Source organism: Streptomyces sp. NPDC086147, from assembly GCF_040702165.1.
Classification (GTDB): domain Bacteria; phylum Actinomycetota; class Actinomycetes; order Streptomycetales; family Streptomycetaceae; genus Streptomyces.
Genome location: NZ_JBFBJO010000004.1, coordinates 406,688 through 464,358, shown reverse-complemented (window position 1 = coordinate 464,358; position 57,671 = coordinate 406,688). Strand labels below are relative to the sequence as shown.

The window sequence follows — 57,671 nt, the reverse complement described above, 5'->3', positions numbered from 1 at the left end:
CGGTGGAAGGCGGGGACCTCGGTCAGCAGCCGCAGGTGACGGCCGCGCAGGGCGGCGCGCGAGGCGAAGAGCCCGGCGGGCCCGCGGGCGCCCGCGTACTCCAGCGCGCAGCCGTCGCACCGTACCGACATGCTCATCTCGGTGTCCTGCGTGGCGACGCCCAGTTCGTCGAAGAGCCGCAACAGGGTCGGGTAGGTGCGCTCGTTGTGGACGATGAAGCCGGAGTCCACGGAGACCGGCCTGCCTCCGGGCCCGGCCAGTTCCCGGGTGTGGGCATGGCCGCCGAGACGTCCGTCCGCCTCGTACAGGGTGACTTCGCGCGCGGAGGACAGGACGTAGGCGGCGGTCAGCCCCGCCACCCCGGCGCCGATCACTGCCACCTTGCGTTGTTCCACACGAGTCTCCCGCCCTCCGACACGCCGCGGCCGCGACGTGATCCGCCCGTACTTCGCAGCCGCCGGGCGGACGGATTGGGCGGTGATCCTTCGAAGTGGCGTGGCGGACCCGAATGTGACGCCGGGTGAGGTCCCGGAAACAGGCCGTTCACCACGAGCGGGCCCTGCGGGAAACGAGCCGTTCCTAGCGTGTCCGCTCATGGACGCGAAGCCGTACTGAAGTCCCCGGCTGCCGACGGCGCCAACCGGGGGTGCCCCCACCGCTCTCCCCCTCACCCACCCGCACCCCCGGAGGAACGCTCATGACCACCACCGAATCACCGGTGCGGACCACGGCGTCGCCGACGTCCCAGGCGACGAAGGAGACCCTGGAGGACTACACCCTCCGCTTCGCGCCCCGCACCTACCGCCGCTGGTCCCCCATGGTCGTGGCCACCACCGCGCTCGGCGGCATCGCCTACATGGCCGACTTCTCCATCGGCGCCGGGATCGGCCTCGCGCACGGCACCGGCAACGCGCTCGTGGCGATCGCCGTCGCCGCGGTCGTCATCTTCGTCACCGGCTTCCCCCTCGCCTACTACGGCGCCCGCTACAACATCGACCTGGACCTGATCACCCGCGGCTCCGGCTTCGGCTACCACGGCTCCGTCCTCACCAGCGTCATCTTCGCCAGCTTCACCTTCATCTTCTTCGCCCTCGAAGGGTCGATCATGGCCCAGGGGCTGAAGCTGGGCCTCGGACTGCCGCTGTGGCTGGGCTACCTGGTCTCCACGCTGATGGTGATCCCCCTGGTGATCTACGGCATGAAGGCGCTCAGCAAGCTCCAGGTGTGGACGACCCCGTTCTGGCTGGTCCTGATGGTCGCCCCGCTGGTCTACCTGGTCGCCAACGACCCGGGCACCGTCGACCGCTTCCTCTCCTACGCGGGCACCGACGGCGAGGGCGGCGTCAACACCGCGTCCGTACTCCTCGGCGCCGGCGTGTGCCTCTCGCTCATCGCGCAGATCGGCGAGCAGATCGACTACCTGCGCTTCATGCCGCCCAGGACCGAGGCCAACAAGCGCGCCTGGTGGACCGCCGTCGTCATGGCCGGCCCCGGCTGGGTCGTGCTCGGCGCCCTGAAGCAGGCCATCGGCGTCTTCCTCGCCGTGTACATCATCGCCGAGGTCGGCGCGGAGGCCGCGCCCGAGCCGATCCAGCAGTTCCGCAGCGCCTTCGACGCGATGATGCCGTCCTGGATGGTCGTCCCGCTGGCGGTGGTCCTCGTGGTCATCAGCCAGATCAAGATCAACGTCACCAACGCCTACTCGGGCTCCCTCGCCTGGACGAACTCCTTCACCCGCGTCACCGGGCACTACCCGGGCCGCATGGTCTTCGTCCTGGTCAACCTCGGCTTCGCGCTCGTCCTGATGGAAGCCGACATGTTCAGCTTCCTCAACGACGTCCTCGGCTTCTACTCCAACTGCGCCATCGCCTGGATCGTCACCGTGGCCACGGACATCGGCGTCAACAAGTACCTGCTGAAACTCTCCCCGCTCCAGCCCGAGTTCCGCCGCGGCATGCTCCACGCGGTCAATCCGGTCGGCGTCGTCGCCTTCGTCGCCGCCTCGGGCCTGTCCATCGCCATGTACTTCCACGCCCTCGGCGACACCCTCCAGCCGTACTCCCCCGTCGCCGCGGTCGTCATCGCCTTCGTCCTCACCCCGCTGATGGCGATCGTCACCCGGGGCAGGTACTACCTGCGCCGCACCACCGACGGCATCGACGAGCCCCTGCTCGACGCCGAGGGCAACCCCAGCGGGACGACGTACGACTGCCACGTCTGCCACCAGTCCTACGAACGCCCCGACCTCGCGGCCTGCGCCACCCACGACGCCGTCGTCTGCTCCCTCTGCCTGAGCACCGACAAGGCCGGCGCCCACGTCCTGCCCGCACAGCCGTCGGCCGCCTGAGCCTCCGCCGCCTCCCGGTGTGACCGGCCGGCACCGGGAGCGCGGCCGATCGCGCGCTCCCGGGCGGAGATTCCGTAGCCCCTACGCCCGCCGGGGGTTCGTCACCAGGTGGACGGCGCCGGCGGCGCGACGACCGGGGGGCGGTCGTCGCAGGTGATGGTGTTGGGCAGGAGCCACGGGGCGAGCCAGCCGCCGTCGTTGCCGCCGAGGTCGGTCAGGGCGAACTCCGAGCCCGTGGCGGGGAAGTTGAAGGAGCCGCAGTTGTTGACGCCGACGGCCCCGACGTTGCGGGCGTCGACGTTCTCGAAGGTGGCGGAGCCCTTCACCCGAGCGCTGAGGACGGAGTTCCCGGTGCCGTCGACGCGGATGTCCTTGAAGTGGACGGCCGGGAGGCCGACCTCGTCCTTCACCCCGTACTCGCTGACGAGCATGATCGCGTTGTGGGTGGAGTCGAGGTAGTGGTCGCCGGTGACCCGGACGTCGGCGTCGATGCTCCTGTCCAGGGCGTAGAACCAGATGGCGCCGAGGCCGATCCGCCAGTTGAGGTCGAGGGTGCCGGCGCGGACGGTGGTGTTGCCGGTGAAGCGGAGGGTGCCGGTGAAGGGTTCGGCGCCGAAGCGGGAGCCGGCGTGCAGGGCGCTGCCCTCGCGGACCGGGTCGGCGACCAGGTTGCCGCTGACGGTGTTGTCCTCGCCGCCGTAGATCGCAATGCCGTTGGCGAGGGTCGGGGACTGGACGGTGTTGCGGGAGAAGGTGTTGCGCGCGTCGGCGGTCGCGTCCGACCACATGGCCAGGCCGTCGTCGCCGGTGTTGCGGACGAAGTTGTTGTGGACGAGCGAGTCGGTGACGCCGGTGTGGAAGTTGAGGGCGTCGGCGATCTGGTCGGTGATCACGTTGTTCGTGACCCGTACGTTCGACATCGGGCCGTCGAACCACAGGCCGACCTTGGTGCGGTGCAGGTGGAGGCCGTCGATCGTGGAGTCGCTCATGGCTCCGCCGATCGCGTTGACCTGGTCGGTGTCGATCCGCTCGCGGACGTCGCCCTCGATCGCGAAGCCGCGCAGGTGCACGTCGCGGCTGCCGCCCTCGGCGGCGCTCCTGCCGTAGAGGCCGACGCCGGTGTGGCGGGAGCCGTCGGGCGCGGGCTCGGCGAGGGTGACCTGACGGCCCTTGAGGACGGTGTGCCAGTTGCCCGCGCCGACGATCGTGACGTCGTCGACGACGATGTGCCGGTCGACCCGGAAGGTGCCCGGCGGGAGGTACACGGGCCGGTCGACGCGCCGGGCGAAGGCGATGGCGCGCTCGACTGCGGGGGCCGCGTCCCGGCGTCCGGTGGGGTCGGCGCCGAAGGCCAGGACGTTCACGCCGCCGCGCTCCACGTGCGGCGGGGCGACCAGTTCGGTGTCGAGGAGGTCGATCACGGTCCAGGCGGCGGGGCTGCCGGCGGGGACGGTGAGGCGGATCCGGTCGCCCGCGCGGTGGGTGCGGCCGAGGAGGAGGCGCTGCTCGTCGTAGAAGTGGGTGGGCCGGAAGGGCTTGGTGATCTCCGGCTTCGGCGTGGTGGCCGCCGGGACGCACGCGCACTCGGTGATCCACCAGTCGGGGTGGAGCAGGTCCGCGCGCGGGTCGTTGGTGAAGGGGTACTGGTTGTACAGCCAGGAGTACTGGGAGGTCAGCGTCATCGTCGCGCGGTGGCGTCCGTCGACGGTGACGTCGAGCGGGGCGGTGATGCCGCCGCCTCCGGGCGCGTCGGGAATGCTGTAGCGGACGGTGAGCGCGTTGGCGTTCCGCGGGAGGACGAACTCGACGTGCTGCCCGGGGGCCAGCCGTACCGCGGAGCGTCCGGACGCCTCGGAGGGGAGCGTGTACGGGGTGCGGTCCGGCCCGATGACCGTGCCGTCGGTGGCGGCGTTCTCCGCCTCCTGCTCGTCGAGGGCGACGGTGGCGCCGCGGCCGGTGACGAGCTCGGGGGCGAGGGCCGCCCGGGTGACCACCGGGCGGGCGGTGCCGGCGGCCGGCCTCCGGTCCGCCGTGTCCGCCGTGCCCGCCGCCGCGACGCCGTCGAGGGTGACGCTCAGGCTCAGGGCGAGGGCGGCGGCGGCCAGGAAGGCTCTTCGGCCGCTGCGCGCGCCGCGTCCGGATCGGCTCGGATTCATGTCGGGCTCACTTCTGTCTGAGGTGACGCGGGGCTGTCCGGGATGATGCGCGTCTGCGCCGGGTGGTGCGGGGCTGTCCGGGGCGATGCGGGCGTCGCCCCGGGCGCGGGCCCGGAGCGTGGGAGCGGCAGGCCCGGTGCGCGGCCCCTCCCCCGGGGGGCCGCGCGCCGGGTGTCCCGCCGTGGGCGGCGTGGTCAGGTACGCAGCCAGACGGCGGTGTCCGGGGGGAGGGTGCCGTCCGCCGGCAGCTCGTCGCTGGCCAGCAGGACGCCGGTGTGCGGCGGGAGGGGTACGGGGCGGTCGGAGAGGTTGACGGCGCAGAGGAGGTTCTCGGCGCGGGCGAAGGTCAGCACTCCCTCCGGCGACGGCAGCCATTCCAGCGGGCCGTCGCCGAATCCGGGCTCGCCGCGGCGCAGCCGCAGCGCCGTGCGGTAGAGGCCGAGCATCGAGCCGGGGTCGGCGGCCTGCCGGTCGACGGCGTAGCGGGCCCAGTCGGCGGGCTGCGGCAGCCACGGTTCCGTACCGGCGTGCGTGCCGAAGCCGTACGCGGGGGCGTCGGCCTCCCACGGCAGGGGGACGCGGCAGCCGTCGCGGCCCGGGTCGGTGCCGCCGGAGCGGGCGTGCATGGGGTCCTGGATGCGGTCGCGGGGGACGTCGGCCTCGGGGAGGCCGAGCTCCTCGCCCTGGTACAGGTAGACCGAGCCGGGCAGGGCGAGGGTGAGCAGGGCGGCGGCGCGGGCCCGGCGGGTGCCGAGGTCCAGGTCGGTGGGGGTGCCGAAGCGCTTCTTGGCGAAGTCGAAGCCGGTGTCCTCGCGCCCGTAGCGGGTCGCGGTGCGGGTGACGTCGTGGTTGCAGAGGACCCAGGTGGCGGGGGCGTGGACGGGGGCGTGCTCGGCGAGGGTGTCGTCGATGGTGCGGCGCAGCCGGTCCGGGTCCCAGGGGCAGGCGAGGAAGTTGAAGTTGAAGGCGGTGTGCAGTTCGTCGGGGCGCAGGTAGCGGGCGAAGCGCTCGGCGTCGGGCAGCCAGACCTCTCCGACGAAGACGCCGCCGTACTCGTCGGCGATGGCCCGCCAGGAGCGGTAGACGTCGTGGATCTCGTCGAGGTCGATGTACGGGTGGGGGTCGACGCCCTCGGTGAAGTCGCGGAGGTCGGGGTCCTTGGTGAGGAGGGCGGCGGAGTCGATGCGGACGCCGGCGACGCCGCGCGCGAACCAGAAGCGCAGGACGTCCTCGTGCTCGCGGCGGACGTCGGGGTGGGCCCAGTTGAGGTCGGGCTGTTCCGGGGTGAAGAGGTGGAGGTACCACTCGCCGTCGGGGACCCGGGTCCAGGTGTTCCCGGAGAACTGCGAGGGCCAGTCGTTGGGCGGGAGTTCACCGTGCTCGCCGCGCCCCGGGCGGAAGTGGAAGCGTTCCCGCTCGGGGCTGCCGGGGCCGGCGGCGAGGGCCTCCCGGAACCAGGCGTGCCGGTCGGAGACGTGGTTGGGCACGATGTCGACGATGACGCGCAGGCCGAGTTCGGCCGCTTCGGCGATGAGCTTCTCGGCCTCGTCGAGGGTGCCGAAGGCCGGGTCGATGGCCCGGTAGTCGGCGACGTCGTAGCCGCCGTCCACCATCGGGGAGGCGTACCAGGGGGTGAACCAGACCGCGTCGACGCCGAGTTCGGCGAGGTGGGGCAGTCTCGCCCGGACGCCCGCGAGGTCCCCGGTGCCGTCGCCGTCTCCGTCGGCGAAGCTGCGTGGGTACACCTGGTAGATGACGGCGTCGCGCCACCAGTCGTCGGTGCGGGGCGGTTGAGGGGCTGCCACGGGACGTTCCTTTCGGGCAGGGCGGTTCTTCGCCGCCGGCCCGGTGGCGGGGCGGCGGGTGGGCCGGCGGCGAAGGCTTATGGGGTGCGGGCTCGTGACGGGGCGGGGGCTCGGGCCTGTTCAGCCCTTGAGGCCGCCGGCGGTGAGGCCGCTCATGATGTTCCGCTGGAAGACCAGGAAGATCAGCAGCGTGGGGAGGGAGGCGATGGTGAGCGCGGCGATCAGGACGTTCACCGGGACGCCGTTGGAGAGCGAGTAGATGCCGACGTTGAGGGTCTGCTTCGACGGGTCGGGCAGGGTGAGCATCGGCCAGAGGAAGTCCTTCCAGACCCCGACGATCGCGAAGATCGACACCACGCCGAGGATGGGCCGGGAGATCGGCAGCACGATTGACCACAGCACCCGCGTGGGCGAGGCGCCGTCCATCGAGGCCGCGTCGAGCAGCTCCTTGGGGATGGAGTCGAAGAACCGCTTGAGCAGGAAGATGTTGAAGGCGTTCGTGACGGCCGGGAGCCAGATCGCCCACGGCGTGTTCAGCAGGTTGCGTTCGACGACCGGCACGTCGAGCACGGTCAGGTACTGCGGGACGACGAGGACGGTCGCCGGGATCATCAGCGTGGCGAGCATCATGCCGAGGATCGCCTTGCCGAACACGGGCCGCAGCTTCGACAGCGAGTAGGCGGCCGCCACGTCGAGGACCAGTTGGAAGGCGAGGGCGCCGAAGGCGTAGTAGAGGGTGTTGAAGAGGAGGGTGGCGAGGTCCATGACCTCCCAGGCCCGTGAGTAGTTCTCGGGCTCGAAGGTGTTCGGGACCAGGGTGGGCGGGGTCTGGATGACCTCCTGGGCGTCCTTGAACCCGCTGGACACGAGCCAGTAGAGGGGGCCGAGGAAGACCAGGGTGAACAGGAGGACGACGGCGGCGAAGACGGTCCAGTAGAGGACCCTGCCGCGGGGCCTGGCGAGGACGGCCGGCGAGATGAGCGTACGTGTGGACATGGCTGGTCTCCGGTCCTACTCGTCCTCGGCGCGGCTGAGCCTGACGTACACGGCCGAGAATCCGGCGAGCAGTACGAGCAGGAGCAGGCCGAGCGCCGCCGCGGCACCGTAGTTGTTGAAGTTGAAGGCGTACTGGTAGATGAGGTAGACGATCGTGGTCGTCGAGCCCTCGGGGCCGGCGCCGCCGGTGAGCAGGAACGGCTCCACGAAGACCTGCATCGTGGCGATGACCTGCATGAGCGCCATGAGCGAGAGGATGAGCCGGGTCTGCGGGATGGTGACGTGCCAGATCTTGCGCAGCAGTCCGGCGCCGTCGAGCTCGGCGGCCTCGTACAGCTCGCCGGGGATGGACTGGAGCGAGGCGAGGTAGATCAGGGTCGCGCCGCCCATGTTCATCCAGGTCGAGGCGATGACGACGGCGAGCATCGAGATGTCCGGGTCCTGGAGCCACTGCTGTTCGGGCAGGCCGATCGAGGTGAACAGCTCGTTGAGGAGGCCGTAGCCGGGGTCGTAGAGGTACTTGAAGAGCAGGACCGAGGCGACGGGCGGCAGCATCACCGGCAGGTAGACGAGCAGCCGGAGGTAGCCCTGGCCGTGGTGGAACTCGTTGATGACCACCGCGACGAGGAACGGCACCGCGAACCCGAGGAGCAGGGCGAGGACGGTGAACAGGGCGGTGTTGCCCCATGCCTGCCAGAAGGCCGGGTCGTTGACGACCGTCACCAGGTTGTCGAGGCCGACCCAGGTGGTGCGGCCGTTCTCCGTCTTCTGGAACGCGAGGAGGAACTCCCGGACCATCGGGTACCAGGAGAAGACGCCGAAGCAGAGGACCGCGCCGATGAGGAAGCCGTGGGCGGTCAGGTTGCGCCGCAGGGCGCGGGCGAAGCCGCCGGGGGCGGGCGCGGGCGTCGTCTCGCGCGGCGGGGCCGGGCGGGCGGGGTCCGCCTTGCTCGGGGTCAGGCTGGGGGCCGACATGGTCGCTCCTTGGTGCTGTCTGCCGGTTCTGGTGCCCGATCGGGCGGGCTGGTGGGGCGGGGCGGCGTCCGGCCGGCCCCGCTGGGCGGGGGCGGGCGGGCGCCCGCCCCGCGCCCGACCGGTCACTGGTTGGCGAGGACCTGGTTGACCTGCGTCTCCGCGGTCGAGAGGAGCTTGTCGATGTCGGCGTCCTTGTTGGTGAGGATGCCGGACATGACGTTGTCGAGGACCTTGTAGACCTCCTGGGCCTTCGGCGGCTCGGCCTTGCCGGCGACGGGGTTGTCCATGAAGGTCTTGAAGTTGGCGACCGGCATGGTGGCGTGCTCCACGCGGGCGGCGTCGTCCTTCGTCTTGGACTCGTTCAGCCAGAAGTTGGGCTGCGGGACGCCGACGGGGAGCTTGTCGGCCTTGGTGCGGGCCCAGTCGAACTGGCCCTTGCCGACGGTGAGGTTCTTGAAGTTCAGCCAGGCGATCGCGGCCTTGATCTTGTCGCCGGAGATGCCCTTCTTGATCATGTAGTTGTTGCCGCCGGCGAGCGTGTTCTTGCCACCGGGGATCGGGCCCATGCCGAAGTTCTCGTACGTGGCGCCGAGTTGCTGGACCATGTAGGCGATGTCGTCGGGCGCGGCGAGGAACATGCCGAGCTTGTCGGTGGCGATCTGCTTCTGGAGGTCGCCCCACTGGAGGAGCTGGGTCTTGCCCATGGAGTCGTCCTCCCAGCGCATGGCGTGGAGGTTCTTCGCGACCTGCTTGCCGAGGTCGTTGTTGAAGGCGGCCTTCTTGCCGCTCGCGTCGACGACGTCGCCGCCGACGCTGTACATCTGGGCGGTGAAGTGCCAGCCGCCGGTGTTGCTCGCGCTGTACTCGCCGAAGCCGGCGGTCCCGTTGCCGAGGCCGGCGATCTTCTTGGCGGCGGCGCGGACCTCGTCCCAGGTGCGCGGCGGGGCGTCGGGGTCGAGTCCGGCGTCCTTGAAGAGCTTGCGGTTGATCAGCAGGCCCATGGTGTAGTTGCTGGTGGGCAGGCCGTACAGCTTGCCGTCGTGCTTGAGGGAGCCGAGGACGCCGGGGTCGATGTCCTTGAGGAGCGGCACGGTCTTGTCGTTGACGTACGCGGTGATGTCGGCGGCGCCGTCGTTGTCGAGGACCTGCGGCAGGTCGGTGAAGTACGTGTAGAACACGTCCGGTTGCGACTTGGCCTTGAGCATCGCGGTGAAGCGCGGGGGCTCCAGGCACTGGCCGGGGGTGGAGCGGCCCTCGATGGTGACGTTCGGGTACGTCTTGTTGAACTCGGCGACGTCCTCCTTCCACTCCTTCAGCTCGGCCGCCTTCGCCGTGGGCGGCATGCAGTCGATGGTGAGCGTGACCTTCGTCTTGGGGTCCAGCGGTGCGGTGGGGTCGGACGAACCGTTCTGCTGGGATCCGTCGCTGCTGTCGTCGTTGCTGCTGCTCGTGCCGCAGGCCGCGAGCGCGGTCAGCGACAGGGCGGAGACGAGGGTGATCGCGGCGGCACGACGGCTGCGGCGGAACCGGGCACTTCTCATGAGTGGACCCCTTTGGGCATGGATGAGGAAAGCGATGCGTGAACGGGAGGTCTCCCCACCGCTGGTGGCGTTGCGGGGGTGCGGCACACTCAACCACCACCAACAAGTGAACGCAATATCTCGCGCTGATTTCGCAATTGTGCGACAGGAGGGTGTAATCGAAACGTGACCGGCATGCACCTGGCCGACAGGGGCCGGGGCTCGCACGGAGGCGCGCCGGGGCCCCTGCGGCCCGGGCCGGCCGCGGGAGCGCGCCGTGGCGCCCCGGGGCGCCACGGCCGGTCCAGACCCCGGGCAGGGGCCCGGACCGGCCGCGGTCACCCGCGGGAGGCACCCGCGGGAGGGCGGATCACGGGTTGATGTTGATCTTGAAGGTGGAGGTGTTGTTGCGGATGTCGACGGCGTTGCCGTTCATCCGCAGCCCGTTGAAGGTCACTTCGCCGACGGCGGGGCCCTGCCCCGACTCGGGCATCTCGTTGGCCCAGAGGCCGAAGCCGGACTTGGCGTCCCAGGCGTCGCCGCTCTTGCGGGCCCCGGTGATGGAGATGTCCGTGAGGACGGTGTCCTTGATCGGGAACTGCGGCTGTCCGCCCACGTAGTTGGTCTGGAACATGATGCCGCTGTAGGTGGGGTCGACGATGTCGACGCTGTTCACCCGGATGCCCTGGAAGACCTTGGAGGCGGAGAACAGCCAGATGCCGGGGAAGGTCTGGTTGCCCCAGAAGTGGCCGCCGGCCCGGACGATCGAGATGTTCTCGAAGGTCGTGGGCTCGGTGCCGAAGCCGTTCATGGCGTAGCCGAAGTCCAGCGAGGAGATGGTGACGCCGGAGTAGACCAGGGTGTCGGCGATGTGGATGTTGCGGAAGGTGTTGCTGTAGCCGCCGTAGACTGCGAGGCCCGCGGCCCGCCAGGTGAGCGTGCTGGTGAGGTTCTCGTAGACGTTGTTCTTCATGTCGGCGCCGCCGGCGTCGATCGCGGAGAACAGCGCGAAGCTGTCGTCGCCGGTGGCCCGGGCGTCGTTGTTGACGACGTGGTTGTCCGTGGAGCCGTTGGTCATGTTGACGCCGTCGGCGAACATGTTGCGGATGCGGGAGTTCTTGATCGTGATCCGGTCCGCGTTGGCGCCCCAGTAGAGGCACACCATGTGCTCGTTCCAGATGTCGTCGATCACGATGTCGGTGACGTTCGCGAAGTCGAACACCTTGCCAGGGCCGTCGATCCGCGAGGTGTAGTTGCCGAAGTAGGCGAAGCCCTTGAAGAGCGAGCCCTTCGCCGCCGCCTCGGCGCGGAAGCCGACGTCGGTGTTGTCCTGGGTCGAGGGCGCGTGGAACTTCGTGTACCAGGGGCCGGCGCCGACCACCTTGACGGCCTTGCCGTACACCTGGAACTTGCTGGACGTCTGGTAGTCGCCGGGCGGCAGGTAGACGCCGGTGAGCTTGCCGGTGGTGTCCATGCGGACCTTGTCCAGGGCGTTCTGCACGTCCTGGTGGGTGAAGCCGGCCGGGACGGTGTACGTCGCCGGGTCGGGGTTCGCGACCGGGGCGACCTGCTCCAGGTCGACGAAGTCGATCGCGTAGTACGCGGCGCTGTTGGCGGCGTCCTTCTGGAGCCGGATCCTACTGCTGGCCTGGACGGTCTCGCCGAGGAGCAGGTGCGCCTCGTCGTAGACGTGGCGCGGGCCTCCGGAGCCCGGGGAGTTGCCGGGCGCGATCTCGGAGCCGTACAGCCAGGCGTACTTCGAGGTCAGCGGGAGCGCCTTCTTGAAGACGCCGTCGACGTAGACGCTGATCGTGGAGTCGATGCCGCCGCCGCCCGGGGCGTCCGGGAGGGAGAAGCGGGTGACCAGGGTGTTGGTGGCGGCGCGGGCCGTGAACTCGACGTACTCGCCGGTCGCGTCCAGGTTGACGGCCTTGCGGCCGGAGGCCTCGCCCGCGAGGTCGCCGACGGTGCGGTTGGGTCCGACGACGGTGGCGCCGCCGCCGACGGTGCCGTCCTCCGCCTCGTACGTGGTGTACGGCATGTTGGCGCCGCGCCCGACGAAGAGCGGCTGGGAGGCGGTGTTGTTGGCGCGCTTGACCGGCAGCTCGCCGGCGTCGTCGGCCAGGACCGTCCGCACCGTGTACGAGCCGTTGACGGCGGTCCACGGGCCGAGGGTCACCACGGTCGAGGCACCGGCGGCGAGGCTGCCGCTGTAGGAGCCGGTCAGGGTCTTGACCGTGGCGCCCTGCTTGTCGAGCAGGTTCAGGGTGACGCCGTGGCCGCCCGCCGAGGTGGCCTGGTTGCCCTGGTTCCGCACGGTCGCCCGGAAGGAGACGGTGTCACCGGCGGACGGGCTGGACGGGGTGGTCGTGACCGAGGCGGTGACCACGTCGGGGCTGGTGACCGGCTTGACCACGAGCGGGGCGGGGCTGGTGAGGGTGTTGTTGGACTCGTTCTGCTCGATGACCGCGTTCGCCTCGTCGGCGACCGCGCTCAGCTCGTACGAGCCGGCCTCCCGCGCGCCGATGGAGGCGCTGACGGTGGTCTGTGCCCCGGCGGCGAGGGCGCCGACCTGGGTGGTGGCGACCTTGGTGCCGCCCAGGCGCAGTGCGACGGCGCTGGCCGGAGCGGCGGCCGGGCCGCTGTTGCGGACGGTGGCGCTCACCGTGATCTGGTCCGACTCGACGGGGGCGGCCGGCGTGGTGGTCAGGCCGGTCACCTCCAGGTCCGGGTTGGGCGCGGGCACGCCGATCACCTGGAACTCGGCGAGCTGGCCCGCCGAGGAGCCGGTGTTGGCGGTGAACCGGAGCTGGACGTCGGCGACGCGGGCGGTGACCGGGACGGTCACGGTGTTCCCGCCGGCCGGGTCGAAGGTGTAGCTCTTCGCGGCGACCAGACTGGTGAAGCCCGAGGCGCTCTGTTCGCGTCCGAGGACCTCGACGGTCTGGTTGCGCGCGGCCCAGGCGGTGGCCGGGTCGAGCTTCAGGACGAGCCGGTCGAGGTCGGCGTTGGAGCCGAGCTTGACGGTGAGGGTGTTCGGGTAGCTGCCGCCCGCGCCCTCCCAGTAGGTGGCGGTGTTGTTGTCGTTGGCGTTCGCCGCGACGAAGCTGTGCACGGTGGAGGAGGCGCTGATCGGCTTGCCGACGGCCAGGTTGGAGCCCGTGGAGCCGCTGCCGTTGCGGGTGACGGCGTTGCTGTTGACCGACTGGTTGCCGGCCGCGTCCTTGGCCCGGACGTGGTACGTCACCGTCTGGTTGGCCGGACGGCTGTCCGTGTACGTGGTGACGTTCCCCGCCACGCTCGTCAGGAGCGTGTTGTTCGCGTACACGTCGTACCCGGTGACGCCGGTGTTGTCCGAGGAGGCGCCCCAGGTCAGCCTCACCTGGCCGGAGGTCTGCTCGGTGAACGCCAGGTTCGCCGGAGCCGTCGGCGCCTGCGTGTCCCCGGTGTCGCCCTGACGGGTGACGGCGTTGCTGTTGGCGGACTGGTTGCCGGCCGCGTCCTTGGCCCGGACGTGGTACGTCACCGTCTGGTTGGCCGGACGGCTGTCCGTGTACGTGGTGACGTTCCCCGCCAGGCTCGTCAGGAGCGTGTTGTTCGCGTACACGTCGTACCCGGTGACGGCGGTGTTGTCCGTGGCGGCGGTCCAGGTCAGCCTCACCTGGCCGGTCGCGGGCTCGGTGAACGCCAGGTTCGCCGGAGCCGTCGGCGCCTGCGTGTCGCCGGTGCCCGGGCCGTAGACCTCCAGCTCGGACAACTGGGCGGCCGGCTGGACGGTGTTCGCCGTGACCAGGACCCGGACGTACCGGGTGGTGGTCGCGCCGAACGGGATCGTCACGGTGTTCTGGGCGGACGGCGCGAACTCGTACGCCTTCGACGCGGTGAGGTCGGTGAAGTCCGTGCCGTTGTCGCTGCCCTGGATCTTCAGGGTCTGGCTGCGCGCGCCCCAATTGTCGGGCAGGCGCAGGACGACGCGGTCGACGCGGACGGAGGAGCCGAGGTCGGCCCGGAGCCACTGGGGCAGCTCGTTGTTCCGGCTCTCCCAGTAGGTGGCCTTGTTGCCGTCGTTGGCGTTGCCCGCCGCGTACACCTCGGTGTGGCTGCTCGCGGTCAGGGTCCTGCCCGCGGCGAGGTTCGCCGAGGTGCTGTCGGCGCCGTGCACCTCCAGCTCGGACAGCTGGGCGGCCTGCCAGCCGGTGTTGGCGGTGATGTCGATGCGCACGAAGCGGGCCTGGGCGGCCGGGAAGCCCACCGTGACGGTGTTGCCGGAGCCCGGGCTGAACGTGTAGGTGGCCGAGCTCTTCAGGGTGGAGAAGCTGGTGCCGTCGGCGCTGCCCTGGACGGACAGCGTCTGGTTGCGGCTCTCCCAGCCCGCCGGGAGCTTCAGGACGACCTCGTCGACGCGGGTGCTCGTGCCGAGGTCGGTCTGCACCCACTGCGGCAGGCTCGACCCGGAGCTCTGCCAGTACGTGCCCTGGTTGCCGTCGGTGACGTTTGCGGCGCCGTACTCCGGCAGCGCGCTGCCGGCCGCCGCGGGATCGCCCAGCGCGATGTTGGGGCCTCCGGCGGCCTGGGCGGCCATGAGGGGACCCCCCAGCGCCAGGAGGCTCGTCGCGATCACGGCGCTCATGCCCCGTGATCTCCAGCTGTGCAGTTTCATCTGTCCTCGATCTCGGCCCCGCAGGCGATGGCTGCGTGGCGCGGCTCGTCGGGTGGGACCCTGGCTCGGATATGTCGTCGGTTTGCTGCGAGCGGTGAGAGAGTTGCAGAGAATTGCCAAGGCGTCTACATCTCGCGAAGGCGGGCTTCCTCCGGTCCGCCGTGGCGTACGAGGGCATGCCGAAGGCCCCGCGCACGAGGGGCTACGGGGTCGTCGGGAAGCGCGGGAGGGGCGGGGCCCGGCCACCGCCGCGGCCGGACCCCCTCGTCACGGCGCCTCGGGCGCCGCCGACGGCGTTACGGGTTGTTGATGACGAACTGGGATCCGGGCTCGACCAGGATGTTGCCCTGGGCCGAGTTGGTGATCGTCACGTTCGACAGGGTGGCACTGCCGCGGGCGCCGCTCATCGCGAGGATGCCGGAGCCGTTGTTCGACTTGTCGATGCGGACGTTGGTGATCTTGACGTTCGGCACCTCGCCGCCACCGGTCTTGAACTGGATGCCGTCGTAGGTGGAGTCGACGATGTCCGTGTCCTTGATGGTGACGCCGGGGATGGGCTGGCCCTGCGCGAACAGGGTGATGGCGCCGAACTCCTGGTCCTCGTTCCAGAACGCGCCGCCCGTGCGGTACAGGGCGTTGTTGGAGATGAGGGTCTGCCCGGAGAAGGGCAGCGGGTCGTGGTCGGTCGCCAGCATGATGCCGGGGTAGTTCATGGTGTCGGAGATGATGTTGTTCTCGATGGTGTTGCCGAATCCGCCGTAGACCGCGATGCCGTTGGCCCGCCAGGGCAGCTGGATCGTGTTGTTGTGGAAGTGGTTGTTGGAGCCGATGTCCACCGAGGTGTCCTTGACGTACTTGCTGGCCCAGACGGCCAGCGCGTCGTCGCCGTTGTTGCGGAAGGACGAGTTGAAGACGGTGGAGTTGCGGGTGCCGTTGGCGAAGTTGATGCCGTCGGCGTAGGTGTTGCGGATCCGCATGCCCGAGAACTCGACGCCGTCACCGGGTCCCCACAGCTCGGGGATGTTGGTGTAGTCGCGGCCGGCCCAGACGCCGACGTTGGCGTGCTCGATCCAGACGTTGCTGATCTTCGTGTTCTTGCCGAAGCGCCCGTTGAGGCCGACGCCGCCCTCCTCGTTGGCGTTGTTGCCGCGGATGGTGCCGGAGCCGAAGATCGCGATGTCGGAGATCTGCGTGTTGTGGTCGATGTCGAAGCCGAAGTTGCCCTCGTGCGGGTGGTTGATGCCGCCCGCCTGGTGCGGCGGGGTGAGGGTGTAGAGCTGCGAGTGCCACATGCCGGCGCCGCGGATGGTCACGTCGCGGATGCCGACGGTGTTGTAGTTCCCCCGGTTCAGCGGGTCGTCGGTCAGGATCTTCTGCTCCTGGCGCCACTGGCCCGCCGGGATCCACACGCAGGAGATCTCGCCCTTCTGGTCGGCGGTCACGGCGCGCTGGATCGCGTCGGTGTCGTCGAGGCCGTCGTTGGGCACCGCGCCGTAGTTGGTGATCGAGACGCAGCCGGCCGGCTGGGCCGTCGGGGGCGCGACCTGCTCCAGGTCGATCAGGTCGATGACGTAGAAGGAGGCGGTGTCGCCCGCGTCCCGCTGGAGCCGGAACTTGGTGCCGGCCGGGTAGGACTGGGCCAGCAGGGCGTTGGACTCGTCGAACAGGCGGCGGGCATCGGCCTGCGGGGCGTTGGTGAGCCCCTCCGGGTCGTCGCTGGTGCCGTAGAGCCAGCTGTGCTTGGAGGAGAGCGTCAGCTTCCGCACGAACTGGCCGTCGGCGTACAGGCTCAGCGTGGCCTCCCGTCCGCCGCCGCCGGGGGCGTCGGGGATCGAGTTGCGCACGACGAGGGAGTTGGCGGCGTTGGTGGAGGTGAACTCCACGTACTCACCCGTGGAGTTGAGCCGGACCGACTTGCGGCCGGAGGACTCGGTGGCGAAGTTGGTGTGGCCGAAGGTCCGCGTGGCGTCGGCGGTGAGCAGGGTCCCCTGGTAACGGGCGTCCTCCGCCTCGTACTCCGTGTAGGGCACGGCCGCGCCGCGGCCGACGACCAGGGAGCGGCTGAAGACGTTGTTGTTCTCGTTGGTCTCGGCCACGGTCGCGGTGGCGTCGGCCGTCGCGGTGAGGGTGACTCCGCCGCTCGCGGCGGTCCAGGTGCCGGAGATCGGCACGGTGACCGACTGTCCGGCGGCGACCGCCGGGGTGGTGCCGTTCAGGGTGGTGGTCCCCGCGGCGAGACGGGTGACGCTGCCTGCGGCGACACCGGTGGTGCCCCGGTTCTGGACCGTGGCCGTGAAGGAGACCTGCGCGCCGACCGCCGGGGAGGACGGGTTCGGGGTGATCGCGGTGACCGTGAGGTCGGGGCCGGGCGCCTGGCCGACGACCAGCTTGGTGGAACCGGTCCTGCTGTTGTTGGTGTCGTCCTGCTCCACCACGGTGTTGGCCGGGTCGACGACGGCGGACACGGTGTAGCTGCCCATCGCCTTCCTGCCGACGGGGATCCTGACGGTCGTGGAGGCGCCCGCCGCGAGCGCGCCGACCTGCGCGCTGCCCGCCACGGCGCCTTCGAGGCTCACGTTGACGGTGGTGGCCGGCGAGGCGGCGGTCCCGGCGTTGCGGACCGTCGCGCTGATCTCGACGGGGTCCGTCTCCGAGGGGGAGGAGGGGGACCACACGAGGTCGGTGACGGTGAGGTCCGGGTTCGGGGCGGCGGCGCCCACCACCTCGAACTCGGCGACCTGGGCGCCGGGAGCACCGTTGTTGGTGAAGAACTTGAGCTGCACGTCGGCGTAGCGGCCGGTGACCGGGACGGTGACCGTGTTGGCGCCCGAGGACGGGCTGAACTGGTAGTCGGCGCGGGCCTTGAGGGTGGTGAAGCCGGACGCGGACTGCTCGCGTCCGAGCACCTCGACGGCCTGGGTGCGCGGCCCCCACGCCTGGTCGGGGTTGAGCTTGATCCGGACCGCTTCGACGTCGGCGTTGGCGCCGAGCTTCGCGGTCAGGGTCGCGGGCAGGCCGGCCGACTCCCAGTAGGTGCCGGTGTTCCCGTCGTTGGCGTTGGCGGCCACGTACGACTGGGTGACCGACGACGCCTCGATCGGCTTGTTGCGCGCCAGGTTGACGCCGGTCGGCGGCGGGTCGACCGGGCCGCCGCCGTCCTCGCCGAAGACCTCCAGCTCGGACAACTGGGCCGCGTTCCAGCCGCTGTTGGCGGCCACCTGGACGCGGATGTAGCGGGCCGTGGTCGCGGTGACGGGGATGCTGACCGTGTTGGCGGCGGCCGGGTCGAAGGTGCGCGCCCCGGATCCGGAGAGCGCGGCGAAGGAGGATCCGTTCGTACTGCCGAGCACGCTCAGCGTCTGGACGCGGGAGCCCCAGGAGGCCGGCAGCTTCAGCGCGACCCGGTCGACCTCGGTACTGGCCCCCAGGTCGACCTGCACCCACTGGGGGAACGACCCGTTGGGGCCCTCCCAGTAGGACGCCTGGCTTCCGTCGGTCACGTGGGCGGCGACGTAGCCTCCGTTCGTGCCGCCCGCGGTCGCGGGCCTGCCGAGGGCGAGGTTGGGGCCCTCGGCGGCGTGGGCGGGGGCGGGGAGCGTCCCCACGCCCATCAGACCCGCCATCACCGAGCCGACGATCACTCGCCGCCCGTGGTTTCTCAATCGCATGAAGTCCTCTTGATTCCTCACCCGGGCGACCGGCCGCGACTCGCCCTGCCGACGGCGTGAACAGCGCCGGGGAAGGAGGACGGGCCTGGAGGCGTATACACCGGGCAAACGTCGACAGGGCCCTCGCACAGCACCTTTCATCCCCAAAGAGGGAACATCCAAGTGTGAGCAAGACTTTTTGAGCTGTTCAGTCAATCTTTTGCGATGACCAGGTGACAGGTTTCCGCCAGGTCACCGCTTTGTCAACGGGGCCGACACAACTGGCCTGTGGGAGAGCCCGGCGGTGACGGGGCCGACGGGGCCGCCCCCGGGTGCGCGGGCACGCGAGACCGGGTGCGCGGGCACGCGAGAAAGGGCCAGACCGTCAGGTCTGGCCCTCGGTGGGGCGCGGGCTGGCTCGGGTCAGGCGCTGGACGGCGGCGCGGTCGAGCCCCGCACCACGAGCTCCGGCTCGAAGAGCAGCTCACCGGGGTGGGCCTGCGATCCCTGGATCTGGGCGCACAGGAGGTCCACGGCCGCCCGCCCCATCGCCTCGATCGGCTGCCGGACCGTCGACAGCGGAGGCTCGGTGCAGTTCATGAACGCCGAGTCGTCGAACCCGAGCACGGACACGTCGGCGGGAACGGCGAGCCCGCGCCGGCGGGCGGCCCTGATGGCGCCCAGGGCCAGCGGGTCGCTCGCGCAGATGACCCCGGTCACGCCCCGGTCCCAGAGCCGGCCCGCGGCCGCCTGTCCCCCTTCGAGCGAGAACATCGAGCGCTCCACGGCCTCCTCCGACAGCTCCGTTCCCGCCGCGGCCGCGGCCGCCCGCGCCGCGGTCAGCTTCCGGCGCGAGGGGATGTGGTCCTCGGGGCCGAGGACCAGGCCGATGCGTTCGTGCCCCAGGGAGGAGAGGTGGCGCCACGCCTGCTCGACCGCGGCGATGTCGTCGCAGGAGACGCAGGGGAAGTCGAGCTCCTCTATGGGCGCGTTGACGAGCACGACGGGGATGTTGCGCTCCGCCAGCTGCCGGTAGTGCTCGTGCGGCGCGTCCGCCTGCGCGAAGAGGCCTCCCGCGAAGATCACTCCGGACACCTGCTGCTGAAGGAGCAGGTCGACGTAGTCGGCCTCCGAGACGCCGCCCTTGGTCTGCGTGCAGAGCACGGGCGTGAGCCCCTGCTGCGCCAGGGAACCGCCGATGACCTCGGCGAAGGCCGGGAAGATGGGGTTCTGGAGCTCGGGCAGGACCAGACCGACCAGCCTGGCCCGCTCCCCGCGCAACTGCGTGGGACGCTCATAGCCGAGGATGTCCAGTGCGCTGAGCACGGACTGGCGGGTGGCCTCCGAGACCCCCGGCTTGCCGTTGAGAACTCGGCTGACCGTGGCCTCGCTGACTCCCACTTTTTTCGCTACCAGAGCAAGTCGTCGCGTCACGAACGCAACTCTAGCGCAAAGAGAGTCAGGAAGTTACACACTTCTTGCCAAGTTTGCAGCGTGACAGGCCCTCCGGCCCGACGCCCGGACCCCGCGAAGGGCCGCGCGCCCGCCTCCGCCGGGGTGCCGGGGCACGGGGTTCAATCGTGGCGGGGACAGAGATAGAACAGCTCCGGATCCCCTTCGTCAAGCCCGTGGAGAAGGCCCACGGGAGCCCAGCCGGCCCGCTCGAGCAGTCCCTGCATCGGCCGGTTGGAGACGTTGGTCGAGGTGAAGAGCTTCTCGGTGGCGCATGAGGCCGCCGCGTCCTCGAGGAGCAGCCGCCCCACGCCCCGGCGGCGGGCCGAGGGCTCGACCATGAGCATGGTCACGAATCCCTGTCCGAAGAAGGTGTACTCCACCACGCAGTATCCCAGCGGACCGCGCTCGTCCTCCGCCACCGCGGCCCGGCCCTCCTCGCACCACCTCCGGATGCCCGCCCGCCGCTCGGCGTCACCACCGGCGGCCACCGCGTCGACGCGGCAGAGCGCCCGCGCGTCCGCCGGGCGCGCCCGGCGCACCACGATCTCGTTCCGGTCTCCTGTCGTCATGCCGCCCATACTGCCCACCGCACGGCCCGCCCGGCGGCACCGTCACGACAGGACGGAGCCGACCCGCCGGGCCCTGTCCCGGGGCAGGGAACGGGCCGCGGCCCCCGGTGACGTGCGTCTCCGCAGGTCACCGGGGGCCGCGATCGAGTGCGGTCGGGTCGTGCCTCCCGTCAGGGCAGGGTCCACTTCTGGTTGGCTCCGGTGTGGCAGGTCCACAGGTGGACGGCCGTGCCGTCGTTCCAGACGCCTCCCGAGGCGTCCAGGCACTTGGCCGACTGCGGGTTGCGGACCGTGCCGTCGGCCTGCGGCGTCCACTTCTGCGCACCGGTGCCGTTGCACGTCCACAACTGGATCTTCGTACCGTCCGCGCTGCCGCCGCCCGACACGTCCAGGCACTTGCCCAGTGCCTTCACCGTGCCGTCGGCCGCGACCGTCCACTTCTGGGCGGCCGTACCGTTGCAGGTCCACAGCTGGATCTTCGTACCGTCCGCGGTCTGGGAGTTGTCGACGTCCAGGCACTTGCCGTTGACGCCCTTGACCTCGCCCGTGCGGGGGCCGGGCTGTCCCCCGCTCTGCTTGATCCGGATGTTGCGGAAGGACACGTCGTCGCCGGTGCCGTGGTTCTGGAGGCCGATGTGTCCCTGGCGCAGGCTCCGGGCCGGGTCGGTGTTGGTGAAGTCGTTGATCCTGGCGCCGTTCAGGAAGATCTCCAGGCGTTCGCCGGTGACCCGGAGTTCGTACGTGTTCCACTCGCCGGGCGGGTTGAGCGCGGCGTCGCGCGCGGCGACGTCGGCGGACTTGAAGCCGTAGACGGCGCCGGTGGTGCGGTCGGCCGCGTCGGTGGCGTCGATCTGGATCTCGTAGCCGTTGTTCACCGCGGACCAGGGGTCGTCGGAGGCCGGGAAGCCGATGAAGACGCCGGAGTTGTCGTCGCCCGCGGCCTTCCAGTCGAGCTTGAGGGAGTAGTCGCCGGTGAACTCCTTGGCGGAGTACCACAGCATGCCGAGGCCGCCCTGGGAGGTGAGGGTGCCGTCCGCGAGGGTGAACCCCCCCGGGCCGGCCTGGCGCCAGCCGGTGGTGGACGAGCCGTCGAAGAGGGACGTGTAGCCGGTCTCCGCACGGCAGTCGGCCTCGGTCATGCCGGCGGCCCAGCGGATCCCGCCCAGGAGGTGGCGGCGGAAGGCGGCGTCGGCGTACGACTCGTCGGTGTGGCCGCCTCCGGTGTAGAAGGCCCGGCCGCCCTCGTACCCCTTGCACCAGGCGATCGGGTGGTCGCCGGACATGTTCCCGCCGGAGTAGCTGGACTCGTCGAGGGAGGCCAGGACGCGGGCGGTGGCGCGCGGGTTGGTGCGGTAGTTGTACCACTCGTCGGTGCGCTGCCAGGTGGCGCCCAGGTGGGCGGTGGCGTCGTGCGCCCGGTCCTCGACCTTGACGGTGGCGGACTGGACGGCCGGGTGGGAGTGGAACAGGGCCCCGGCCAGGCCTTCGTAGAAGGGCCAGTCGTACTCGGTGTCGGCGGCGGCGTGGATGCCGACGTATCCGCCGCCGCCCCGGACGTACTGCTCGAACGCGGTCTGCTGGCCGGCGTTCAGGACGTCGCCGGTGGTCGACAGGAAGACGACCGCCTTGTACCGGCCGAGGTTGCCGGCCGTGAAGGCCTGGGCGTCCTCGGTGGCGTCGACGGTGAAGTTGTTCGCCGTGCCCAGGTCGCGCAGGGCCGCGATGCCGGGGGTGATCGAGGAGTGCCGGAAACCGGCCGTCTTGGAGAAGACGAGGACCTTGTAGGCCGGGTCCGCCGCGGCGCGTGGCCCGGCGGCCGTGCCGGTCGCGGCGGTGGAGTGTCCCGGGGGTGCGGCCTGGGCCGCCGCCTGGGGGGTCAGGCAGAGCGCGGCACCGGCCAGCAGGCCGAGAACCGCTTTCAGGGGGGTGCGCATGGAACGGTCGCCTCCTTGTCTGGGGACTGCGGGGCTGTGCGGTCCCGGGGCTACGGCAGGACCCACTTCTGGTTGGCTCCGGTGTGGCAGGTCCACAGGTGGACGGCCGTGCCGTCGTTCCAGACGCCTCCCGAGGCGTCCAGGCACTTGCCGGACTGCGGGTTGCGCACGGTGCCGTCGGCCTGGGCCGCCCAGTTCTGGGCGGCGGTGCCGTTGCAGGTCCACAGCTGGACCTTCGTCCCGTCCGCCGAGCCGCCGCCGGAGACGTCCAGGCACTTGCCGAGGGCCTTCAGGGTGCCGTCGCCGGGGACCGTCCAGGTCTGGGCCGCGCTGCCGTCGCAGGTCCGGATCTGGGTCTTCGTACCGTCCGCGGTGCCGGCGTTGTCGACGTCCAGGCACTTGGCGTTCACGCCCTTGACCGGGCCCGAACGGGCGCCGGTGGTCGTGAAGGAGAACTCGTCGACGTCGAACAGCGAACCGGCGCCGCCCTTGAAGACGAGGTAGAGGGTCGTGGAGCCGGCCGGCCGGGCGGTGAGCGTGGTGGTGACGTCCCGGAAGGTCTCCCAGCCGCCGGTGACCGGTGCGGCGACCGTGCCGAGCAGGGTCCCGGTCGGGGAGCCGGCGCGCACCTCGATGGTGCCGCCCGTCCCGCCCGAGGAGATCCGGGCCGTGAACCGCTCCGCGTTCTCCAGGGCGTACGGCCGGAAGGCGATCCAGTCGCCGTTCTCGATGTACCCGACGGTCTTGCCGCCGTGCGCGGGGGTGTGGGTGACGACCTGGACGCCCGAGGCCTCGCTGTAGTGCTCGGCCTGGCGGTGGCTGGGCTGGGTGACGTGCTGGTCGTGCGCGGTCAGGGCGGGCTGGCCGTTGGCGCCCTTGTCGGTGTACTCGGCGTCGACGACGCCGAAGATGTTGGCGTTGGGGTCGTGCTCCCCGTCCGCGAGGGTCCGCAGGGTGCCGGTGCAGCCGGTGGCCGAGGTCTGCGGGTGTCCGTGGCTGTCGTGGCCGACGATGAAGGTGACCTTCACCTTGGAGCAGTCGATCGTGCCGTCCTCGGGGTCGGTCACGGTCACCTTGAACGGGATCGCCGCGCCGAAGTCGTAGACGCTCCCGTCGGCGGGCAGGTCGAGGCGGACCGTGGGGGCCGTGTTCCCGACCGTGATCAGGACCGAGGCGGTCGCCGACCTGCCGGTGCTGTCGGTGACCTTGAGCGTGGCCGTGTACCGGCCGTCGGCGGAGTACGTGCGGGAGGGGTTGGCGGCGGTGGAGGTGCCGCCGTCGCCGAAGGTCCAGGCGTACGTGAGGGCGTCGCCGTCGGGGTCGGAGGTGCCGGCCGACGAGAACGAGACGGCCAGCGGCGCCTTGCCGGAGGTGACGTTCGCCCGGGCCTGGGCGACCGGGGCGCGGCCGCCCGTGACGTGTTCGATGCGGTACAGGGCGGAGTTCTCGTCGCCGTTGAAGTAGCCGGTGCCGTAGTCGAGGACGTACAGGGCGCCGTCCGGCCCGAAGGCCGTGTCCATCACCTGGGTGCCGCTCCAGGGGAAGGGGTTGATCGACTGTACGGTGCCGTCTCCGGCGGCCTCGATCCGCTTGATCCAGCGGCGGCCGAACTCGCCGGCGAAGAAGTCCCCGTCGTACTCCTGGGGGAACTTCACCTCGGAGGTCGAGGCGGCGTCGTAGCGGTAGACGGGACCGGCCATGGGCGATTCCGAGCCGCCGCCGAACTCGGGGACGGAGGAGCCGTTGTACGAGATCCAGGCGGGCTGGGCGGGCGGCAGGTCGGTGAGGCCGGTGTTGCGCGGGGAGGTGTTCTTCGGGGCGGCGCAGTCGAACACCGCTCCCGAGGTGCCGGTGGCGAAGTCGTAGTCCGTGTAGGCGTTGTTCCTGCCCGTGCAGTAGGGCCAGCCGAAGTTGCCCGCCCTGGTGATCCGGTTGAACTCGACCTGGCCCTCCGGTCCCCGGGCGGGTGAGGCGGTGCCCGAGTCGGGGCCGTAGTCGCCCAGGTAGACGGTGCCGGTGGCCTTGTCGACGCTCATCCGGAAGGGGTTGCGGAAGCCCATGGCGTAGATCTCGGGCCGGGTCCTCGCCGTGCCGGGCGCGAAGAGGTTGCCGCCGGGGACCGTGTAGGAGCCGTCGGCGTTCACCTTGATCCGCAGGACCTTGCCGCGCAGGTCGTTGGTGTTGCCGGAGGAGCGCTGGGCGTCGTAGGCGGGGTTGCGGCCCGCCCGTTCGTCGATCGGGGTGAAGCCGTCCGAGGCGAAGGGGTTGCTGTCGTCGCCGGTCGACAGGTAAAGGTTGCCGGCCGCGTCGAAGTCGATGTCGCCGCCGACGTGGCAGCACAGCCCTCGGGAGGCGGGCACGTCCAGGATCTTCTTCTCGCTGCCGAGGTCCAGGGTGCCGTCGGTCCTCAGGACGAACCGGGACAGCCGGTTGACCCCGTCGTACGGGGCGAAGTCGGCGGCCGTGCCGTTCGCGGGGGCGTCTCCGCCCGGAGTGGTGAGCTTGGGCGCGTAGTAGAGGTAGACCTGCCGGTTGGACGAGAAGCCCGGGTCCGCCGCGACGCCCTGGAGGCCCTCCTCGTCGTGGCTGTACACGTCGAGCTTGCCCGCCACGGTGGTGGTGCCCGCGGCGTTGGTGAGACGGAGGGTGCCGTCGCGCGAGGTGTGCAGGACCGAGCGGTCCGGGAGGACGGCCAGGGTCATGGGCTCGCCCGTCTCGGCCACGCCCTTGGCGAGCGTGACCTGTTGGAACTCCGGGGCGGCCGCGGCCGTGACCTCGGTCCCGGCGCCGTGGTCCCGGTGCGCGGGCGCGGAGTGGGCCGGGGACACCGGCAGGAGACAGCCGAGGGTGCAGGCCACGGCGGTCAGCAAGAAGCGGGCGCGTCCGCGCCCGGGCGATCTCATGCGCACAGAGGTCTCCCGACAGAGGTGGGGTGGTGGCAGCCTCGGTGTGCTGCCGAGGGACTACGGGCGTGCGCCGTCACGCCGTAGGGACCGGCCCGCAGCTCATGACCGGTTCGTTTCAAGGAAGTTAGCGGGCTTTGTCGAAGTCCGTAACCCGGTGCGCGCGAGTTTCCGTGACTTTCTCCATGCGCGGGACAAAGTACTCGCCGCGGGAGGAGCGAGGGGCGGCGGTCGCACCGCCCGCCCGGGAGAAGGGCCGGTGATCACTGCGGCACGGCCGCTTTATGCGCATCGAGGACAAAGTATGGACCGCGTCGGGAGAAGTCCCTACTGTGTCCGACGCGACGGTGCGGACCCGCTCCCTCCCGCCCGCAGCGCCTCCGTAACCGGGGCGACGACGCGTCCCGGCAGCGGTGGATCCCCCACTTGCCCGATCGAGCCCTTCGCCTCCCGAAGGGCCGTCAGGAGGTCACGTGCGTCCACGGCTGTACCCCCACCGATCGGCCGGCCGTCTGGCCGGAACGCTCATCGCCTCGTTACTGACCGCCGCCCTGTCGGTCTCCCCGGCCTCCCCGGCCGCTCCCCCCTCCCCCACCGCGCCCGCCGCCCCGGCCCCCCGGGGTCCCGCGGACGACCCCGCGGACACGAACAGGCCCGCCCGGGTGAAGGGCACCGCGGTCGCGCCCGGTTCGACCCTCAGGGGCCGCTCCGCCGCGGCGCTCCCCCCGCAGACGCACGGGGTCACGCTCCGCGTCTTCGACGTGCAGATCCCGCTGAACAACCTCTGCGTGCTGAAGCCGGGGCAGACCCCCAACATCGACAAGCTGATGCCGGTGGTCGACTGGTCCACGGCCGCCGACTTCGGCCTGGAGACCCACTTCGCCACCCACGTCGTCGGCAACCTGAACGTCCCGCAGACGGGCAGCTATACCCTCCGCCTCGCCAGCGACGACGGCTCCCGCCTCCTGATCGACGACCAGGTGGTGATCAACCACGACGGCCTGCACGGTCCCGATCCCAAGGACGCGACCGTGAACCTGACGGCGGGTTCGCACGCGCTGCGCATCGAGCACTTCGAGCGCGACGGCGGTCAGCAGATCACGCTGTCCTGGAAGCCGCCGGGCGCCACCGGCTTCGCCGTCGTACCGAACTCGGCCCTGAGCACCGACGCCGACGTCGTCCGCGTGACCGCGCCGGGCCGCAAGGAGTGCGAGGGCATCGCGGACACGCCCGGCGACGGCCTGCCGCTCACCGGCGTCCACCCGAACTACACCCTCACCGACCTGCGCCCCAAGGGCTTCGAGCCGCAGGTCTCCGCGATGGACTGGCTGCCGGACGGCCGTCTGGCCGTGACCACCTGGGGCGGCAGCAACAACACCACGGGCGAGGTCTACCTGCTCGGCAACGTCACGGGGAGCACCGGCCCGGACAAGGTGACGGTGAAGAAGGTGGCCTCGGGCCTGAAGGAGCCCATGGGGATCAAGTACGTCGACGGCAAGCTGTACGTCTCCCAGAAGCACGAGCTGACCGAGCTGAACGACACCGACGGGGACGAGGTCACCGACCAGTACCGGCGGGTGGCGACCTGGCCCTTCGGCGGCAACTTCCACGAGTTCGCCTTCGGCCTCCTCTATAAAGACGGGTTCTTCTACCTGAACCTGTCGGTCTCCATCAACTACGGCGGGGCGACCACGAACCCGCAGCCGGCGCCGAACCGCGGGACCACGATCAAGGTGAACCGGCAGACCGGCGAGGTCGCGTACGTGGCCGGCGGACTGCGCACCCCGAACGGCATCGGCTGGGGCCCCGAGGGCGGCATCTTCGTCACCGACAACCAGGGCGGCTGGCTGCCCTCGTCGAAGCTGGTGCACATCAAGCAGGACCGGTTCTTCAACCACTACATGAACCCGGCCGGCCCGTTCGACTCCCGGCCGGTGACCAAGCCGGTGCTCTGGCTGCCGCAGAACGAGATAGGAAACTCCCCCAGTACACCCCTCCAGTTGACCGACGGACCGTTCGCCGGGCAGATGCTGTTCGGCGACGTGACGTACGGCGGTGTGCAGCGCGGCTTCCTGGAGAAGGTCGGCGGCGAGTACCAGGGCGCGGTCTTCCGCCTCACCCAGGGCCTCGAAGCGGGTGTGACCCGGATCAGCGTCGGCCCGGACGGCGCGCTGTACGCCGGCGGGCTCGGCGCGGGCGGCAACTGGGGCCAGGAGGGCAAGCTCGCCTTCGGCCTGCAGAAGCTGTCGCCGAACGGCGCCAACGCCTTCGACATCCGCGCCATGCGCGCCGTACCGGGCGGCTTCGCCCTGGAGTACACCCAGCCGCTGTCGACGCAGACGGCCACCGACCTGGCCAAGCGCTACAAGATCAAGCAGTGGCGTTACGCGCCGACCGCCGACTACGGCGGCCCGAAGATCGGCGAGGAGACGCTCACCGCGCAGTCGGCCGCCCTCTCCGCCGACCGGAAGACGGTCACCCTGGCCGTTCCCGGCCTCAAGGCCGACCGGGTGGTGCACATCCGCTCGGCCCGGCCCTTCAGCTCCGCCACCGGCGAGTCCCTGTGGAGCACCGAGGCCTGGTACACGCTCAACCGGCTGCCCGGCGGGGTGCCCACGGGAGAGGTGCGGGGCATCGGCAACAAGTGCCTGGACGTCGACAACTCCCAGACCGCGGACGGCACGAAGATCCAGGTGTGGGGCTGCAACAGCACCGGCGCCCAGCAGTGGACCGTGGCGGGGGACGGCACGCTGAAGGTGCTCGGCAAGTGCCTGGACGTCTCCAACGGCGGCTCGGCGGACGGCACGAAGGTCCAGTTGTGGACCTGCAACGGATCGGGCTCCCAGACCTGGCAGGCACAGGCCGACGGCAGTCTGCGCAACCCGCAGTCCGCCAAGTGCCTGGACGTCGCGGGCGGCGCCACGGCGGACGGCACGAAGGTCCAGCTGTGGACCTGCAACGGGACGAGCGCCCAGAAGTGGGCTCTTCCCTGAGGTGAGTCGACGTAACGACGGGGGTGGTGCGGGCCGTGCGCCGTGGCGTACGGCCCGCACGCGTTCCCCCTTTGTCCTGTGCGTGGAAGAAGTCGAAGCGGAACTGTGCGCAAGTTCTTCCCCTCCGGGTGAAGCGCTGCTACGTTCCCCTCGAAAGCGAAGAACGGACGAAGCACGGAAGAGGAGAGGAGGGGACATGCGACGCATGACGGCCCGGCCCGCGAACGCGCATCAGGCGCGTCTGCTCCGGCTGTTGCGCGACGGAGGCCCCAACTCGCGTGCTCAGCTCGGCGATCAGGTCGACCTCTCCCGCTCCAAGCTCGCGGTCGAGGTGGACCGGCTCCTGGAGACGGGCCTCGTCGTCGCGGACGGGCTCGCCGCCTCCCGGGGCGGACGCCGCTCGCACAACATCCGGCTCGCGCCCGGACTGCGCTTCCTCGGCGTCGACATCGGCGCGACCTCGATCGACGTCGCGGTGACCAACGCCGAGCTGGAGGTCCTGGGACACCTCAACCACTCCATGGACGTGCGCGAGGGCCCCGTCGCGGTCTTCGAGCAGGTCCTGTCGATGGTCGGGAAGCTCAAGGCGTCGGGCCTCACGGACGGACTCGACGGCGCGGGCATCGGCGTGCCGGGCCCCGTCCGCTTCCCCGAGGGCGTCCCGGTGGCCCCGCCGATCATGCCCGGATGGGACGGGTTCCCCGTCCGGGAGGCGCTCAGCCAGGACCTGGGGTGCCCCGTGATGGTCGACAACGACGCCAACCTGATGGCCATGGGAGAGCAGCACGCGGGCGTCGCCCGGTCCGTGGGCGACTTCCTGTACGTCAAGATCGGCACCGGCATCGGCTGCGGCATCGTCGTCGGCGGAGAGGTCCACCGCGGTACGACGGGCAGCGCCGGCGACATCGGACACATCCAGGTCGATCCGGAGGGCCGGGCCTGCGGCTGCGGCAACCGGGGATGCCTGGAGGCCCACTTCGGCGGCGCCGCGCTCGCCCGTGACGCCGAGGACGCGGCGCGCGAGGGACGCTCGGTCGCCCTCGCCGCCCGCCTCGAGGCCGCCGGCGCGCTGACCGCGGCGGACGTCTCCGCGGCCGCCGCGGCGGGGGACGCCGCGGCTCTGGACCTGATCCGGGCGGGTGGCGACCGGGTCGGCCAGGTCATCGCCGGCCTCGTGAGCTTCTTCAACCCGGGGATGGTCGTGATCGGGGGCGGGGTGACGGGACTCGGACACACGCTCCTCGCGAGCGTGCGGACCCAGGTGTACCGGCGCTCCCTTCCCCTCGCGACCAGGAACCTGCCCATCGTCCTGGGCGAGCTCGGTTCGATCGCCGGCGTGACCGGCGCGGCCCGGCTCATCAGCGACCACCTGTTCTCGCCGGCCTGATCCGAGCCGGCGGGCACCGCGAGGTGCCCGGCACGACGGCACCGCGAGGTGCCGGGCACACAGGCACCGCGAGGTGCCCCGTACATCGGCATCGCCAGGTGCCGGGCACATCGGCACCGGGAGGTGTCCCGTACGTCGGCACCGTGAGGTGTCCAGCGCGTGAGCACCGCCGGGTGCCGAGCACCGGGCACCCCCGTACGACCCGCCGCGCGCGCCCCGTACCGCTCCCGTACCACCCGTACGACCCGCACCGTTCGTACCGCTCGTAACCCGCACGCCCCGCACCCCCGCGGTGACACCCTCCGCGCGAAGCCGCGGCACCGTACCGCCGCCGGAACATCCGGCCGCGCCCCCGCCCTCGCGTCCGCCCTGTCCGCTCACGGCCCGCAACAGCCGAGGAATCGTCATGGCACCAGAACCACCCCTGCTCACCATGTCCGGCATCACCAAGTCGTTCCCCGGAGTCCGCGCCCTGGACGGCGTCGACCTGGAGGTCCGGGCCGGAGAGGTCCACTGCGTCCTCGGCCAGAACGGCGCCGGGAAGTCCACCCTGATCAAGGTCCTCGCCGGCGCCCACCAGCCGGACGGGGGCACGATCACCTGGTGCGGACAGGACGTGACACCGGGCTCCCCGATCGCGGCCATGCGGCTCGGCATCGCCACCATCTACCAGGAGCTCGACCTGGTCGAAGGGCTGTCCGTCGCCGAGAACGTCTTCCTCGGCCACGAACCCACCTCCGCGGGCTTCGTCGTCCGCGCACGGGCCGCCCGGACCGCCGCCGCGCAGCTCCTGAGGCGTCTCGGCCACGGCGAGATCGATCCCGCGTCCCGGGCCGGAGAACTCTCCGCCGCCCAGCGGCAGATCGTCTCCATGGCCCGCGCGCTCTCGCACGACGTGCGCCTCATCGTCATGGACGAGCCGTCCGCCGCCCTCGATCCGGAAGAGGTCGACAACCTGTTCCGGACCGTCGCCGACCTGACCGCCGACGGGGTCGCCGTCGTCTACATCTCCCACCGGCTGGAGGAGATCCGCCGGATCGGCGACCGGGTCACCGTTCTCAAGGACGGCCGGACCGTCGCGGGCGGACTGCCCGCGAAGTCGACCTCGACCGGCGAGGTCGTCACGCTGATGACCGGCCGCAGCGTCGAGTACGTCTTCCCGGAGCGCCCCCGGCGAACGGACTCCGCCGCGACCGCGCCCGTCCTGCGCGTCGAAGGGCTCACCAGGAAGGGGGAGTTCGCCCCTCTCGACCTGGAGCTGCGCCCCGGTGAGATCGTCGGCCTCGCCGGGCTCGTCGGATCGGGACGCTCCGAGATCCTGGAGACGGTCTACGGCGCGCGCAGGCCGACCGGCGGGCGCGTCCTCGTCGACGGAGCCCCGCTGCGGCCGGGCAGCGTCCGCGCGGCCGTCCGCGCCGGCATCGGCCTCGCCCCCGAGGAGCGCAAGGCCCAGGGCCTGCTGCCGGCGGAGTCCGTCACCCGCAACGTCACCCTCTCCACCCTCTCCCGCTTCTCCCGCGGCGGCTGGCTCGACCGGCGGCGGGAGCGGGAGGACGCCCGGCGGGCGACCCGCGAACTGTCCCTGCGGCCCGACGACCCCGACGCCCGGATCCGGACCCTGTCCGGCGGCAACCAGCAGAAGGCGGTGCTCGCCCGCTGGCTCCTGCGCGGCTGCAGGGTCCTGCTCCTCGACGAGCCCACCCGGGGGGTCGACGTCGGTGCCCGCGCCGAGCTGTACGCCGTCGTCCGGCGGCTCGCCGACGAGGGCCTCGCCGTCCTCCTGGTCTCCAGCGAGGTGCCCGAGGTCCTCGGCCTCGCCGACCGCGTGCTCGTCCTGCGCGAGGGGACCGTCGTCCACACCGCCGACGCCCGGGAACTCGACGAGCACCGCGTGCTCGACCTCGTGATGGAAGGAAGCCCGACGGCATGACACAGTCGACCACTCCGGCGGGGCACGACGCGCCGGCCACCGCCCTCCCTCCCCCGCCGGGCGGGAAGACCACCGCGCGCCGGCCCCTGGGCCTCCGCCCGGACGTGCGCAACCTGTCCCTGCTCGGCGTCCTGGCCGCCCTGATCGTCGTGGGGGGCGTCACCCGGCCCGACGAGTTCCTGGCCGCGAGCAATCTGCAACTCGTCCTGACCCAGGCCTCGGTCATCGGCGTCGTCACCGTCGGCATGACCTTCGTCATCACCAGCGGCGGCATCGACCTGTCGGTCGGGGCCATCGTGGCACTGGCGTCCGTCTGGGCCACCACGGTGGCGACCCAAGAGTACGGTTTCGCGGGCATCCTCTTCACCGCGGTGGTCGTCGGTCTCGGCTGCGGCCTGGTGAACGGCCTCCTCGTCGCGTACGGCCGGATGGTCCCCTTCATCGCGACCCTCGCGATGTTCGCCTCCGCCCGCGGCCTCGCCCTCCAGATCACCGAGGGCAGGACCCAGATCGTCACCGTCGAATCCGTCCTCGACCTGGGCCTCCCCGACTCCTACGTCCTCGGGATCCCGCCGCTCGTCCTCGTCTTCGCGGCCGTCACCGTCGTGGGCTGGCTCCTCTTCAACCGCACCACCTTCGGCCGCCGGACCGTGGCCGTGGGCGGCAACGCGGAGGCCGCCCGGCTCGCCGGCATCGACGTGCGCCGCCAGCGCCTCTACCTCTACCTGCTCTCCGGGCTGTGCTGCGGCATCGCCGCCTTCCTGCTGATCGTGCTCGCCGGCTCCGGCCAGAACACCAACGGCAACCTGTACGAGCTCGACGCCATCGCCGCCGCCATCATCGGCGGCACCCTCCTCAGCGGCGGCCGGGGCACCATCGCCGGCTCCGTCCTCGGCGTCCTCGTCTTCACCACGATCACCAACATCTTCGCCCTGAACAACCTGGAGAGCGCCGTCCAGCAGATCGCCAAGGGCGCGATCATCGTCGCCGCCGTCCTCGTCCAGCACCGCGCCGCCCGCGACACCTGACGCCCCGTCGCCTCCCCGCGCCCGACGCCCCCTCCCGCAAGGCCCGCTCCCCGAAGAAACCCGCCCGAAGGGATCCACCGCCATGCCCGCAACCAGCCGCAGACACCTCCTCCTCGGCGGCGCCGCCGTCTCCGCCGGAGCCCTGCTCACCGCCTGCACCAGCAACGAGCCCAAGGCCGCCGGGGACACAGCGCCCGCCGGGAGCGCCGCGCCCGCCGCCGACGGCAAGCCCGGCACCCCCGTCACCATCGGCTTCGCCGGCCCGCAGGCCGACCACGGCTGGCTCAACGCCATCAACGAGAACGCCAAGCGGCGCGCCGCGACGTACTCCGACGTCACCCTGGAGATCACCGAGGGCTCCAACGACACCGCCGCCCAGATCGGCCAGGTCCAGACCCTCATCAACAAGAAGGTCGACGTCCTGGTCGTCCTGCCCGCCGACGGCAAGGCCCTCACCCAGGTCGGCCTCCAGGCCATGCGGGCCGGCATCCCCGTCGTGAACCTCGACCGGATCTTCGCCTCCCCACAGGCCTACCGCTGCTGGATCGGCGGCGACAACTACGGCATGGGCCTCAACGCCGGCCGCTTCATCGGCGAGAAGCTCAAGGACAAGCCGGACGCCACCGTCGTGGAACTCGCCGGCATGGACAGCCTGGAGCTCACCAAGCAGCGCACCCAGGGCTTCGACGACGCCCTCAAGAACTACCCCAACATCCGCAAGGTCGCCCGCCAGGCCGCCGACTTCACCGTCGAGTCCGGCCAGGCCAAGATGGCCCAACTCCTGCAAGCCCAGCAGAAGTTCGACGCCCTGTGGAACCACGACGACGACCAGGGCGTGGGCGCGCTCCACGCCATCGCCCAGGCCGGCCGCAAGGACTTCCTCATGGTCGGCGGCGCCGGGGCCAAGTCGGCCATGGACGCCATCAAGGCCGACTCCGGCGTCCTCAAGGCCACCGTCCTCTACCCGCCGACCATGGCCGCCTCCGCGATCGACCTCGCCCGCGCCCTCGGCCAGAAGAAGGGGATCGGCGGCATGTCCGAACTGGAGATCCCCGCCTCGATCACCCTCTACTCGGCCGTCGTCACCAAGGAGAACGTCGACGACTACCTGCCCACCGGCTTCAACTGACCCCGCCGGTACCGAAGAGCCCGCAGCGCACCACGACAGGGAGAAACCGCATGGAACAGGTCACGCAGGGCGGGACCGCGCCGACGCTCGGCATCGGCCTGATCGGTTACGCGTTCATGGGAGCCGCCCACTCCCAGGGCTGGCGCACGGCCGGCCGTGCCTTCGACCTGCCGCTGCGGCCCGTCCTCGCCGCGGTGGCCGGCCGGGACCCCTCGGCCGTGCGCGCGGCGGCGGAGAGACACGGCTGGGCCGCCGCCGAGACCGACTGGCGCGCCCTGATCGCCCGCGACGACGTCCACCTCGTCGACGTCTGCACCCCGGGCGACAGCCACGCGGAGATCGCGATCGCCGCCCTGGAGGCCGGCAAGCACGTGCTGTGCGAGAAGCCGCTCGCCAACTCGGTGGCCGAGGCCGAGGCGATGACGGCCGCCGCCGCCCGGGCGGGGGAACGCGGCCAGGTGGCCATGGTCGGCTTCAACTACCGCCGGGTCCCTGCCCTCGCGTACGCCCGGACGCTCGTCGCGGAGGGCCGGCTCGGCGCGCTGCGGCACGTCCGCGTCACCTACCTCCAGGACTGGCTGGTCGACCCCGACTTCCCGCTGACCTGGCGCCTGGAGCGCGAGCACGCCGGGTCGGGGGCGCTCGGCGACCTGGGGGCGCACATCGTGGACCTCGCCCAGTACCTGGCGGGCGAGCCGCTCGTCGGGGTCTCGGCACAGCTGGAGACCTTCGTCAGGGAGCGTCCCCTGCTCGCCGGGGCGTCGGCCGGGCTCCGCGCGTCCGGCGGTCCGGGGCGCGGGCCCGTCACGGTCGACGACGCGGCCGTCTTCACCGGGCGGCTCGCCTCCGGGGCGCTCGCGACGTTCGAGGCGAGCCGGATGGCACCCGGCCGCAAGAACGCGCTGCGCCTGGAGGTCGACGGGGAGCGCGGCTCCCTCGCCTTCGACCTGGAGCGGCTCAACGAACTGTCCTTCCACGACCACACCGAGCCCGCCGTCACGGCCGGCTTCCGGCGCATCCTCGTCACCGAGCCCGGCCACCCCTATCTGGAGGGCTGGTGGCCGCCCGGCCACGTGCTCGGCTACGAGCACACCTTCGCGCACCAGGCCCGCGACCTGGTGACGGCCATCGCCGGGGGGACGGTTCCCGCGCCGTCGTTCGCGGACGGCCTCCAGGTCCAGCGGGTCCTGGCCGCCGTGGAGGAGAGCGCGGCGAAGAACGCCGTCTACACCCCCGTACCCGTGCTCGCTCCGGCACCGGAGGCCGAGCGCGCGCGGGCACAGGTCTGAGGAGGAGATCCCATGCCACGTCCCTTCACCCTCTTCACCGGCCAGTGGGCCGACCTGCCCCTGGAGGAGGTCTGCCGGCATGCCCGCGACTTCGGCTACGACGGACTCGAACTCGCCTGCTGGGGCGACCACTTCGAGGTGGACCGGGCTCTCGCCGACCCGGCGTACGTCAAGGGCAGGCGGGAACTGCTCGACGCGTACGGCCTGAAGTGCTGGGCGGTCTCCAACCACCTGGTGGGGCAGGCCGTCTGCGACGACCCGATCGACGAGCGCCACCGGGCGATCGTGCCCGCCCGGATCTGGGGCGACGGCGAGGCCGAGGGGGTGCGGCGGCGGGCGGCCCGCGAGCTCGCGGACACCGCGCGGGCCGCGGCGGCGCTCGGCGTCGACACCGTCGTCGGCTTCACCGGCTCCTCCATCTGGCACCTGGTGGCGATGTTCCCGCCGGTCCCCGAGCGCATGGTCGAGCGCGGCTTCGAGGACTTCGCCGAGCGCTGGAACCCGGTCCTCGACGTCTTCGACGCCGAGGGCGTGCGCTTCGCCCACGAGGTGCACCCCAGCGAGATCGCGTACGACTACTGGACCACCCAGCGGGCCCTGGAGGCGGTCGGCCGGCGTCCCGCCTTCGGCCTGAACTTCGACCCGAGCCACTTCGTGTGGCAGGACCTCGACCCGGTCGGCTTCCTGTGGGACTTCCGCGACCGGATCTACCACGTGGACTGCAAGGAGGCCCGCAAGCGGCTCGACGGGCGCAACGGACGGCTCGGCTCCCACCTGCCCTGGGGCGATCCCCGGCGCGGCTGGGACTTCGTCTCCGCCGGCCACGGCGACGTGCCCTGGGAGGACGTCTTCCGGATGCTCCGCTCGATCGGCTACGCCGGGCCCGTCTCCGTGGAGTGGGAGGACGCGGGCATGGACCGGCTCACCGGCGCCCCCGAGGCGCTCTCCTTCCTCAAGCGGTACGACTTCGACCCCCCGGCCGCCTCCTTCGACGCCGCCTTCGGAACCGGGCCGTGAACCGCGAGCGCCGGCCGGGGCCGGAGGGCGCGCCCCGGCGGAGGGGCCGCCCATGAGCCGGCGGCGGGCGGGGAGGCGTCGTACCCCCCGCCCGCCGTCTTCCCCACCCACACCGACACCCGCACCACCGACACCGCAGGGAGGCAGTCAGTGCACCACGGGAACGCGACGGGGAGACCGGTCCAGGACCGGCAGGCACGCACCGGGGTCTGGTTCGTGGGGGCGCGCGGATCGGTGGCGACCACCGCCGTCACCGGATGCGCGGCCGTCACCGCGGGGCTGTATCCGCCGACCGGCATGGTCACCGAGACGCCGCCGTTCGCGGGGGCGGGGCTGCCTCCGCTGGCCTCGCTCGTCTTCGGCGGCCACGACACCGCCGACTGTCCCCTGCCGAAACGCGCCGAGGACCTCACCGGGGCGGGCGTGCTGCCCGCCGGCCTCGCCCGGGCCGTCCACGCCGAACTGGCCGCGGCCGACGGGGAGATACGGCCGGGCGGACCGCTCGCCGGGGACACCCGCACCGAGGAGGAGCTGATCACCGGCTTCGCCGGCGACCTGGCCGCCTTCCGCGCGCGTCACGCGCTGGCGCGGGTCGTCGTCGTCAACGTCTCCTCCACCGAGCCGCTGCCGGAGCCGGACGCCACGCGTCTGCCGCCCAGCTCCCTGTACGCCGCCGCGGCGCTGCGCGCCGGCTGTCCGTACGTCAACTTCACGCCCTCGACGGGGCTCCGGACCCCCGTGCTCACGGCCGCCGCCGAGGCGAGCGGCCTCCCCCACGCGGGCCGTGACGGCAAGACGGGCCAGACGCTCCTGCGGTCCGTCCTCGCCCCGATGTTCGTCCAGCGGGCCCTGACCGTCCGGGCGTGGTCCGGCACCAACCTGCTGGGGGGCGGGGACGGAGCGGCCCTGGCCGATCCGGCGGCGGCCGCGGCCAAGAACGCCGGGAAGGAACGCGTCCTCACCGAGACGCTCGGCGCCGGCGTCGAGGGCGACGTCCACATCGACGACGTCCCCGCCCTCGGCGAGTGGAAGACCGCCTGGGACCACATCGCCTTCGACGGCTTCCTCGGCTCCCGGACCGTCCTCCAGACGATCTGGCAGGGGTGCGACTCGGCCCTCGCCGCTCCCCTGGTCCTGGACCTGGCGCGGCTGGTCGCCCGTGCCCACGAAGCGGGCCTCGCCGGTCCTCGCCCCGAACTCGGCTTCTACTTCAAGGACCCGGACGGCGGGCCGGCGGGTCTGTCCGAGCAGTTCGGCGCGCTCCTCTCCTTCGCCGACCGCCTCCGGGAGTCCGGATGATCCGCTCCCTGTTCCTCCGCCTCGTCCCCTCCCGCGCGGACGGCCCGGCCACGACGGAGACCACCGGGCCCGGGGCGGGGGCGCGGCCCGTCGCCGCGCACGGATCCGCCTCCGCGCCCGGGGGCGCGTCGGTCCGGGAGAAGCTGGGGGCGTGGAGCGAGCTCCTGCGCGTCTCGGCCCTGCCCGGCGTCCCCGGCGACGCCCTCGCCGGAGCCGCGGCCTCGGGTGCGCGGCCCGGCAGGGGCACCGCCTGGGCCGTCGGTGCCTCGCTGTGCCTGTACGAGGCGGGCATGGCGCTCAACGACTGGGCGGACCGGTACGAGGACGCCGCCGAGCGTCCCCACCGCCCCCTCCCCTCCGGCCGGGTGAGCCCCGGGGCGGCCCTGGGCGCGGCCGGTGTGCTGACCGCCGCCGGACTCGCCCTCGCGGCCCGTGCGGGACGGCCCCCTCTGGCGGTCGCCACGGTCCTGGCCGCGACGGTCTGGGCGTACGACCTCCGGCTCAAGCACACGGCCGCCGGTCCGGCCGCCATGGCCGCGGCCCGCGGCCTCGACCTCCTCCTCGGCGCCACGGCGACGGTGTCGACCGCCCGGAGGGGGACGCCGGGCGGACTCGCCGGCGGGGCGGGAGGCGGATCCGTCGGCTGGGCGGGGAGCGGACCCGCCGGCGTAACGGGGAAGGGCCCCGTCGGTGGGGCGGGAGGCGGCCTCCGCCGTACGGCGGCCCCGTCGCCCACCGCCCCGCTCCTCACCGCCCTCCCCCTCACCACACCACCGCCCGCCGTTCCCGTGCCCACCGTCTTCCCGCTCTCCGCCCTCCCCGCGGCGGCGGTGCTCGCGGCGCACACCTACGCCGTCACCGCAGTGTCCCGGCACGAGGTCCACGGCGGTTCCACGGCCGCGCCCCTGGGCGCACTCGCCGCTTCGGCGGTCCTCGGCGCCCTCACCGCCTCGCCGCGTCCTGACCCGTACCGTCCCGGCGCGCGGCGGAAGCCACCGGCCGCGCCCCGCCGCCTCCCCGACCGCTCCGGGGCGGAGCGCGTCACCCCGCTCCTGGCGGCCGTCTACTTCCGCACCGCCGCCCGTCCCCTCCTCGACGCGGCCCTGAACCCGTCCCCGCCGCTCACCCGGCACGCCGTCGGCGGCGGACTCCGGGCGATGATCCCCCTGCAGGCCGCCCTCATGTCCCGCTCCGGCGCGCCCGTCGGCGGACTCGCCCTCCTGGGCCTCGTCCCCCTGGCCCGCCGTCTCGCGCGAAAGGTCAGCCCCACGTGAACGAACTCCGCGCGGCCCCCCTCCGCCACGGCTACGGGACCAACGGTCTGACCGACCTCCGGCTCGACGACGCCCTCGCGCTCCTCGCCGACCTCGGCTACGACGGCGTCGGCCTCACCCTCGACCACATGCACCTCGACCCCCTCGCCCCCGACCTGGCCGCCCGCACCGCACACGTGGCGCGCCGGCTCGGTGAACTCGGCCTCGCCGTCACCGTCGAGACCGGCGCCCGCTACGTCCTCGACCCCCGCCGCAAACACGGCCCCTCCCTCCTCGACCCCGACCCGGACGACCGCGCCCTCCGCGTCCGGCTGCTGGTCACCGCGGTGCGCGTCGCCGCGGACCTCGGCGCCCACGCCGTGCACTGCTTCAGCGGCACCGCCCCGCCCGGCACCGACCCGGACACCGCCTGGAAACGCCTCGCGGAAGCCCTCGGGCCGGTCGTCGAGGCCGCCGCGGCCGCGGGCGTCCCCCTCGCGATCGAACCCGAGCCGGGCCACCTGCTCGCCACGCTCGACGACTTCCACCGCCTGCGCGCCGCCACGGGGGACCCCGCGCCCCTCGGTCTGACCCTCGACATCGGCCACTGCCAGTGCCTGGAACCGCTGCCGCCGGCCGACTGCGTCCGGGCCGCCGCGCCCTGGCTGCGCCACGTCCAGATCGAGGACATGCGGCGCGGTGTCCACGAGCACCTGCCGTTCGGCGAGGGCGAGATCGACTTCCCCCCGGTCCTCGACGCCCTCGCCTCCGTCGGCTACCGGGGGCTCACCGTGGTCGAACTCCCGCGCCACTCCCACGCGGGCCCCGAACTCGCCCGCACCTCACTCGCGTTCCTCCGCTCCCGAACCCCGGAAGGAGACCCGGCCGCGTGACCGCCACCCCCTCCCCCGGCTCCCCGGCCGTCTCGCGCACCGCCCTCGACGCGCGCCTCACCGCCACCGCCCGCGCGTGGCTGGACGACGCGCTGGCCGAAGTCACCGGTACGGGCCCGGGCGCGGACCACCCCCGTACCGGTCCGGACGCCGCCTCCGCCCGTACGGACCCGGCCACCGCCTCCGCCGGCACCGGTCCCGCCTGGGAGGCGCGCTTCGCCGCCGCGGGCCGTCACTGCGGCCACGAGCACGCCGACGCCGTGCGGGTCCTGCTCCTCGCCACGGCCCGTCCCGGCCCGGAGACCCTCGCCCTGCTCTACCACCGGGGCAGCGCCGCCGAGCGCCGCGCCGTGCTCCACGCGCTGCCGCACCTCGTCGGCGGCCCCGAGGCGCTCCCCCTCGTCGCCGACGCGCTGCGCACCAACGACACCACGCTCGTCGCCGCGGCCGTCGGTCCCTACGCGGCCGACCACCTCGACCAGCGGGCCTGGCGGCACGCCGTCCTCAAGTGCCTCTTCGTCCACGTCCCCGTCGACGTGGTCGCGGGGCTGCGGCGCCGCGCCCGCGGCGACGCCGTGCTCGCCCGCATGCTCGCCGACCACGCCGCCGAGCGGACCGCCGCCGGCCGCGACGTCCCCCACGACCTGGAGCGCGTGCTCGCCCTGACGGCCCAGGCGCGTCCATAGCCCTCCGCAGCCAGAGGAGTTCCGATGCGCATCTTCGACCCCCACGTCCACATGACCTCCCGCACCACCGACGACTACGAGGCCATGCACGCCGCCGGTGTCCGCGCCCTGGTCGAGCCGTCCTTCTGGCTCGGCCAGCCGCGCACCTCCCCGGCCAGTTTCCTCGACTACTTCGACGCCCTCCTGGGCTGGGAGCCCTACCGGGCCGCCCAGTACGGCATCGCCCACCACTGCGCCCTGGCGCTCAACCCCAAGGAGGCCAACGACCCCCGCTGCGCCCCCGTCCTCGACGTCCTGCCCCGCTACCTCGCCAAGGACGGCGTCGTCGCCGTCGGCGAGATCGGCTACGACTCCATGACGCCCGCCGAGGACACCGCCCTGGCCGCGCAGCTCCAGCTCGCCGCCGAACACGGCCTGCCGGCGCTGGTCCACACGCCCCACCGGGACAAGCTCGCCGGACTGCGCCGCACGGTCGACGTGGTCCGCGAGTCCGCCCTCCCTCCCGAGCGCGTCCTCCTCGACCACCTCAACGAGACGACGGTCCGGGAGGCCGCGGAGAGCGGCTGCTGGCTCGGCTTCTCCGTCTATCCGGACACGAAGATGGACGAGGACCGCACGGTCGCGGTCCTGCGGGCCCACGGCACCGAGAGGGTCCTGGTCAACTCGGCGGCGGACTGGGGGAAGAGCGACCCGCTGAAGACCCGCCGGGTCGGCGAGGCGATGCTCGCCGCCGGGTTCGACGAGGACGACGTCGACCGGGTGCTGTGGCGCAACCCGGTCGCCTTCTACGGGCTCAGCGGCCGCCTCCGGCTCGACGTCCCGTCGCCGCACGGGCTGCACGAGGGCAACTCCGTGCTCCGCGGCGGGGAATGAGGGGCGGCGATGCGCTTCCGGCATCCCGACGGGTCCGTCGTCCACCTGTCGTACTGCACCAACGTGCACCCCGCCGAGACCCTCGACGGGGTCCTCGCCCAGCTCCGCGACCACTGCGAGCCCGTCCGCCGGCGGCTGGGGCGCGACCGGCTGGGCATCGGCCTGTGGCTGGCGAGGGCCGCGTCCCGCACCCTGACGGACGACCCGGCGGCGCTGCGCGGCCTGCGGGCCGAGCTGGACCGCCGCGGTCTGGAGGTCGTCACCCTCAACGGCTTCCCCTACGAGGGCTTCGGCCGGGACGAGGTCAAGCACCGGGTGTACCGGCCGGACTGGACCGAGCCCGAGCGCCTCGCGTACACGACCGACCTCGCCCGTCTCCTCGCCGCCCTCCTGCCCGCCGACGTCGACGAGGGAACGATCTCCACCCTGCCGCTCGCCTGGCGCCGGGGGTTCGGCCCGGCCGGGAACTCGACCGCGCGGGACGCCCTCGCCGTCCTCGCCGAACGCCTCGACGTCCTGGAGGAGCTGACGGGCAAGTCGATCCGGGTGGCCCTCGAACCCGAACCCGGTTGCGCCGTCGAGACCACCGCCGACGCCATCGGCCCCCTCAGCGCCGTCGACGCGCCGCACCGCGTCGGCGTCTGCGTCGACACCTGCCACCTCGCCACCTCCTTCGAGGACCCGGCCACCGCGCTGTCCGCCCTGGACGCGGCGGGCGTCACCGTCCCCAAGGCCCAGCTGTCCGCCGCCCTGCACGCCGACCACCCGCACCTGCCCGCCGTGCGGGAGGCGCTGGCCGCCTTCGCCGAGCCCCGTTTCCTCCACCAGACCCGTACCGTCACCGCCGGCGGACTGCGCGGCACCGACGACCTCGACGAGGCCCTCGCGGGAGGGGCCCTCCCCCGCACGGGTCCCTGGCGCTCCCACTTCCACGTCCCCCTGCACGCGCGGCCCGCGCCGCCGCTGGCCTCCACGCTCGGGGTGGTCGAGGAGACCCTGGCCCTGCTCGTGGGGGGTCCCGCCCCCCGTACGCGCCACCTGGAGGTCGAGACCTACACCTGGCAGGCGCTCCCGCCCGAGCTGCGGCCCCTCACCCGCGCCCAGCTCGCCGACGGCATCGCCGCCGAACTCTCCCTGGCACGCGACCTCCTGACCGACCTCGGCCTCAAGGAACTGCCATGACCGACACGACCGGCACGACCGGCGCCTCCGTCACCCCGCTCCTCGTCCTGGACGTCGTCGGCCTCACCCCCCGGCTCCTGGAACACATGCCGAACCTGAGGGCGCTCGCCGCCGCCGGCTCCCGGGCGCCGCTGACGACCGTCCTGCCGGCCGTCACCTGCACCGCCCAGACCACCTTCCTGACCGGCACCCTCCCGTCGGAGCACGGCGTCGTCGGCAACGGCTGGTACTTCCGGGACCTCGGCGACGTCCTGCTGTGGCGCCAGCACAACGGCCTCGTCTCCGGCGACCGGCTCTGGGACGCCGCCCGCCGCGTCCACCCCGGCTACACCGTCGCCAACATCTGCTGGTGGTACGCCATGGGCGCCGACACCGACATCACCGTCACCCCCCGTCCCGTCTACTACGCCGACGGCCGCAAGGAACCCGACTGCTACACCCGTCCGCCGGCCCTCCACGACGAGCTCACCGAGAAGTTCGGCACCTTCCCCCTCTTCCACTTCTGGGGTCCGGGAGCCGACATCACCTCCAGCCGGTGGATCGCCGAGGCCACCCGGCACGTCATGCGCACCCGGCGTCCCGACCTGACCCTCTGCTACCTCCCGCACCTCGACTACGACCTCCAGCGCTACGGCCCCGACGACCCGCGCTCCCACCGGGCCGCCGCCGAGCTCGACGCCGTCCTCGGACCGCTCCTCGCGGACGCCCGCGCGGAGGGCCGCACGGTCGTGGCCCTCTCCGAGTACGGCATCACCCGGGTGGAGCGGCCGGTCGACATCAACCGCGCCCTGCGCCGGGCGGGTCTCCTGGAGGTCCACACCCAGGACGGCATGGAGTACCTGGACCCCATGACGTCCCGGGCCTTCGCCGTGGCCGACCACCAGGTCGCGCACGTCTACGTCCGGCGCCCCGCCGACCTCCCGGCCGTCCGGGAGGCCCTCGCGGGCCTCCCCGGACTCGCACGGCTCCTCGACGACGAGGGCAAGAAGGAGCACGGCCTCGACCACCCGCGTTCGGGGGAACTGGTCGCCCTCGCCGAACCCGACGCCTGGTTCACGTACTACTACTGGCTCGACGACGCCCGCGCCCCCGACTTCGCGCGGCTGGTCGAGATCCACCGCAAGCCCGGCTACGACCCCGCCGAACTCCTCATGGACCCCTCCGACCCGTACGTGAGGGTCAGGGCGGCCAGGGAGATCGCCCGCAAGAAGCTCGGCATGCGCTACCGGCTCGCGGTCGTCCCCCTCGATCCCTCCCCCCTCCGCGGCAGCCACGGGCTCCTCCCCGCGAACGAGGAGGAGGGCCCGCTCCTCGTGTGCTCCCTCCCCGGCGCGGTGAGCGGCCGGATCGCGGCCGTCGACGTGAAGTCCCTGCTCCTGCGCCTCGCGGGTGCGCAGACGCGCACGGCCCCGCCGGCCGCGCACTGAGCGGGGCCGCCCGGCACGACGGGCCGCCCAGCAGGCCGGTGCCGCGAGTCGTACCTACTCTGGGATGAGGAAGCACGCGAGACCGGAGGTCATCATGATCGTTCTCGGGGTCGTCCTGCTCGTCATCGGACTCGTGACCGGCATCTCCGTCCTGTGGACCATCGGAGTCGTCCTGCTCGTCATCGGAGTCGTCCTGTGGATCCTCGGAGCCGTCGGTCACGCGGTCGGCGGACGCCGTCACTACTGGTAGGAGGACCGGCTCGGGCGAGGACCGGCACTCCCGTGGTGGTCCTCGCCCCGATCCGGCGGCTCACGCCTCCCGCCGTGCCGTGACCAGGCCCGTCTCGTAGGCGGCGATGACCGCCTGGGCGCGGTCGCGGACCCGCAGCTTGGCGAAGAGGGCGGTGATGTGGTTCTTCACGGTGGAGGGGCTCACACCGAGCCGGTCGGCTATCTCCGTGTTGTCCGAGCCGCCGGCGATCAGCCGCCACACCTCCCGCTCCCGTGGCGTGAGCCCCTCGGCACCGGAGGGCACCGGGGGCGCCGCCCGGCGGTCCGGGGCCGTGACGTGCCGGGAGATGAGCCGGGTCAGAAGTCTCGGGGCGAGGATCGCCTCGCCGTCGCGGACCACGCGCAGGGCGGCGACGAGGTCCTCGGGCGAGATGTCCTTGGGCAGGAAGCCGCACGCCCCGGCCCTCAGGGCGCCCACGACATGTTCGTCCATGTCGAAGGTGCTCAGGGCCAGAACCCGGCAGTCCGGCAGTTCGGCGGTGAGCCGCTCGGTGGCGGCGATGCCGTCCAGGATCGGCATGCGGATGTCCATGACGATCACGTCGGGCCGGTGCTCGTGGGCGAGGCGGACCGCCTCGGCGCCGTCCGCGGCCTCGGCCACGACCTGGAAGCCGGGTTCGGGGGCGAGCATCAGGGCGAGGCCGCGGCGGACGAGCGGCTGGTCGTCGGCGATGAGGACCTTCACGGTCGCGCTCACGCGTACGCCCCCTGGCGGTCGGCGGGCAGGGGCAGCCGGGCCCGGACGGCGAATCCCGCGCCCTCCGGCCCGGCCCGCAGGGTGCCGCCGTGGAGGGCGACGCGTTCCCGCATCCCCATGAGTCCGTGCCCCGAGCCGCGTGCGACGGGACGGCCGGGACGCGGACCGTCGTCGGTGACGGTGACCCGGACCTCGTGGACGGCGAAGGCGAGCCGCACGTCGACGCGCGCACCGTCGCCCGCGTGCCTGCGGGCGTTGGTGAGGGCCTCCTGGACGATGCGGAAGACGGTGAGCGCGACACCGGGCGGAAGCGATCCCGGGTCGCCCTCCGTGGTGAGGGTGGTGGGGAGGCCCGCACGGCGGCTGTCCCCGACGATGCGGTCGAGGTCGCCGATGCCGGGCTGCGGCGCGGTCGTCTCGCCCTCGTCGTTCTCGTCGCCGGCCCTCAGCACGTCGAGGAGGTGGCGCATCTCGCGCAGGGCGGTGCGGCCGGAGCCCTCCAGGGTGACGAGCGCCTCGCGGGCCGTCTCCGGCGACCGGTCCAGGTTGGCCCGGGCGCCTCCGGCGAGCAGCTGCATCGTGGTCAGGTGGTGGGCGACGATGTCGTGCAGTTCCCGGGCGATGCGGCGCCGTTCGTCGGAGACGGCCCGCTCGGCGAGCAGCCGCCGCTGGGCCTCCGCGTTGCGCTGCCAGCGACCGACCACGACGGCGGCGCCCGCCACGAACAGCGCGGACACGACGTTGGGGACGAACTCCACCAGGGAGGGCGCGGGCAGCCCCGGGCGGACGAACTGGAGCACCGCGACGCAGCCGGCGGCGGCCGCCGCGCCGACCGCGGCGCCGTGGTGACGCAGGGCGGTGTAGAGGGCGACGACGGTGGCCGCCCCGTAGTGCTGGCCCACGGAGCCGAACCAGGTGAGCAGCAGGTTCCCCGCGAGGACGCACGTGAGGACGCACAGGGGCGCGCGGCGGCGTGCCAGCAGGAACAGCGAGGTGGCGACCACGACCAGACACCCGGCCACCGGCACGTGACCCCGGTCCATCTGGCTGGTGACGGTGAAGCCCACGAGGTCGACGGCCGCGGCGCCGACGGCGACCAGTCCGTCGTGCCGGCTCCACAGCCCCGGCCTTCCGCACCGGCTCCCCGTCCCGGCCCCGCCGGAAGTCGTCCCGGTCGTGCCGTCCGGAAGCCCGGCGCCGTACGCGCTCGCCCGACCGGGGCGCGTTCCGTCCGCGCGCCGTCCCATCCCCCGCCTCCCCCTGCGCATCCATGCTTTCCCCGGGGCCGCCGCAGCGGCCCGATGACCTGCGGTTCGTCCTCCGAGTCTCCCATGGTGCCGGTGCGCCGGGGCCGTGGCGTCGGAGCCGGGAGGGAGCCGCGGCTGGGAGCAGGCTCCCAGTGATAGGAGGGTGCAGGCCCGTGCTCCCAGCGGATTTCTCGTCCGTGGCTCCGAGGCGCGGGCCGCATGCCGCTGATGTGCTGGGCACGTGCCGGAACGACCCGGCACGGGGCGCCGCGCCGGACATCCACGGTCCCGCGGCGTCCTCGCACCCCGCCCCTTCCCGGAGGACTCCCGTGATTCGTGCCCTGACCGGTTTCTCGACCCGCAGACCGTGGCGGGTCATCGCCGTGTGGGCGGTGGTCGGCGTCTTCCTGACGCTGATGGGCCAGGCGCTCGTCTTCCGCGTGACGCACACGGACAGCGCCGGTTTCCTGCCTCAGGAGTACGACGCGGCCGCGGCGCTGCGGATCGCCCGGGAGGAGTTCGGCGCGGAGCCCGACGCCGACGCGGTGACGGTGCTGGTGGCACGGCGCGACGGCAGGCCGCTGGAGGACGCGGACAGGAGGCGCGTGGAGGGCGTGGCGCGTGAACTGAGCGCCACGCGCGTGGAGATGCCGTGGACGGACGAACAGATACGGGGGATCTCCGAGGATTACTCCCAGGTCCCCCGCGTGGCGCTGGTGACGACCGCCCCGGACGGGTCGTTCGCGCTGCTCGGCGCACGGCTGCGGGGCAACTCCACCGACCCCGGTATGCAGTCCGTGTACCGGGTCCTCCAGGACCGGGCCGAGCAGGAGTTCGGCGAGGCCGGGCTGCGCACGGGGTTCACCGGCGGCCTGGCGGACGTGGTGGACCGCGCGGACGCGGAGAGGACTACGCAGACGGTGGTCGGCCTGGTGATGGTCGGGCTGATCGTGCTGATCAACGTGTTGGTGTTCCGCAGCGTCCTGGCCGCGTTCGTCCCCCTGTTCGCGGTGTCCGTGGTGGGCGGCGCCGCCACCGGCACGGTCGTGGGAGCGGCCCTCCTGACCGGTCTCGAACTGGATCCGGGCACCCCGGCCATGATCGGCACCGTGCTGATCGGCATCGGCGTGGACTACTTCCTCTTCCTGCTGTTCCGCTTCCGCGAGGAGCTGCGACGGCGCCCGGAGGAACACCACCGCCTGGTGGCCGCGGACGTGGCCGGACGGGTGGGCACGGCGGTGACCTCGGCGGCACTGACGATCGTGGCGGCCTTCGCGACGCTCGGCGTGGCGACGTTCGGGCAGTTCCGCGTGCTCGGCCCCTCGGTGGCGGTGTCGGTGCTGGTGATGCTGGTGGCGAGCCTGACCCTGATGCCGGCGCTGCTGGCGGTGACCGGCCGGAAGATGTTCTGGCCCTCGCGGATCCTCTCGAAGGCCGAGCGGACCGGCCCGGCCGCCCGTACCGGGGAGCTGGTGGCGCGCCGTCCGCTACTGACCCTCGTGGCGTCGGTCGTCCTCCTCGGCGCGCTCGCGGTCGGCATGGCGGGCGTCCGCATGGACTTCGGCACCGGCGGCACCCCGCACGACACGGCGGCCGCCGCGACGGCGCGGGAGATCGCCGACGCTCTACCGGCGGGGGTGTCCGACCCGGCGACGGTGTACGTCGCCGCCGACGGCGGCCGGACCCTGGACCCCGCCGGCCTCGACGCCCTGCGCCGGGCCCTGTCCGGGGTGGCCGGAGTGGGCGAGGTGGCCGCCCCCGTGCTCGACACCGACCGCACCGCCGCCCGGCTGGACGCCTATCTGACGGTGGACGCCCGGTCCCGGCAGGCCCGGGATCTGGTGGCGGGTCCCGTGCGCCAGGCCGTACGGGACGCGACGCCGGCCGGTACCACCGCACACGTGGGCGGCACCGCGGCCGTGTTCGCCGATGTGGCGACCGCGGTCGACCGGGACCTCCGGACGGTGTTCCCGGTGGCCGCGGCACTGATCGCGCTGATCCTGGTGGTGCTGCTGCGCAGCCTGGCGGCCCCGGTGGTGCTGATGCTCTCGGTCGGGCTGTGCTTCGGGGCGACGTTCGGCGCCTCAGCCCTGGTCTTCCAGCACCTCGGCGGCGAGCCGGGGGTGAACTTCGTCCTGCCGTTGGTGCTGTTCCTCTTCGTCGTGGCGCTGGGCACCGACTACAACATCCTCGTCAGCGACCGCCTGCGTGAGGAGATGGCCCGCGGAGGTCCGGCCCGTGCCGCCGTGGCCCGCGCGGTACGGCACACGGCGCCGGCCGTCGCCACGGCCGGTGTGGTCCTCGCGGCCTCCTTCGGCGGCCTCGCGGTGAACGCGGACGCCTCCACCCGCCAACTGGGCTTCGCCACGGCCCTGGGCATCCTCCTGTCCTCCTTCGTCCTGTCGCTCCTGCTCGTCCCGGCGGCCGCGGCACTGCTGGGCCGGGGGATGTGGTGGCCGATGCGCGGGGCGCAAAGCCGGAATGGCGGGACCCGGCCCGCAGACGGACAAGGCGCCGGGCCCCTCGCTCCGTACGCCGGGGAAGGGCCCTCGCGGTCGCGACCGCTTCCGGACTATCCGAGGAAGCTCAACCGCACCTGACGGTTCGCGTTGTCGACGTTCGTGTCCACCAGACACACCGACTGCCACGTCCCCAGGGCCAGTTCGCCGCCGATCACCGGAAGGGTCGCGTGGGGCGGGACGAGGGCCGGGAGGACGTGGTCGCGGCCGTGGCCCCGGCTTCCGTGGCGATGCTGCCAGCGTTCGTCGGCGGGGAGGAGGCGGTGGAGGGCCGACAGGAGGTCGTCGTCGCTGCCCGCGCCCGTTTCGATCAGGGCGATGCCCGTGGTCGCGTGGGGCGCGAAGACGTTGAGGAGTCCGTCCCGGCCCTGCGCCACCTCCGCCAGGAAGGACGCGCACTGCCGGGTCAGGTCGTGGACCGTCTCCGACGATCCGGTGGTGACGTCCAGGGTGCGGGTTTCGAATCCGTGGCTCATGGCTCCATGGTCGCCGACCCCGCGACCCTCTCAAACTCTCCACGCGGGCGGCTCCGGACCCGACGTCCCCCGTCACTTCGGCGGTGCGACGGGCTGTCCAGGCGGGTCGGAGCGCACCCGTGTCCATGGTCCGGGGCGGTGGCGCGGGCGGGGGGCGCGGCATGGGGCGGTTCTCCTCGCTGCTCGGAGAGGGGACCGGTGGGGGGAGGGAAGGGGCCGGTGCGGAGAGCGGGGCGTACGAGAGACAAGTCCTGAACCAGTGGGAGCGCTCCCACTGTGCAGTCGGGACGCAACGGCGTCAAGCCGTGCGAAGAGTTGAAGGCGGCCGGCGGGGAATTCGCTCCGCTCCCCTTCTCCTCGGCCGCCGTTGGCGCTACGGTCTGCCGGACCCAGTGGGAGCGATTCCGTCCGGTCGGCACACCGTCGTGGTGTGCCCTCGCTGTGAGGACTCGCTCATGCGACACCTTGCGCATCCCGCACGCCCCGAACGCCCCGTACGTTCCGCGCACTTCTCGTACCGCTTACGCCTCTTACGTCCGTCCACGCCGCTCGCGGGAGCGGCGCTCACGACGGCGAGTACCGCTCCCGCCCCCGTGGATACGGCCTCCGGAGCCGATGGCCGCACCCGCATGCGCGGTGGAGCACACGGTCGCGGGAACGACACCCCCGTGGCCGCACGCGTGCCCCCGTTCGCGGGGGAGAGCGGTGAGGACACCCGCGGGCACGCGTTCGTCGGCCGCACCGTGAAGTGGCGCGACGACCGCGGCCCGTCGTACCCGGGCCGGACCCGGAACACCGGCGACCGCGGTTCCGGGCCCGCCCCGATCAGTGCGTACGGCGGCGCCCCCACCGCGTTCGACACCGGGCCGCGCGACCGCCCGCGCGCCCTCACCCCCTGAGCGTCCCTTCCCTCCCGATCGCCCCTCCCGGCGGTCGGCCCTTCACCCGATCGCCCCTCCCGGCGATCGTCCCTTCCCAGTCGAGAGGAATCCCACCCGCATGAGCCGCACCCGTCGCACCAGCCGCACCGCCCTCCTGGCGGCGCTCGGCCTCATCACGGCCACCGGCGCCACCGCCACCGTCCTCGGCTCCGCCACCGCCGGCGCCGCCGCCCCCGGCTGCAAGGTCGACTACCGGATCACCAACCAGTGGAACACCGGCTTCGGCGCCGACGTGACCGTCACCAACACCGGCGACCCGGTGGCCTCCTGGACCGTCGAGTGGTCCTACGCCGGGAACCAGCAGGTCACCCAGGGCTGGAACGCCACGATCACCCAGTCCGGGGCCGCCGTCACCGCCAAGAGCCTCTCCTACAACGGGGCGCTGGCCACCGGGGGTTCGACCTCCTTCGGCTTCAACGGTTCGCACAGCGGCACGAACGCGGTGCCGGCGACCTTCAAGCTCAACGGGGTCACCTGCAACACGACCGTCCCGCCCACGGATCCGCCCACCACTCCCCCGACGACCCCGCCGCCCACCACCCCGCCGCCCGGTTCCAAGGCCGACAACCCCTACGCCGGCGCCAAGGTGTACGTGAACCCCGAGTGGTCCGCGAAGGCCGCGGCCGAGCCGGGCGGCACCAAGGTGTCCAACCAGCCCACCGGCGTCTGGCTGGACCGGATCGCCGCCGTCAACGGCTCCGCGACCTCCATGGGCCTGCGCGCCCACCTGGACGAGGCCCTGCGGCAGAAGGGCTCCGGCGAGCTCGTCGTCCAGCTGGTGATCTACAACCTGCCCGGCCGCGACTGCGCGGCCCTCGCCTCCAACGGCGAGCTGGGCCCGACGGAGATCGGCCGCTACAAGACCCAGTACATCGACCCGATCGCCGCGATCCTCGCCGACCAGAAGTACGCGGGCCTGCGGATCGTCACCACCGTCGAGATCGACTCGCTGCCCAACCTGGTCACCAACGTCAGCGGACGTCCGACCGGCACGCCCGACTGCGACGTCATGAAGGCCAACGGCAACTACGTCACCGGCGTCGGCTACGCCCTGAACAAGCTGGGCTCGATCGGCAACGTCTACAACTACGTGGACGCCGGTCACCACGGCTGGCTGGGCTGGGACGACAACTTCGGCGCCTCCGCCGAACTGTTCAAGCAGGCCGCCACCGCCGAGGGCTCCACGCTCGCGAACGTGCACGGCTTCATCGTCAACACCGCCAACTACAGCGCCCTGAAGGAGGACCACTTCAAGATCGAGGACAACGTGAACGGCGTCTCCGTGCGCCAGTCGAAGTGGGTCGACTGGAACCGGTACACCGACGAGCTGTCGTACGCCCAGGCCATGCGCGCCAAGCTGGTCTCGCTCGGCTTCGACGCCAACCTCGGCATGCTGATCGACACCTCCCGCAACGGCTGGGGCGGCACCGCCCGGCCCACCGCCCCGGGCGCGACCACGAACGTCGACACGTACGTCAACGGCGGGCGCTACGACCGGCGCATCCACCTCGGCAACTGGTGCAACCAGTCCGGCGCGGGCCTCGGCGAGCGGCCGCAGGCGGCGCCCGCCGCGGGCATCGACGCGTACGTCTGGATGAAGCCCCCGGGCGAGTCCGACGGCGCCAGCAAGGAGATCCCGAACGACGAGGGCAAGGGCTTCGACAGGATGTGCGACCCGACGTACACGGGCAACGCCCGCAACGGGAACAGCATGTCGGGCGCGCTGCCGGACGCCCCGATCTCGGGCCGGTGGTTCTCGGCCCAGTTCCAGGAGCTCCTGAAGAACGCCCACCCGGCGCTGTGAAGCCCGCGCCGTAACTCCCGTGTCGCGACGCCCGCGACGTGACTCCCACGCCGCAAAGCCCGCGTCGCAGCACCCCGTACGGGAGTAACCCCGCGGTCCGGAATCCACCGGGCCGCGGGGCCCGTCCCCTCAGGACGACTCGCGCACCACGAGGTCCGTCGGCAGTACGTGCCGGCAGGGCTCCGTCCGCTCCTCCGCGATGCCCCGGACCAGCATCCGCGCCATCGTGCGGCCCATCTCCTCGATCGGCTGCCGCACGCTGGTCAGCGGCGGGTCCATGAGCCGTGCCACCGGCGAGTCGTCGACCCCGACGAGGGCCACGTCCTCGGGCACCCGGCGGCCCGCCTCCCGCAGGGCCCCGCGCGCGCCGGCCGCCATCACGTCGGAGGCGGCGAAGACCGCGTCCAGGTCCGGTCGGCGGTCGAGCAGCAGCCGCGTGGCCCGCCGGCCGCCCTCCTCGGTGAAGTCGCCCGCCGCGACCAGCTCCTCGTCGGGCGCGAGACCGGCCTCCGCGAGGCCGGCCCGGTAGCCGCCGAGCCGGGCGCGCGCCACGTACATGTCGAGCGGCCCGGTGACGGTCGCGATCCGGCTCCGGCCGCGTCCCACCAGGTGGGCGACGGCCGCCCGCCCCGCCCCGATGTTGTCGGAGTCCACGTACGGCACGGGTTCGGCCTCCGTGCGGCGCCCGTTCATGACGACCGGCAGGCCCAGCTCCCCGATCCGCTCGGGCAGGGGGTCGTCGCCGTGGACGGAGGCGAGCAGCACCCCGTCGACGCGCTGGGCCGCGAGGTACTGCTCGAAGCGCTGCCGCTCCTGCTCGCTGCGGACCAGGGTGAGCAACAACTGTTTGTCGTGTTCGGCCAGTTCGGCGCTGACCCCGCGGATGAGGTCGAGGAAGTAGGGCTCCGCGAAGAGCCGGGCCTCGGCCTCGGGGATGACGAGCGCGATCGCGTCGGTGCGGCTGCCGGCCAGGGCGCGGGCGGCCTGGTTGGGCACGTAGCCGAGTTCCGTGACCGCTCTGGCGACGGCCGTCCTGGCCCGTTCGCTGACCCGGGGCGAGCCGTTGATGACCCGGGAGACCGTGCCCCGGCCGACCCCGGCCCTGGCCGCGACCTGTTCCAGGGTGGGTCTGCCGCTCTGCCGTCCGTTCACGACCCCACCGGCTCCCCTCGTAGGCAGAAGTGCTGTTCAAGCGGCTCCCACAGAGGATGGGAGCGCTCCCACATTAGATCACCCGAACCCCTCCGCGCCATGAGGTGCGCCCGGGAGATCGTCCGGGAGGCGGGGCGACCGGGGCGCCGGAAGGGCGCGAAACCCCGGGAAAACCTTCCGGTAACGAATCCGCCTTCACGTCTTGACACTCGCACCCGGCAGGCAGCAACCTTCCGGCAACGACGTGGGAGCGCTCCCATATGGGGGGCGCGAAACCCGCCACGGGTCCGGGCCGGCCGCCGCCGAGCCGCGTTCAGCCGACCGGATCCCCCCGGCGCACAACGAGCACCACCTTGGACGAGGAGAGTGGAATGCGCACTTCCAGCAGCAGACGCGGGCGCCGCACGGCGGTCGCGGCGGTCGCCGCCGTCATGACCGGCACGGCCCTGCTCACCGGCTGCGGCGGCGACGACGGCGACGGCGCCAAGAGCGGCGGCACGATCACGCTGCGGGTCGGGACCTTCGGTTCCTTCGGCTACGACGACAAGACCGGCGCCAAGCTCTACGCCGAGTACGAGAAGACCCACCCCGGCATCAAGATCGAGGAGTCGAACGTCGCCGACGGGCAGAAGTACTGGGACACGCTGAAGCTGCGCCTCTCTCGCAACAGCGGGCTCGCGGACGTCCAGGCGATCGAGGTCGGCTACATCGCCGAGGCGACCGGCTCCACCATGGCGGACAAGTGGGTCGACCTGGGCAAGGAGGGCGGCGCGAAGCTCGACGCCTTCCTCGACTGGAAGGTGAAGCAGGCGACCACCGCCGACGGCAGGGTGATCGGCCTCGGCACCGACATCGGCCCCATGGCCGTCTGCTACAACAAGGACCTCTTCGCCAAGGCCAAGCTGCCCACCGACCGCGACGCCGTGGGGAAGCTGTGGGCCGGCGACTGGTCCAAGTTCCTTGAGGTCGGCAAGACCTATCAGAAGAGCGCGCCCGCCGGGACCGCCTTCCACGACTCGGCGAGCGGCCTCTTCAACGCGGTCGTCTCCAGCGACCCGGTGCAGTACGCCGACGCGAGCGGCAAGCTCGACTGGGAGAACAGCCCCGGCGTGAAGAAGGCCTGGGACACCGCCGTCTCGGCGGCGCGGGACGGACTCACGGCCAAGCTGCGCCAGTTCGACGAGAAGGGCACCTGGAACGCGGCCTTCAAGAACGCGAAGTTCGCCACCGTCGCCTGCCCGAGCTGGATGACCGGCATCATCAAGGACCAGGCCGGACCCGCCAACCAGGGCAAGTGGGACATCGCCGCGCCGCCGGTGGCCGGCAACTGGGGCGGGGCCTTCCTCGCCGTGCCGAAGTCCGGGAAGCACGCCAAGGAGGCGGCCGAGCTCGCCGCCTGGCTGACCGCCCCGGAGCAGCACGCCAAGGTGTTCGCTGTCAACGGCAACATCCCCTCGTCCAAGGACACGCTCACCTCGGTCGCCGTCCAGGAGGCCAGGCTGCCGTACTTCGGCGACACCCCGGTCGGCAAGATCTTCTCCGGCGCCGCGGCCAGGATCACGCCCGCGAGCATCAGCCGCTGGGACGGCCAGGTGAAGACCTTCCTCACCGACAACGGCATCCTCGACATCGAGCAGCGCGGCACCGACCCGGCCAAGGCCTGGGAGAACGTCAAGAAGCTGGTCGACGACAAGATCGACCAGTAGCGGGGGCCGCGTGCCGGTCCGCCGCCGCCTGCCGGGCGGCGGACCGGCACCGTCCGCACCAGCGCACGCATCGACCTGGAAGGACGCCCCCGTGGCCACCTCCGTCCGGGCGCGGTCCGACGGCTTCCCGCCGCCCGCCGACCCGCCCTCCTCCCCCGGCCCGCGCGGCCGCCGCCCCGCCCCCGGCGGCTGGCGCAGCACCCTCTACCGCTGGGACCTGAAGGCGGTCCCGTACGTCTTCGTCGCCCCCTTCTTCCTCACCTTCGCCGCCTTCGGCCTCTTCCCGCTGATCTACACCGGCTGGCTCTCCCTGCACCGGGTGGAGCTCGGCGGCGGGGCCGAGTGGAAGGGCCTGGAGAACTACACCGACCTCGCGACCAGCGAGTTCTTCTGGAACGCGCTCGTCAACACCTTCACCATCGGGGTCATCTCGACCGTCCCGCAGCTGCTCATGGCCCTGGGCCTGGCGCACCTGCTGAACTACAGGCTGCGGGGCCGCGGCTTCTTCCGGGTCGCGATCCTCGCCCCGTACGCCACCTCGATCGCGGCGGCGACCCTGGTCTTCGCCCAGCTGTTCAACACCGACTACGGGATGATCAACAGCCTCCTGGAGTGGACCGGCGTCGGCCCGGTCGACTGGGAGGCGTCCAAGTGGCCCGCGCAGATCGCGATCTCGACGATCGTGACCTGGCGCTGGACCGGCTACAACGCGCTGATCTACCTGGCGGCCATGCAGGCCGTGCCGCAGGACCTGTACGAGGCGGCCTCGCTGGACGGGGCCTCGCGCTGGCGCCAGTTCCTCAGCGTCACCATCCCCTCCATCCGCCCCACCATCCTCTTCACGATCGTGGTCTCCACCATCGGCGCCACCCAGCTCTTCGGCGAGCCGATGCTCTACGGCGGCAGCGTCGGCATCAGCGGCGGCAGCGGCAACCAGTTTCAGACGCTGAGCCTGCTGATGTACGAGAAGGGGTGGGTCACCGGCGCCCTCGGCCAGGCCTCGGCCATCGCCTGGGTGATGCTGCTGCTCCTGCTGATCGTCGGCGGCGTCCAGGCGCTCGTCTCCCGCCACAACCGCAAGAAGCTGGGAGGCTGACCCATGGCGCGCACCCTCGACACGCCCCGGCCGACGGGCCCGGCCACAGAACGGCCCGCGCCCGGCCGGCGCTTCCGCCAGTCGGCCGGCCGGCAGCACCACGCCGGACCGCTCACGTACGTCCTGCTCGCGCTCGCCGCGGTGGTCTCGCTCTTCCCGCTGTACTGGAACGTGGTCGCCGCCTCGCACACCGGCGAGCGGGTCGTGGAGGCCCCGGCGCCGCTGCTGCCCGGCCCCCGCCTCTTCGACAACCTCACCTTCGCCTGGAACCAGGTCGACATGGGCGAGGCGCTGGTCAACACGACGATCGTGGCGAGCCTGGTGGCCGTGTCCACCGTCCTCTTCTCCACGCTCGCCGGCTTCGCCTTCGCCAAACTGCCCTTCCGGGGGCGGACGATGCTGCTCTCGCTGGTGGTCGCCACCATGACGATCCCGCCTCAGCTCAGCGTCATCCCGCTCTACCGGATCGTCACGGACCTGGGCTGGGTCGACCAGCTCCAGTCGGTCGTCCTGCCCTCGCTCGTCGCCGCCTTCGGCGTGTTCTTCATGCGCCAGTTCCTCGTCGAGGCGCTGCCCGTGGAGCTGGTGGAGGCGGCCCGGATGGACGGCGCGCACAGCCTCCGGGTGATCTGGCACGTGGTCTTCCCGGTGGCCCGGCCCGCGATGGCGGTGCTCGGCATGCTGGTCTTCGTCCAGTCGTGGAACGACTTCTTCTGGCCGTTCATCGCGCTCACCCCGGACGGCAGCCCCACCCTCCAGGTGGCGCTCGCCGGGCTCGGCGCGGGCAACCACAGCGTGGACCACGCCATCGTGCTGACCGGCGCCCTGATCTCCACCGTGCCGCTGCTGCTCGTCTTCGCCTTCCTCGGCAAGCACATCGTGGGCGGCATCACGGCCGGCGCCGTCAAGAGCTGACCGGCCCCTCCCCCACCACAACGTACCCGTCCCGCACCAGCGTTGGGAGCGCCCTCCTATGACCGCGTCCGAAACCCGGCCGCTCACCGCCACCCGCTCGTTCCCGCCCGGCTTCCTCTGGGGCGCGGCCACCGCCGCGTACCAGATCGAGGGAGCGGCGGCGGAGGACGGCCGTACCCCGTCCATCTGGGACACCTTCTCGCACACCCCCGGCAAGGTCTTCGAGGGCCACACCGGCGACGTGGCCGTGGACCACTACCACCGGTTCCGCGAGGACGTCGCCCTGATGTCCGAACTGGGCCTGAACGCCTACCGGTTCTCCGTCTCATGGTCCCGGGTGCAGCCCACCGGGCGGGGCCCCGCCGTCCAGAAGGGCCTGGACTTCTACCGGGCGCTCGTGGACGAGCTGCTGGCCGCCGGGATCGAGCCGGCCCTGACGCTCTACCACTGGGACCTGCCGCAGGAGCTGGAGGACGCGGGGGGCTGGCCGGAGCGGTCGACCGCCGAGCGGTTCGCCGAGTACGCGGGGATCGTCGCGGACGCCGTCGGCGACCGGGTCTCCCGGTGGACCACGCTCAACGAGCCCTGGTGCAGCGCCTTCCTGGGGTACGGCTCCGGGGTGCACGCGCCGGGCCGCACCGACCCGGTGGCCGCCCTGCGCGCGGCCCACCACCTGAACCTGGGGCACGGGCTCGCGGTCCAGGCGCTGCGGGCCGCGCTGCCGGCGGACCGGCGGCAGCTCTCCGTCTCGCTCAACCTGCACGAGGTGCGGCCGCTGACCGGCTCCGCCGGGGACCTGGACGCGGTCCGCCGCATCGACGCCGTCGGCAACCGGGTCTGGCTGGGGCCGATGCTGGAGGGCGCCTACCCGGAGGACCTGCTCGCCGACACCGCGCACCTCACCGACTGGTCCTTCGTACGGGACGGGGACGCGGCGACGGCGAAGCAGCCGCTGGACCTGCTGGCGGTCAACTACTACGCGCCGACCCTGGTGTCGGAGGTCGCGGAGGGCGCGGAGAAGCCGCAGGACGACGGGCACGGCGACAGTCCGCACTCCCCGTGGCCGGGGGCGGACCGGGTGGCGTTCCACCGGGCGCCGGGCGAACGGACGGCGATGGGCTGGCCGGTCGACGCGGGCGCGCTGTACAACCTGCTGAAGCGGGTGTCCGCCGCGTACCCCGGCCTTCCGCTGGTGATCAGCGAGAACGGGGCGGCGTACGAGGACGTGGTCGGCCCGGACGGTTCGGTGCACGACCCGGAGCGGGCCGCCTATGTGCACGCGCACCTGGAGGCGGTGCACCGGGCGCTCGCGGACGGCGTGGACGTGCGCGGCTACTTCCTCTGGTCGCTGCTCGACAACTTCGAGTGGGCGTACGGCTACGCGAAGCGGTTCGGGGCGGTCCGGGTCGACTACGACACCCTGGAGCGGACGCCGAAGTCGAGCGCCCGCTGGTACGCGCGGGTGGCGCGGTCG

General features: G+C 72.3%; 39 protein-coding genes (2 of these 39 running past the window's edge). 23 read left to right on the top strand and 16 right to left on the bottom strand.

What is annotated here, in order from left to right:
- Positions 1-395: the start of an FAD-dependent oxidoreductase gene (locus AB0398_RS12770; protein ID WP_366374359.1), read on the bottom strand. The gene continues 865 nt to the left of window position 1, outside the view; only the first 395 of its 1,260 coding nucleotides appear in the window; the start codon lies at positions 393-395; its stop codon lies off the left edge, out of view.
- A 302-nt stretch (positions 396-697) separates the two neighbouring features.
- Here AB0398_RS12770 and AB0398_RS12765 point away from each other — a divergent pair, with 302 nt between their 5' ends.
- On the top strand, positions 698-2,347 hold the full coding sequence (locus tag AB0398_RS12765; RefSeq protein WP_366374357.1) for an allantoin permease: 1,650 nt from the start codon (positions 698-700) through the stop codon (positions 2,345-2,347).
- A gap of 101 nt (positions 2,348-2,448) precedes the next feature.
- Here the strand turns inward: AB0398_RS12765 and AB0398_RS12760 are convergent, their stop codons facing one another.
- The 11 genes from AB0398_RS12760 to AB0398_RS12710 all read right to left on the bottom strand — a co-directional run bounded on the left by AB0398_RS12760 (position 2,449) and on the right by AB0398_RS12710 (position 24,967).
- Positions 2,449-4,503 (bottom strand): glycosyl hydrolase family 28-related protein, encoded by a 2,055-nt coding sequence (locus AB0398_RS12760; protein WP_366374355.1) that lies wholly within the window; start codon positions 4,501-4,503, stop codon positions 2,449-2,451.
- A 194-nt stretch (positions 4,504-4,697) separates the two neighbouring features.
- Positions 4,698-6,308 (bottom strand): glycoside hydrolase family 13 protein, encoded by a 1,611-nt coding sequence (locus AB0398_RS12755; protein ID WP_366374353.1) that lies wholly within the window; start codon positions 6,306-6,308, stop codon positions 4,698-4,700.
- Positions 6,309-6,428: 120 nt separating this feature from the next.
- Entirely contained in the window at positions 6,429-7,304 is an 876-nt protein-coding gene (locus AB0398_RS12750) for a carbohydrate ABC transporter permease (RefSeq protein ID WP_366374351.1), read from the bottom strand.
- A gap of 15 nt (positions 7,305-7,319) precedes the next feature.
- Positions 7,320-8,279 carry a sugar ABC transporter permease gene (locus tag AB0398_RS12745; RefSeq protein ID WP_366374349.1) on the bottom strand — a complete coding sequence of 320 codons (960 nt, stop codon included), beginning with the start codon at positions 8,277-8,279 and terminating at the stop codon, positions 7,320-7,322.
- Positions 8,280-8,401: 122 nt separating this feature from the next.
- The gene (locus tag AB0398_RS12740) at positions 8,402-9,820 is read right to left on the bottom strand and encodes an extracellular solute-binding protein (protein ID WP_366374347.1); all 1,419 of its coding nucleotides are present in this window, start codon (positions 9,818-9,820) and stop codon (positions 8,402-8,404) included.
- Between the two features lie 349 nt (positions 9,821-10,169).
- A complete protein-coding gene (locus AB0398_RS12735) occupies positions 10,170-14,459 on the bottom strand; it encodes a discoidin domain-containing protein (protein WP_366374345.1) in 4,290 nt (1,429 codons plus the stop codon).
- Between the two features lie 296 nt (positions 14,460-14,755).
- Positions 14,756-18,127 carry a CARDB domain-containing protein gene (locus tag AB0398_RS12730; RefSeq protein ID WP_366374343.1) on the bottom strand — a complete coding sequence of 1,124 codons (3,372 nt, stop codon included), beginning with the start codon at positions 18,125-18,127 and terminating at the stop codon, positions 14,756-14,758.
- A 402-nt stretch (positions 18,128-18,529) separates the two neighbouring features.
- Positions 18,530-19,540, bottom strand: coding sequence for a LacI family DNA-binding transcriptional regulator (locus AB0398_RS12725; protein ID WP_366374341.1), 1,011 nt, complete (start codon positions 19,538-19,540; stop codon positions 18,530-18,532).
- A 140-nt stretch (positions 19,541-19,680) separates the two neighbouring features.
- Positions 19,681-20,130, bottom strand: coding sequence for a GNAT family N-acetyltransferase (locus tag AB0398_RS12720; protein WP_366374339.1), 450 nt, complete (start codon positions 20,128-20,130; stop codon positions 19,681-19,683).
- A gap of 170 nt (positions 20,131-20,300) precedes the next feature.
- Complete coding sequence (locus tag AB0398_RS12715) at positions 20,301-22,064, bottom strand: ThuA domain-containing protein (protein ID WP_366374337.1); 1,764 nt, start codon at positions 22,062-22,064, stop codon at positions 20,301-20,303.
- 50 nt (positions 22,065-22,114) lie between these two features.
- Positions 22,115-24,967: a PQQ-dependent sugar dehydrogenase gene (locus AB0398_RS12710; RefSeq protein ID WP_366374335.1), complete on the bottom strand. Its 2,853-nt coding sequence runs from the start codon at positions 24,965-24,967 to the stop codon at positions 22,115-22,117.
- Positions 24,968-25,629: 662 nt separating this feature from the next.
- Here AB0398_RS12710 and AB0398_RS12705 point away from each other — a divergent pair.
- The 15 genes from AB0398_RS12705 to AB0398_RS12635 all read left to right on the top strand — a co-directional run bounded on the left by AB0398_RS12705 (position 25,630) and on the right by AB0398_RS12635 (position 43,603).
- A complete protein-coding gene (locus tag AB0398_RS12705; protein WP_366374541.1) occupies positions 25,630-27,960 on the top strand; it encodes a ricin-type beta-trefoil lectin domain protein in 2,331 nt (776 codons plus the stop codon).
- 205 nt (positions 27,961-28,165) lie between these two features.
- A complete protein-coding gene (locus tag AB0398_RS12700) occupies positions 28,166-29,347 on the top strand; it encodes an ROK family transcriptional regulator (RefSeq protein ID WP_366374540.1) in 1,182 nt (393 codons plus the stop codon).
- A 406-nt stretch (positions 29,348-29,753) separates the two neighbouring features.
- Positions 29,754-31,277: a sugar ABC transporter ATP-binding protein gene (locus AB0398_RS12695; RefSeq protein WP_366374333.1), complete on the top strand. Its 1,524-nt coding sequence runs from the start codon at positions 29,754-29,756 to the stop codon at positions 31,275-31,277.
- Complete coding sequence (locus AB0398_RS12690; RefSeq protein ID WP_366374331.1) at positions 31,274-32,305, top strand: ABC transporter permease; 1,032 nt, start codon at positions 31,274-31,276, stop codon at positions 32,303-32,305. Before AB0398_RS12695 ends, AB0398_RS12690 begins: the two co-directional genes overlap by 4 nt.
- 82 nt (positions 32,306-32,387) lie before the next feature.
- On the top strand, positions 32,388-33,434 hold the full coding sequence (locus AB0398_RS12685; protein WP_366374329.1) for a substrate-binding domain-containing protein: 1,047 nt from the start codon (positions 32,388-32,390) through the stop codon (positions 33,432-33,434).
- Between the two features lie 50 nt (positions 33,435-33,484).
- A complete protein-coding gene (locus AB0398_RS12680) occupies positions 33,485-34,723 on the top strand; it encodes a Gfo/Idh/MocA family oxidoreductase (RefSeq protein WP_366374327.1) in 1,239 nt (412 codons plus the stop codon).
- 12 nt (positions 34,724-34,735) lie between these two features.
- Entirely contained in the window at positions 34,736-35,740 is a 1,005-nt protein-coding gene (locus AB0398_RS12675; protein ID WP_366374326.1) for a sugar phosphate isomerase/epimerase family protein, read from the top strand.
- 150 nt (positions 35,741-35,890) lie between these two features.
- The gene (locus AB0398_RS12670) at positions 35,891-37,039 is read left to right on the top strand and encodes an inositol-3-phosphate synthase (protein ID WP_366374324.1); all 1,149 of its coding nucleotides are present in this window, start codon (positions 35,891-35,893) and stop codon (positions 37,037-37,039) included.
- The gene (locus AB0398_RS12665) at positions 37,036-38,313 is read left to right on the top strand and encodes an SCO3242 family prenyltransferase (protein WP_366374322.1); all 1,278 of its coding nucleotides are present in this window, start codon (positions 37,036-37,038) and stop codon (positions 38,311-38,313) included. Before AB0398_RS12670 ends, AB0398_RS12665 begins: the two co-directional genes overlap by 4 nt.
- Positions 38,310-39,185, top strand: a complete 876-nt coding sequence (locus tag AB0398_RS12660; RefSeq protein WP_366374320.1) for a sugar phosphate isomerase/epimerase family protein — start codon at positions 38,310-38,312, stop codon at positions 39,183-39,185. Before AB0398_RS12665 ends, AB0398_RS12660 begins: the two co-directional genes overlap by 4 nt.
- Positions 39,182-39,871 (top strand): EboA domain-containing protein, encoded by a 690-nt coding sequence (locus tag AB0398_RS12655; protein WP_366374318.1) that lies wholly within the window; start codon positions 39,182-39,184, stop codon positions 39,869-39,871. The genes AB0398_RS12660 and AB0398_RS12655 overlap by 4 nt, the downstream gene beginning before the upstream one ends.
- A gap of 24 nt (positions 39,872-39,895) precedes the next feature.
- Complete coding sequence (locus AB0398_RS12650) at positions 39,896-40,744, top strand: TatD family hydrolase (RefSeq protein ID WP_366374316.1); 849 nt, start codon at positions 39,896-39,898, stop codon at positions 40,742-40,744.
- 9 nt (positions 40,745-40,753) lie between these two features.
- Positions 40,754-41,926 (top strand): metabolite traffic protein EboE, encoded by a 1,173-nt coding sequence (gene eboE, locus AB0398_RS12645; RefSeq protein WP_366374314.1) that lies wholly within the window; start codon positions 40,754-40,756, stop codon positions 41,924-41,926.
- Positions 41,923-43,353 carry a nucleotide pyrophosphatase/phosphodiesterase family protein gene (locus AB0398_RS12640; RefSeq protein WP_366374312.1) on the top strand — a complete coding sequence of 477 codons (1,431 nt, stop codon included), beginning with the start codon at positions 41,923-41,925 and terminating at the stop codon, positions 43,351-43,353. The genes eboE and AB0398_RS12640 overlap by 4 nt, the downstream gene beginning before the upstream one ends.
- Before the next feature lie 94 nt (positions 43,354-43,447).
- Positions 43,448-43,603: a DUF6131 family protein gene (locus tag AB0398_RS12635; RefSeq protein WP_366374310.1), complete on the top strand. Its 156-nt coding sequence runs from the start codon at positions 43,448-43,450 to the stop codon at positions 43,601-43,603.
- A gap of 60 nt (positions 43,604-43,663) precedes the next feature.
- Here the strand turns inward: AB0398_RS12635 and AB0398_RS12630 are convergent, their stop codons facing one another.
- Positions 43,664-44,341, bottom strand: a complete 678-nt coding sequence (locus AB0398_RS12630) for a response regulator transcription factor (RefSeq protein WP_366374309.1) — start codon at positions 44,339-44,341, stop codon at positions 43,664-43,666.
- Complete coding sequence (locus tag AB0398_RS12625; protein WP_366374307.1) at positions 44,338-45,588, bottom strand: sensor histidine kinase; 1,251 nt, start codon at positions 45,586-45,588, stop codon at positions 44,338-44,340. Before AB0398_RS12625 ends, AB0398_RS12630 begins: the two co-directional genes overlap by 4 nt.
- Positions 45,589-45,917: 329 nt before the next feature.
- On the opposite strand from AB0398_RS12625, the gene AB0398_RS12620 reads away from it, so the two are divergent.
- Complete coding sequence (locus tag AB0398_RS12620) at positions 45,918-48,188, top strand: MMPL family transporter (protein WP_366374305.1); 2,271 nt, start codon at positions 45,918-45,920, stop codon at positions 48,186-48,188.
- Here AB0398_RS12620 and AB0398_RS12615 read toward each other — a convergent pair.
- Positions 48,161-48,583, bottom strand: a complete 423-nt coding sequence (locus AB0398_RS12615; RefSeq protein WP_366374303.1) for a secondary thiamine-phosphate synthase enzyme YjbQ — start codon at positions 48,581-48,583, stop codon at positions 48,161-48,163. The two genes, AB0398_RS12620 and AB0398_RS12615, sit on opposite strands and share 28 nt — an antisense overlap.
- Before the next feature lie 668 nt (positions 48,584-49,251).
- Between AB0398_RS12615 and AB0398_RS12610 the strand changes: the two genes are divergently transcribed.
- A complete protein-coding gene (locus tag AB0398_RS12610) occupies positions 49,252-49,482 on the top strand; it encodes a hypothetical protein (RefSeq protein ID WP_366374302.1) in 231 nt (76 codons plus the stop codon).
- A gap of 100 nt (positions 49,483-49,582) precedes the next feature.
- Positions 49,583-51,328, top strand: a complete 1,746-nt coding sequence (locus AB0398_RS12605) for a glycoside hydrolase family 6 protein (protein ID WP_366374300.1) — start codon at positions 49,583-49,585, stop codon at positions 51,326-51,328.
- 129 nt (positions 51,329-51,457) lie between these two features.
- On the opposite strand, the gene AB0398_RS12600 is transcribed toward AB0398_RS12605, so the two are convergent.
- A complete protein-coding gene (locus tag AB0398_RS12600) occupies positions 51,458-52,480 on the bottom strand; it encodes a LacI family DNA-binding transcriptional regulator (protein ID WP_366374299.1) in 1,023 nt (340 codons plus the stop codon).
- A gap of 371 nt (positions 52,481-52,851) precedes the next feature.
- Here AB0398_RS12600 and AB0398_RS12595 point away from each other — a divergent pair, with 371 nt between their 5' ends.
- The 4 genes from AB0398_RS12595 to AB0398_RS12580 form a co-directional block, all read left to right on the top strand.
- Positions 52,852-54,186, top strand: coding sequence for an ABC transporter substrate-binding protein (locus AB0398_RS12595; RefSeq protein WP_366374297.1), 1,335 nt, complete (start codon positions 52,852-52,854; stop codon positions 54,184-54,186).
- Between the two features lie 91 nt (positions 54,187-54,277).
- A complete protein-coding gene (locus tag AB0398_RS12590; protein WP_366374295.1) occupies positions 54,278-55,282 on the top strand; it encodes a sugar ABC transporter permease in 1,005 nt (334 codons plus the stop codon).
- Positions 55,283-55,285: 3 nt separating this feature from the next.
- Positions 55,286-56,197, top strand: a complete 912-nt coding sequence (locus AB0398_RS12585; protein WP_366374294.1) for a carbohydrate ABC transporter permease — start codon at positions 55,286-55,288, stop codon at positions 56,195-56,197.
- 58 nt (positions 56,198-56,255) lie between these two features.
- Positions 56,256-57,671 carry the 5' portion of a GH1 family beta-glucosidase gene (locus tag AB0398_RS12580; RefSeq protein ID WP_366374292.1) on the top strand. 30 nt of this gene lie beyond the right edge of the window, so only the first 1,416 of its 1,446 coding nucleotides appear in the window; the start codon lies at positions 56,256-56,258; the stop codon falls past the right edge of the window.

What these genes read in the sequence shown, in the direction of transcription:
- AB0398_RS12750 (WP_366374351.1), bottom strand. Translation starts at nt 7,304, where the DNA reads ATGTCCACACGTACGCTCATCTCGCCGGCCGTCCTCGCCAGGCCCCGC.
- AB0398_RS12765 (WP_366374357.1), top strand. Translation starts at nt 698, where the DNA reads ATGACCACCACCGAATCACCGGTGCGGACCACGGCGTCGCCGACGTCC.
- AB0398_RS12745 (WP_366374349.1), bottom strand. Translation starts at nt 8,279, where the DNA reads ATGTCGGCCCCCAGCCTGACCCCGAGCAAGGCGGACCCCGCCCGCCCG.
- AB0398_RS12635 (WP_366374310.1), top strand. Translation starts at nt 43,448, where the DNA reads ATGATCGTTCTCGGGGTCGTCCTGCTCGTCATCGGACTCGTGACCGGC.
- AB0398_RS12680 (WP_366374327.1), top strand. Translation starts at nt 33,485, where the DNA reads ATGGAACAGGTCACGCAGGGCGGGACCGCGCCGACGCTCGGCATCGGC.
- AB0398_RS12710 (WP_366374335.1), bottom strand. Translation starts at nt 24,967, where the DNA reads ATGAGATCGCCCGGGCGCGGACGCGCCCGCTTCTTGCTGACCGCCGTG.
- AB0398_RS12735 (WP_366374345.1), bottom strand. Translation starts at nt 14,459, where the DNA reads ATGAAACTGCACAGCTGGAGATCACGGGGCATGAGCGCCGTGATCGCG.
- AB0398_RS12685 (WP_366374329.1), top strand. Translation starts at nt 32,388, where the DNA reads ATGCCCGCAACCAGCCGCAGACACCTCCTCCTCGGCGGCGCCGCCGTC.
- AB0398_RS12625 (WP_366374307.1), bottom strand. Translation starts at nt 45,588, where the DNA reads ATGGGACGGCGCGCGGACGGAACGCGCCCCGGTCGGGCGAGCGCGTAC.
- AB0398_RS12640 (WP_366374312.1), top strand. Translation starts at nt 41,923, where the DNA reads ATGACCGACACGACCGGCACGACCGGCGCCTCCGTCACCCCGCTCCTC.
- AB0398_RS12760 (WP_366374355.1), bottom strand. Translation starts at nt 4,503, where the DNA reads ATGAATCCGAGCCGATCCGGACGCGGCGCGCGCAGCGGCCGAAGAGCC.
- AB0398_RS12650 (WP_366374316.1), top strand. Translation starts at nt 39,896, where the DNA reads ATGCGCATCTTCGACCCCCACGTCCACATGACCTCCCGCACCACCGAC.
- AB0398_RS12585 (WP_366374294.1), top strand. Translation starts at nt 55,286, where the DNA reads ATGGCGCGCACCCTCGACACGCCCCGGCCGACGGGCCCGGCCACAGAA.
- eboE (WP_366374314.1), top strand. Translation starts at nt 40,754, where the DNA reads ATGCGCTTCCGGCATCCCGACGGGTCCGTCGTCCACCTGTCGTACTGC.
- AB0398_RS12595 (WP_366374297.1), top strand. Translation starts at nt 52,852, where the DNA reads ATGCGCACTTCCAGCAGCAGACGCGGGCGCCGCACGGCGGTCGCGGCG.
- AB0398_RS12700 (WP_366374540.1), top strand. Translation starts at nt 28,166, where the DNA reads ATGACGGCCCGGCCCGCGAACGCGCATCAGGCGCGTCTGCTCCGGCTG.
- AB0398_RS12605 (WP_366374300.1), top strand. Translation starts at nt 49,583, where the DNA reads ATGAGCCGCACCCGTCGCACCAGCCGCACCGCCCTCCTGGCGGCGCTC.
- AB0398_RS12690 (WP_366374331.1), top strand. Translation starts at nt 31,274, where the DNA reads ATGACACAGTCGACCACTCCGGCGGGGCACGACGCGCCGGCCACCGCC.
- AB0398_RS12695 (WP_366374333.1), top strand. Translation starts at nt 29,754, where the DNA reads ATGGCACCAGAACCACCCCTGCTCACCATGTCCGGCATCACCAAGTCG.
- AB0398_RS12740 (WP_366374347.1), bottom strand. Translation starts at nt 9,820, where the DNA reads ATGAGAAGTGCCCGGTTCCGCCGCAGCCGTCGTGCCGCCGCGATCACC.
- AB0398_RS12720 (WP_366374339.1), bottom strand. Translation starts at nt 20,130, where the DNA reads ATGACGACAGGAGACCGGAACGAGATCGTGGTGCGCCGGGCGCGCCCG.
- AB0398_RS12675 (WP_366374326.1), top strand. Translation starts at nt 34,736, where the DNA reads ATGCCACGTCCCTTCACCCTCTTCACCGGCCAGTGGGCCGACCTGCCC.
- AB0398_RS12615 (WP_366374303.1), bottom strand. Translation starts at nt 48,583, where the DNA reads ATGAGCCACGGATTCGAAACCCGCACCCTGGACGTCACCACCGGATCG.
- AB0398_RS12715 (WP_366374337.1), bottom strand. Translation starts at nt 22,064, where the DNA reads ATGCGCACCCCCCTGAAAGCGGTTCTCGGCCTGCTGGCCGGTGCCGCG.
- AB0398_RS12665 (WP_366374322.1), top strand. Translation starts at nt 37,036, where the DNA reads ATGATCCGCTCCCTGTTCCTCCGCCTCGTCCCCTCCCGCGCGGACGGC.
- AB0398_RS12730 (WP_366374343.1), bottom strand. Translation starts at nt 18,127, where the DNA reads ATGCGATTGAGAAACCACGGGCGGCGAGTGATCGTCGGCTCGGTGATG.